Source organism: Brevibacillus brevis, from assembly GCF_001039275.2.
GTDB lineage: Bacteria > Bacillota > Bacilli > Brevibacillales > Brevibacillaceae > Brevibacillus > Brevibacillus brevis_C.
On record NZ_CP030117.1, the window covers coordinates 780,685 to 838,355 of the forward strand.

A 57,671-nucleotide genomic window follows, 5' to 3' on the forward strand; every position below is an offset into this window, starting at 1 on the left:
GGGGTGTATAATACAACTATGGGTAATTTTGGTAAATAGGGAGGATGTGCCCCAGATGAAAAAAGTAATGGCTTTGATGGTATTATCGTTGTCATTGACTGTGTGTGTTAATTTGTTGCCAACGGATGTGGCCTACGTTAATATGTCGCATAAATTTGAAGTAAAACAGAACGTGGCTGACCCCGGACATTGATTAGGTGACATATTTCTTTTGTGCCTTGATGAGATATTCAGGGTGCTTTTTGTTTTGATTTGTTTGAGTCCTATCTTCATTCTAAGTAGGAAGTGGTGCCTCTGTTGCATCAAATTACTTAATCCCATCAAAGCCCATGTGGTATAGGGCAAAGCAATCTAAGAAGCATCCGGTAACGACTGTTCATTTAAATGAGCAATAAGAAAAAGCAAAACGGCTGAACTCCTCAATAAAAAGGATTTCAGCCGTTTCTTTTCCCAACTAATTAAACGTAATACCACCTGTCGGGTTTAATGTCGTTCCTCCAATCTCAACTTTAATTTCACTAGATAACGGAATATTATGTTCATCAATAACCGTTCTCCACCACTCCCAAGCAAGGCCGGTGCATTCTTTCGCAAAAATCCTTATGTTTTTTGCATTAGGTGGCAGAGGAATGACTGTAGTGAAGGGAGCTGTTCTGTCTTGGTTGCTTCCTTCCCACGTTTTATGTGTGAGTACTTCTTCACCATTTTCATCATAGGAAACTTCATCCCAGGATACATCAAATTGAGCGACATACCAGCCATAATGACCAAGCGATATTTTACCTTTCGAATATTCGGTAGCCGTAGTCTCAATATAATCGGTATTGTTATGTACGGCAGCAATTGCATTATCTTTTAAGAAAACACTTGTATAGGAGATTGGATATGCTGGGTTCTTTAGGCTAAATTCCGCATTATCTTTGATGATATTCCGGATTTCACTAAAGTCTTTTGTTACGACCTTGTTATGCTCTTGTGAATCTCCGCCTAATACGACAGCCGTAAAGGAGCTGTCTTCATAAATATCCTTGTACTCGGCATTCGTTTCTACATTGGCAGTATTCTGAAGCAAGGCTTTGAATGCTGCTTTTACGTCTTTGCTCTTAGAGGTTGTTTCTAATTTGACATAAATGGTTCTACCGTAAGCGACATTTGAAACCATAAGAGGTGGGGATTGATCACTGACCCCTTTACGTTTTAAATCCTTAAACGTAACACTATCATCAAAAAGATCGGATGGATCGTTAGGCAGTTCCGCACTTACCGTATAAAATATTTGTTTATATGCCGCCACCATCACTTTTTTCTCTCCATTAGCAATCGCATGAAAGTCAATTCCTAAAGTAGAATCAAGATATTTCGCGTTAACATTCAGAGCGCTACCAATTTGAGATTTGCTATAAACCATTGATTCTGCATACTGCAATCGCGCAGGTAAAGTATGCGTTCCTGAATACTCATCGCTCCATTTAGAAACAAGCTCATCTACTGCTCCAGACACATTCCCGTATGTTGGATTATCCACAGTAATTGAATTTTCCTTTTTCAAACCTGGTAAATCAATACTAATCGTCAAAGGTTTTCTTGGTACGAGTAATACACTCGGTTTATTTTCTGTAAAAGCTTGATTGGCAAGTTGTAATGCTCCTGGGTAAGTGCGATTAGTCATAGAATCAATAATGGAAATATCGACTGGAGAAGTTGCAAGTGACTTTTTTTTACGTTCTACGACGATAAACTTACCGTGTGGATTGAGAGCTTCTTTTGGAACAAAACTATCTATCTCATCGCCACTTACTGCTAAAATTTCGTCATTATCATAGTCCAAGTCTGCTATACCGGTATTAATATCATCGGCGTTGCTTGTTTCACTGACTAAGCTAGAATCAACTGTTTCGGCAAAGGAGATAACTGGATAATTTACAGTAGCGAAAACAACAGATAAACTAGCGATTACTTTTAAAATTCTAGTATGATTTCGAATTCTCATAAGATGTTCCCCTTTGAGATGTGAGCATAACGTCAATCATTATACTCCCATTAAATATATTTTTTGGAATACTAACTATATCGGTAGTTTCCGAAATAATCTTTAGATTGAAGCAGAAAAGTACATTCTTAGTATCGAGAGAATTGGGGTTCTTTTGTGCCTTGATGAAAAAAACTGCCCCTTTCTTCGCTTTGGGGGCAGTGTAATGTCTGGGCTATTTTCTTCTATAAAATTAAAAAGTATTATATACATTTTCACATTCTTTCGCGGTCGGCTCATAAAAACAATGAAGCTTGTATCGTCCTACGTGCGGCTGATTATACCAGGTCGGCGGACAAGGTAGGGGATTTTGCGCTGTTCCCGGACGAAAATACCAGAGGGAGAATTTGCCCGGCCAATGCCGCTCCCCATTCACAGCCCGTCGTGCCAGACGGCGTTCTTTATCTCTAGACCTTTGGTAGTACATACCATGTTGCAGAGCTTCAAACGCATGCGGCTGGTTGATCATTTGGGGAATTGTCCGTATTCCTTTAAAATCGGAGCAATTCGCTCTTATTCGATTAATACCGACATTCCCCACAAGGAGCATACCCATTTCGCCTTCACCCACAGCTTCTGCTCGTAGCAACCTTGCCAACATGTCAATATCACTGTTCCTGGCTTTTACGACTGCCATCGGCTCACCTCTTTAGATTGTTCTAGGCCTATCATATTGTAGATGGAACGGATATGTTACGCTTTTCAACCAATAGAAAAAGCCGCCCCCTCGCAGATCAACGCGCAGAGCGATACCCATCTGCGCATAAGCAGCCATCGGGTTGAATACGCCAATAACAATCCCAAACGCAAAAGCAAGAGGACTGTCTTAAGTAGAAATTGGTCTTCTACCTAAGACAGTCCTCCTTTTTGACTTCAAAGTCATCAGTCCTTATTTCCAAATGAGGGATACGGTGTCAAGCGAAGGAGATCTTCCCGGCTTTTTGACAATTTCGATAGCGGGATACGGTATGCCATTTCGATAATTTTGCTTGCGACCTCAGCGCCGTTGGTAGGGATAAGACGAAATCTTTTTTGAATGGCCTCTTTATTTGCTAATGCATGCTCAATATTTGGTACAAGCTCTTCCGGTTCCTGGATCGATACCTTATCACTATTGGCTATTTCGCGTAGCATATCTATTTTTTGCTCGCGTTCTGCATCATCTGGCGGAAGGAAAAGCAAGGGGGTCCCTGTAGAGATGCAATCTCCTAAAATGCCCATACCCGGTTTGCTAATGACCAGACTGGCCGCCTGTACAAGGTTTTTGCCATTCGGGATGAGAGGGGCTTTGATGATTCTTTCATCGAATGGGTAATCTTCATCTGCCAATTGACCAGCTACAACAAATCGATAGCGGCTGGCAAGCGAGTTGATTTGATCGTACCACTTCACGATCTGTTCATAACGGTTAGCAAGTCCGCCACCCATGTGAACCAGAATAAATGACTCGTTCTTCTGAAGGCCTAACATGCGTCTTACTTCTTCCGGGGACTGGCTGATTTCCCTGGTGATTAAAGGAATAGGGATATAGATGCAGTTCATTTGCGGATGGGTCTGCTTAGGTGGTATAAGATTCATGTGCAGAAAGATATCGGATTGATTGGCGATTTCTACAATGCGGTTTTTATATTCCTGCATCGGGGCTGAATCATTTTTATCGATGATAAAGTCACTGTGATAGAGGGTCACGAGCTTTGTGTTTTCACTGACTTTTCCCTCACTGCGAAATCGAGGCACATCGGAGCGCCAATCATTTATTAATAGTGTGGTTTGTTTACCATCCTCGAATTTTTTGGATTTAAAGGCTTTTAATTGGACGTCATTGTGCAGGTTTTTCGATAAATAGCCATGTGTTTCCCGAAAGGCAAACACGTGAATGGGAAGATGGTGGTGCTGCAATTTTTCCGTTATGCTAATGCATCTACCGAGATGGCCCATACCTCTGCCAACCACAAAGGAGATCATATTTCATCACCCTTTTAAATAGGTACTTTCTTGTTCCCAGTTTGGAGCTTGGACAAATTACCCCCATACCCGCACTTGGGGGATAAGGTCACTGCCGAATTCGAGCCGTGCTCACAGCGCTTATATATTTTATGGGGATGGTTGGAACATGCTCTAGTCGTATAACGGTTTTCTGATCGCTCACAGAAAAAAGCCGCATCAGCGGAAGTCTGCATCTGTGAATTGTGCTCCCATCTAGAAATAATTGGGTATTTTCATCACACAAACCAACGCTGTCCATGAATAGTGTGTATATATAGCTCAATAAGGATATGGGGTGGGAGAATAGTGGGCACGATTCATATTGTAACAGCCGTTAATGATGGTTTTGCTATACATCTCGCAGTCATGTTATATTCCCTTTTTGAAAATAAGGTTTCGAAAAACCCAGTCATCGTTCACGTCATTGACAGCCAAGTCTCTGGGAAAAATAAATCCATCTTAACGAAAACTGTGAAACGATTCCATGCTCAAATCAAATATGTAACTATTGATCCGACCCTATATGATGGATTCCTCGTCCGTGATCATCTTACTCAAGAAACTTATCATCGAATTTCTATTCCCGACCTGCTGGACAAAGAAGTTGAAAAAGTGATTTATTTGGACAGTGATATCGTTATTAAAAAGGACATCACGCCATTATGGAACACAAAAGTTGATCAATATTTCCTTGCAGCGGTGATGGATTCTTGGCAAGGGGTAAACAAGTTAAGACATGCCGATCTGGCTATTCCTGATGGCTGTGATTACTTTAATGCGGGAGTATTAGTCATGAATTTGAAAAAATGGAGAGAGCATAACATCACAAAAAAGATTATGGATTACATGAAAAAGAACCAAAGTATTATTCGTTATCCCAGTCAAGATCCGATGAATGCGATTCTTCATGATAATTGGCTTCAACTTGACACAAAGTGGAATTATCAGTCCAAACATCTTTATAAAAGCAACCTGCGAATAGACCCGGCCATTATTCACTACACAGGGGAAGATAGCAAACCGTGGTTGAGTAAAAAGCACCCGCTTCGAGAGGAATATTTTCACTATCTCAAAAAAGTAAAGAAGCTAAACTCCTTGTAAGCTTTGGGCTTTCGGGGCTTTCCTAATTAAATAAAATGGATGGAAATCCCTTCACATGGAGAAATGATCGCTGGAGGGATTTTTGTGTTTAAAAAACTCGTGGGTGTACAAGCCGTTTCCTGAAATCATTTGGAATAGAAGGATTTATGCACAATACTAAACATCTTCATATAAAATATTGAACAAATTATGAAATATTTGGATTTTAACCATTTTCACCAACCATCTGACCTATAATGAAATGGAAACATTTTCTAATTGGATATTCTTTTGGAGGTGGAGTGAGTGGCACGCGTATTGTATGTTACGATTCCAGCAGATGGTCACGTGAATCCTACATTGGGATTAGTGAAGCAGCTAGTCGACAACGGAGAAGAAGTCGTCTATATGTGTTCAGAAGAATATCGGGATAGGCTTGCCCAGACTGGGGCGCTGTTCCGCGCTTATCAAATGGATGAACAAGTATCTCGTGATTTAGGTTTTAACCCAACAGAATTCAGACACCCTCTTCATTTCAACGATTTTATGCTGCGAGGTATTATTGAACCCCACATTCCCGAGATTCTCAGGCAGATAGAAAACGAATCATTTGATTACCTGATTTTTGACTCCTTGTTTGGGTGGGGAGGGGCGATTTTAGGGGAGAAGTTAGGAATCCCGACGATCTGCTCCGTAACCAATCTGGCCTTTGCTGAACCGCTCAGCCAAATTGTCGAAGTGTTTCATGCAAGTGATGTAGATGTGGATGCACTTTATGAACGAGTGACACAGACTGCACAGAGCATCGCTCGTGTATGCAACGTAGCCGTCCCTGCCATTGAGGATATTACCCGTCAGTATGGGGACATGAAGATTGTCTTTACCAGCCGTGAGTTCCAGCCAGATGCTGACAAGCTGGACGAGAGCTACATTTTTACAGGACCTTCGATTACTTCGCGTCCTGATGCTCCTTCGTTTCCGTTTGAAAAGCTTCGCTCTCCACACAATAAGATCGTATACATTTCCATGGGCAGTATTCTGACCAAAGATGTGGAATTGTACAAAATGTGCTTTGCCGCCTTTCAAGATATTCCGGCTCAATTCGTACTGTCTTGCGGAAGAGACACGGAGCTGGAGTCGTTCGTAGACCATATTCCACCCAACTTCATCGTTGAACCATACGTTCCGCAACTGGAAGTGCTCCGGCAAGCCGATGCTTTTATTACACATGCTGGCATGAACAGTACGAGTGAGGCTCTCTATTTTCATGTGCCACTCGTCATGATTCCACTAAGCTCTGATCAACCGATTGTAGCGAAGCGGGTGGAGGAGTTAGGGGCGGGGATTACGTTAGATAGAGGGCAGCTTACACCGACAGCTTTGAAGGATGCATTGATGCAAGTGTTGAACGAATCCACCTACAAAGAGCGTGCGATACAGGTAGGGGACTCCTTGCGTAACGCTGGCGGATACAAGGAAGCTGCAAGACGTATCATGTCTTTGTATTCCGTGCCGAATTAAAAATGAAAAAGCTTCTTGCCTCATCATCATGAGCGGCAAGAAGCTTTTTTGACTATAATTTCTTCCAAATGTTGAAGTTGAGCCATGCCTCTTGCCTGCTTTTAACTCGTCCTTGACTGTGATTTTTCGAGGAATTTATATGTGAGCAGGTGGTGTTATTTGGGTGACGTAGTGTCATAATAGAAGGATGATAGTCAGAAGGAGATAGATTTAATTGAATAAAACGGAAATGAAAAACGAGCTTCCTCCAAACTTTGAGGAATTAAAGAAAGCGGCTAATCGAACATCGAATTGGAGAGAGCGCTTAGAGGCTGTTGAAGAACTGGGACAGTGGAAGCATGAGCAAACGATTCAATTATTGACGCGTATCGTGGAAAACGATACGGTCTACAAAGTGCAAGAAACGGCTTTTCATAAGCTCAAAGCATTTGGGGTAGGTGTTCGATTACCTGCTCAGAAAAAAGGCGACTTGATCAAAGGAGCAACGAAAGCCTTGGTAAGAATTAAGAAAAGCTTGCCAAAGGATCATACGTTCGAGGAATTCAAAGAGAAACTGCAAAAAATGAGAAGCGATATCTATGATACGTACGAGGGAGAAAAAGGTACTGATTTTGATCAGTGGCTTGAAAACACCTGGGCGTCGTTATAGAAAAAAGCAGTAGAGATGGAATGAGTGGCAAAGGAAGGGGATCACGCCCCTTCCTTTTTGTTTCAATGAAATGTAAGAATTACCGATATAAGTAAAGTGGTGCAATGATTGCGAAAACTTTCACAGGGAGTAATGACATGACAGTTCCAAATCATGTAACATTTGAATGCTGCACAGAGAAAATAGACATTCAAGATATCGAAGAAGTAGAAAGTGCACTGGGGATCCGATTTCCTAGGGATTTCGTAGAGTGTATGCTTGAGAATAATGAGGGAGCTCCTACTCCCTGCGGCTTTGATTACGGGGAAGTAGAAGGGAAAGTATTTAATACATTCTATAGCCTTAGTAGTAGGGTTGGGAAATACTATATTCTAACAGCATATGAGGATGTTAAGGAATGTCTACCTGACGAAGTATTTCCTATTGGATACGATGCTAGCGGTGGTCAAATTTGCTTCGACTACATTAATGGAAAGAATGCAGAACCAATTGTTGTATTTGTAAATCACGAGTTTATTGTTACAATGGAAGATCTTTCTGAAGATGAACTAGAAGAAAAATCTCTAGAAGAATGGCAAAGAGAAGCCATCACCCCAGTTGCCTCCTCGTTTACAGATTTTTTATCGAAGTTGTATTAATGAAAATACATTAACTAAGGAAAAGCTTCGCGGACATAAATCAACCGCGAGGCTTTTCCTCATACTATTTACGCCGACTGTATTTGAGAGTTCTAAATAAATGTGGACTAATAACACTTCATACATTAAGAAGAAGAAGCCCTACACCACTTTTTGAGAGTGCAGGACTTCTTCTTTTGCTACTTATTTCAAATCCTTACCGACTTTAATCACATACATCTGCGTCGGATTGCTGTTGATTTTAATCTTACCCTTCTCATCATAGCCATCTACGCCGAAATCATTGTCATTCACAATGGCAATCGTGTTATTATCCACAATCGCTAGCCCTTCCAGTTTTTCATGCGGATAATTCAGCTTGGCTACATCCACCAGCAATTCCTTGGAAACCGGCACAATTCCTTTTTCTTTCACTTGGGCAACACTGAGTTTTTCGAAGTCATGCTCACTTGTTGACGTACCGAGCAAATTGGTTGCTTTCGAAAAATCTGCTTTGTAAATACGCTTTAGCTGTGCGTCTGCACCGGCATTTTTGTCTCGTTCGTCAATCAGTAAAACATCCTGACTGAGTACGGCCAAGTCGCTGATGACGACGTCTTTCTGTTTCACTTTCACGAAGTCTTTCGCGTTCTCTGCGATGTACATGTACTCGCCGACGACTTTTTTGGTGGCGAGATCCATCTTTAAAATGCGCAAATTACGGGAAGCTTCGCCTGTCTTTTTATCAGGGAGTGCCATTGGACTTTGGATCGAAGTATACAAGAACTTGCCGTCTGGCGAGATGGTGATACCTTCGAAACCACGGTTTGCAATGCGTTTGGAATAGACGGCTGGCAGTGTATCAAAAATCTCCATCTTTGCACCTGCGGCAAGCAGGGCTTCTTTGGTGCCCTTTGGTACATAGCGTCCCAGGATTGTGCCGTCACGCTTTACTTGAATGATGGATGGGCGGTATTCGTCGGATAACCAAAAGGTATCGTCGACCGGGTTGTAAGCGATGCCTTCCAAATCCAAACCGTCTGGATCGTAACTAATCTTTTTTGTTCCCGTCACATCGTAGGGAACTTCATCAGGGCCAGCGAGGTTCGGCAATCCACTAATATAGGTAGTTTTCGTAAAAGAGTTGATCTTGCCTTTTGGCAAACGCAGCTTGATGGTTTCCAAAACGTGAATGTTTCCATTCTCCACTTTGATTTTGTACAAGCGTGGTGTGTAGTTTTGGTCAGGGAACGTACGCAGCTCGTCCTTGCCATATTGCCCATTTGGTCCACGGTCAGCCAATGTATAAAAGATAGAAGGAGGATCGTTAGGAAGATGCACCAGACCAGAGAAGCCGCCTTCTTTAATACCTTCAGCGAGCGCAGAAGGATTTTTCCATTCATGAATTTCGGCTACAACGGGTGCTCCTGTTACATTTTGAGTTGCACCTGCTCCTTGTGTTCCGATCAAGGATAGAGCCGCAATTGTTGCGATCAGCAAGCTTTTCTTTTGAAAGTGAAACTTCATGATATCCCTCCGAATAAAAAAACGACGTAATGAACCGCTTTTGTTAGACTACCCGATCAGTATTGGGGAAATGTGAAGCTAAAATGATGGTTTTGTAAAAACTACCAACAAACTAATGAATTCTGAATAATCATAAAACAAAATTGACATACTCTCTTTTGATCTTATAAAATGCAAGGAAGGATTGAGGACTAGCTATAGCTGAGGAGAGATGAGCATGTCGTTGACAGAACAGACAAAAAAGGGATATTTCGGGGAGTTCGGAGGAAGCTTTGTGCCTCCGCAATTACAGGAAGTATTAGATTATTTAGCTGAACAATTTGAAAGGTATAAAGATGATGAGGAATTTATCGAAGAGTATAAGTATTATCTGAAAGAATATATTGGTCGGGAAAATCCGTTGACGTTTGCTCGTCATTTAACCGCAAAGCTCGGCGGTGCCAAAATTTATTTAAAGCGAGAAGATTTAAACCATACGGGTGCTCACAAGATCAATAATGTCATCGGGCAAATCCTTCTGGCAAAGCGAATGGGTGCACAGCGTATTATTGCCGAGACGGGTGCAGGACAGCATGGAGTTGCTACCGCGACGGTTTGCGCGATGTTTGGCATGGAATGTGTGATCTATATGGGCGCGGAGGATACGAAAAGACAAGCATTAAATGTATTTCGCATGGAGCTTTTAGGGGCAAAAGTGGTAGCGGTGTCCAAAGGGCAAGGCAGACTGAAGGATGCGGTTGATGAAGCGCTGAATGATTTGGTTCAAAACTACCAGAACACGTTCTATTTATTGGGATCTGCGGTTGGCCCGCACCCGTTTCCTACGATGGTAAAGTATTTCCAAGCGATTATCAGTGAAGAATCCAAACGACAGATCTTAGAAAAAGAAGGTCGTTTGCCGGATGCGGTTATCGCTGCTGTTGGCGGTGGCAGTAACGCGATTGGAGCTTTTGCCCATTATATAGAGGAACCATCCGTACGACTGATTGGTGTTGAGCCTGATCAGGCACCTACGCTGACTAAAGGGGTTCCAGCCGTCATTCATGGTTTTAAATGCCTGGTGTTGCTGGATGAGAATGGGGAACCTCAAAAAACGTATTCGATTGCTGCCGGATTGGACTATCCTGGTATTGGCCCAGAACACAGCCAGCTAAAAGTAAGTGGACGAGCGGAATACTACACGGTGACGAATGAAGAAGTATTGGCGGCTTTTCAAGAACTATCGAGAACGGAAGGGATCATTCCCGCCTTGGAAAGTGCTCATGCTATTGCGTATGCCTTGCAGTTGGCCCCCACACTTTCCCCGGAGCAAATCCTGATTGTTAACCTTTCAGGACGAGGTGACAAAGACGTAGAGCAAGTATTCCATCTGTTAAACAAATAAAGTGGTATAGAGGCTATCGCGAAAGTAGATTTTCTGCTGGAGGATAGTCTCTTTTTTATCCTTTAGTTGTGTTGTTCATAATGGTTATATATTTTTTAGTGAAACTTTAGTATTATTTTTTGAAGGGTTCCAAATAATAGTGATTTACATGTACTTTTTACAAGTTCAAGTATGAGATTGGAGATCATAATGATGAAGAAAAACATTTACTTTAATCATGATGGCGGCGTTGATGATTTAATTTCTTTATTCTTGCTGCTCCAAATGGACAATGTGAATCTGACGGGGGTATCTGTCATTCCAGCGGATTGCTACTTGGAACCAGCGATGTTTGCAAGCCGGAAAATCATTGATCGTTTTGGGAAAGGCGGTTTGGATGTAGCAGAGTCCAATTCCCGCGGGAAAAATCCCTTTCCAAAGGACTGGCGCATGCATGCATTTTATGTAGACGCACTGCCCTTGCTCAATGAATCAGGAGAAGTGATTACGCCAGTAGCAGACAAGCCTGCGCATCTTCACATTATTGAAACGCTGCGTGCAACGGAAGGGAAAACGACCTTACTGTTTACTGGTCCTTTGACTGACCTTGCGCGTGCATTGGATATCGATCCAACTATCGAAGAAAAAGTAGAGCGCCTGGTGTGGATGGGCGGAACATTCCGTGAAGAAGGAAACGTGCATGAGCCTGAGCACGATGGAACCGCAGAGTGGAACGTATTCTGGGACCCGGAAGCGGCTGCTCGCGTATGGGAAAGCGGAATGAAGATTGATTTGGTCGCACTGGAGAGCACGAATCAGGTCCCACTGACACTGGATGTTCGTGAGCGCTGGGCAAAAGAGCGCAAGCATATCGGTGTGGACTTCTTGGGTCAATGCTACGCAATGGTGCCGCCGCTCGTACACTTCTCGACCAACTCGACTTACTACCTGTGGGATGTATTAACCACAGCATTTGTTGGCAATAGTGATCTTGTAAAGGTGCAAACGGTTAACAGCATCGTGATTACAGAAGGGGCAAGCCAAGGCCGAACCGTTGAAACGGCTGACGGACGCCCTGTACATGTGGTTTATGACGTAGATCGTGATGCATTCTTTGATTACATGACAGAATTAGCGAAAAAAGCGATCTAGAACAAAGCAAGTCATCTTAGATATCGACACAGCTGGCGATACAGAAAGGATACGTTCATGCAATACATTTGGGGAGTTCTCGGCATCCTGGGCATTTTTTTAATAGCCATTGCGTTTTCGAAAAATCGGAGAGCAATTCATCCGAGAACGGTCATTGGTGCGTTTGCGATTCAGTTTATTTTTGCTTTGGTCGTACTGAAATGGGATTTTGGGAAAAAGTTTTTGGAGTACTTGGCGTCGATCGTACAAAGCATCATTGATTCGACGAATGCCGGAATCCAGTTCTTGTTTGGCGGGATACTCGGTGCACAGAATGCAGGCTTTACGTTTGCCCTGCAAGTATTGCCGATCATTATCTTCTTCTCATCCTTGATTTCGGTCCTGTATTATCTCGGAATCATGCAGTGGGCGACGAAAATTATCGGTGGATTTTTGTCTCGGGTGCTCAAAACGAGTGAAACTGAATCCATGTCGGCCTCTGCAAATATTTTCTTGGGTCCGATTGAAGCCCCACTTGTCGTAAAGCCTTATATTGAGAAAATGACCAAGTCCGAGCTGTTTGCTGTAATGACAGGTGGACTGGCGTGCGTTTCGGGTTCGGTGATCGGTGGGTATGCGATGCTCGGGGTTCCGATTGAGTATTTGCTGGCCGCCGCATTCATGGGAGCGCCGGGTGGTTTGTTGCTTGCGAAAATCATAATGCCCGAAACAGAACAGACACACAGAGTGAAACATGTGGAAGTCATGAAAGATACAGAGTCCAGAAACGTCATTGACGCGGCTGCCCGCGGAGCTTCAGACGGGCTAAAAGTAGCTGCTGGTGTCGGTGCACTGTTGCTCGCGTTTATTTCGTTGATTTTCTTGCTGAACTCGATTATTGGCTGGCTTGGCGGGTTAGTGGGAATAGAAGCGTTGACGCTTGAGCACATTTTAGGCTACTTGTTCGCGCCGATTGCCTTTATGATCGGGGTTCCATGGGAGGAAGCGCTAAAAGCCGGTTCTTTCATCGGGCAAAAGATTGTCCTCAACGAATTTGTCGCGTACACGGCTTTTGCTCCTGAGATTGCGAATTTGTCGCAAAAAAGCGTTGTGATCATCAGCTTCGCCCTTTGCGGCTTTGCCAATCTGGCTGCGCTGGCTATGGTCATTGGCGGCTTGGGCGGCTTTGCTCCGTCAAGAAGATCAGACCTTGCGGAGATGGGCTTGCGTGCAGTAGTTGCAGCAACCTTGGCGAATCTGTTGAGCGCAACGATTGCGGGGATGCTCATTTAGATGATTGGATAGAAATAAGTACGAGGGCTGGAGTGATCCATGCCCTCGTTTTTTTGGTACTACGCGAAGTTGGTACTACTCGCTTTTTGTGTTCCCCGCTACAATCTTGTTAGTAAAAACATGCCATGATTTGGTGGGGATATGATGAAGCATGTTCTGTTATTTCTAGGGCCAACAATTATGATCTTTTTGGGTTTACAAGTCATGAGTAGCGTGCCAATAACGTTTTTGCTTTTTTACGGGTGGCTGTTTGCGGTTCCGTTTGTGGACATGATCGTTTTGAAAAGAAATACATGGCGGGATACATTCAGGCAAATGGGATTGGTAATTAACCGCCCCAATATGTATCACGGCATTTTGACCGGATTTCTTTTCTTTCTCACCATGATTCTTGCGGGATATTTCTTTCACAGCTTTTTGTTTGATAAGGAGGATCTGCAAAATTTATTGGTACAATGGGATTTCTCAGGCAATCTTGTCGTTTGGCTTATCCTTGTTTTGCTGGTGATCAACCCGTTTCTTGAGGAAATCTACTGGAGAGGATATTTATTTAAAAAGCTGGAAGGAAAACAGACAAAGCGAACCATGATTTTGCTGACGTCATTGTTTTACAGCCTGTACCATTTCCTCTCCATCATTCCTTTGTTTAGCTGGCCGTATAATATCGCGATGATTTTGCCAGTATTTTTGGCGGGAATAATTTGGGGATATATGCGAAACAAGAGCACATCACTGATGGGTTCGATTGTTAGTCATATTCTTGCAGATTCAGGGATTATGGCTGTCTATCTACTATTCTTGAAATGAATGATGATCGTGGATAAGGAGGAAAAAGAGCTGTGTTGGAAAAAATAAGAAGTTAGGTAATCTCAAAAGATGGAGCTGAAATCATGAACGTTGACGTACTTTTTAACCAGTTTCCCATTTTACAATCAGATCGTTTCACCTTGAAGAAAATCGAAGAGCAGCATGTGGACGAAGTATTTGAAATCTACAGCAATGAACATGTATTTGCATACTGCGGCATTATCCCCAAGCATAATAAAGCGACAGTGAAAAGCATGATCGGGCATTTTGAGAGAGACTATCTGAAAAAATCCAGGATCAAATGGGGGATATTCGCCAAAGATACCCCGGATCATTTGCTTGGCATTATCGAAGCTTTTGACTTTCAGCAAAGGGTAAACATGGTGACGATTGGCTACTTCTTGTCCGAAGCGCATTGGGGAAAAGGGATTGCGTCGGAAGCGGTAAGCATATTGCTCCACTTTTTGTTCATGGATGTCAAGGTCAACCGAATACAGGCGGAAGTGATGCCTCCGAATGAGAACTCCAAGAAAGTATTGATGAAGAATGGCTTCATGAAGGAAGGAACACTCAGACAAGCAACGCTTTGGTCGGGAAAAGGAATCGTGGATCTAGAGATATACGGAATGCTAAAAGAGGACTATGAAAAAGAAAGGGGATGAGTCGCAGCGCCTAGTGAATAGGGATTATTAGACAGAAACCGCATATTGCCCTAATCTGAGCACTCCTATGTTACTATGTTTGTAGCAACAAACGACTGCCACAAATTCATAGGCATCTGGAATGGGGAAAACATCTTGAAAACATTTAAGAAAGTCTATATAGAAATCACCAGCGTGTGCAATCTGGCCTGTACCTTTTGTCCGCCAACAGAGCGCAGTAAAAGTTTTATTAAAGTAGAAGACTTTGCGAAAAGGCTGGATGAGATCAAGCCACACACGGATTATATTTACCTGCATGTCAAAGGGGAACCGCTTCTTCATCCCAAAATTGATGAGCTGCTCGATATCAGTCATGAGAAAGGCTTCAAGGTCAATATCACCACAAATGGAACGCTGATCGCGAAAAATCGGCATAAATTGCTGGGCAAGCCTGCGCTCCGACAAATGAACTTCTCGCTTCACAGCTTTGATGGACATATCGGCTCAACCAACCGCGAAGGTTATTTGCGGGAAATTCTTTCATTTGTTCGAGAAGCTCAGGAGCATCAAGTGATTTTTTCTTTCCGTCTGTGGAATTTGACACAGGATAACGCCACGAACATTCAAAAGAGTAGAAACCGCCAGACGCTCGAAGTGATTGAGAAAGAATTTGGGCTGGACTATCGAATTGAAGAAAAAGTAATGCCGGGCAGCGGGGTAAAAATCGATGACCGCGTGTATTTGAACCAAGATTACGAATTCCAGTGGCCGAGTCTGACAGCGCCTGAGGATGATGGAAAAGGCTTTTGCCATGGCCTACGGTCGCAGGCGGCGATTCTCGAAAATGGAACAGTTGTGCCGTGCTGTCTCGATGGGGAAGGGGTTATTAATCTAGGGAATATCAATCAGACCTCTTTCACTGATATTGTGGATGGCGAGCGGGCCAATAACCTGATAGATGGATTTTCTCGCAGGGAAGCTGTCGAGGAATTATGCAGAAGATGCGGGTACCGCCAGAGGTTTGGGGCGTAGCAAAAGCAAAACGTCCGAGTCAAATGATTCGGACGTTTTTTTATTATTATTAGAAGAACACTACTTACAACGGCGGTGACGACGACAGCGGAAGAAACAAAAACGACAGCGGCGACGACGGCGACGGAAGAAGGAACAAAACCGGCAGCGACGACGACGGCGGCAGCGGCGGCGGCCACAGCGACAACGATCATGGCCACGGTCAAAATCTTCGTCCACGTCTCTGTCGAAATCCTTTTCTATGTCTGTGTCACAATCTTTTTCAATCTCGTGTTTTTTTTCTCGATCCTTACAGCCACAAGACATACATCCACCTCCTTCGTGTTCATACCATATTTTATGAATGCCGCTTGGACATGACTGGACTAACTATAGGGGGAAAAAGCTTGTTTTCAGGCGCATAAAAGAGGCGAATGCCGCTATCCTCCCACAAAGTCATGGGCAAAAGTAATGGGAAAAACAAAAAAAGATAGCGGACTCATAGCCAAGAGGAGCTAATGAGAACCACTATCTTTTTTCTATGCCAAATGAGCCAGAACTGAGGGGGAAAAAGCCCTCAGCTATGTGAGGGCTTTTTGCTTGTATTACTTTGCAGATGTATCGTTGGAGTCTGTATTCTGCTCGGATTCTTTAGAGGCTTGAAGGTCGTCAATGATGACGATTTTGCCTTCTTCTTGCCACTTTACTTCCGCGTTCAGTTGTTCACTGATGAAGCGCAGAGGCAGGAATACACGTCCATTTTTCAGTACAGGTGCAGTGTCCAGAGAAATGGTTTTCCCGTCTACCGTTGCTTCTTTTTTATCGAGGTACAGCGTGATAGATTTTTCGCCACGCGTAATTTCTACGGTACGAGTCTCTGGCTTCCAGTTCACTTCCGCTTTCAATGCGGAGCTGATGGCACGCACAGGCACCAAAGCTCTTCCACCTTGTACAAACGGTGCCACATCCACTTTTACCTGTTTTCCATCTACGAATGCTTTCACTTCTGTCGAGCCTGTATCCTCAAGGAGTTCTCCAAGCTTTTTGAATGGTGTGTGATCTCCTTTTTGGTACGTGCGCTGAAGAAGCTCAAGCTGAACTTCCAAAGCCCCATGCTTGTCAGTGGTTTTTTCCAGTTCAGCTACCAGTTGCTCGTATTTCGCTTTTTGATCTTCCGTGATTTCAGCCGTATGCTTGAGCTCTTGGCGAAGCTCGATTAGCTGTTTTTTCAATTTTACGTCTTTGATGTTGGTTTCTGTGCTAGCTTCGGTTGAGTTCTCATCGTCGCTATCGGTATCAGATTCTTTGACAGAAGTTTCTTTCGATTTATCTTTTGCTTCTGCCTTTACTTCGGGCTTGCCTTTCCCATTTCCATTTCCTTTGCTCTCCAGGTCAGCCGCCAGAGCAGCAGGTACACTTGTTGCGAGTAGAATAGCAACCAACGAAGTAGATATAGCTTTTTTCATTTGAATCTTCCTCCTTCTAGGTGTAAGTCTCATGAACTCGACATTCCAGACGGAGGAAAATATGAATATGTTGCATAGGTTTTGAGAAAATATTTTTATTTGTACGAATGGATACCTTTCACTGTCATTCCTTCCAAATCCCGTATCTTCCTTGCACGTCCGATTACGATTCCCAGTAGCGCCACAAGTACGCCAGAAAGAACAAACAGAAAGCCAGTTCCTCTGCCCGTCCCCGTTCCGATGATCTGCCCGACCGTTTGACCTAGCAATTGATCTGGATAAAAAAGCGGGTTCAATACATGATCCGCCAAAAATCCTGCCGACCCAAATGCCAGTACGAACCCGATTTGCGAAATAGCCGTGATCATCGACCATACTCTGCCTTGCCGTTCATTCTCGACGTTTGTTCGAATGAGAACCTCGAGGCTCGTGTTCACAAAGGGAAGTGTGGTGAAAAAGAGGAAGCCAAAAACCGTAATCAGCCAAACGGAAGTAAACGCACCCATCAGGCCATAAAACAAGCCAGCAAGTACGAGAGAGGAGGAGAGCATGAACACCTTGCTCTTTCCCATACCGAAAAGTCCGATCAAAAGGCTGCTGACGAGCATGCCTGATGCAGATACAGAGAGGGCAATACCGAGTGTCTTGGAATCAGTTAACGTCAGCATCATTGGCCCAAAAAGCGATTGCAGCAGCCCGATGTAAAAGCACACGACAGACATTAACAGAACTAATGAGAAAACCCCTTTCTTTGAAAGGAGATAGCGGAAGGCTTCAGACATTTCGCGAAAAAAGCTTTGTCTTTCCTGTTTCTGGGGAGTGGTATCGTGTTTTATAATCATCAGCACGGCGCCGACAGCTAGAAGGAAGGTCAGTATATCGATGAGTAAGACGAGCTGGATATCAAAAGCACTGAGAAGAAAACCTGCAACCAGTGGAGAAATAAGATATGGAGCTGAGCTTGCCAGTTGGATGAGCCCGCTTGCCTGTGAGTACAGCTCTTCCGAAACAAGATCGGAGACGGCTGCTTTAAAGGCTGGGTTGAGAATAGCGGCAGAGATCGAGCTGATGCCGACCCCCAAATAGATGTGCCATAATTCTATACGCCCGGACAGCATGACAAGCAAGATGAACAAGATACCAGCTATAGAACCGAGATCGCCAATGATCATCATTTTCTTGCGGTCAAATCTGTCTGCCAGCACCCCGCTAAAGGGAAGTAAAAGGAAGGAGGGGAGAAAAGAAAAGAGAATGATGAACGAATAGCTCATGGTAGATTGGGTCTGTTGAAAAACAAAGACACCCAGGGCAAAAGCAGTAAGTCCACTTCCAATGGCTGAAAACATCTGCCCCGACCAAATGATCAGGAATCTGCGAAAGGCTTTATCATGAGCGTTCATTGTCTTTCCTCCTTATCATCCATTACAGAAACGAGAAGGACCCCGGCGCAGCTCCCAGTGATCTTTCAATAATCACCTGCATGGCTTGTAATCGTTTCGTCTGTTCCGCTTGCTCCCAATGAAAAATGCCTGATTCCAACAAAAATTGTGAGCCAGCGAGGATAAACTGAACGGTCTCCAAGGCATTCTCGACATGAAAGACAGCTTCTTTATTTCCCTGTTCAATGACTTGCGCAAGGACAGGGGCAATTTTTAAGATAATGGCGATATTCAGACGCTCGTGAAGCTCTCTGTTTTCAGGGCGATGCAAGCTTTCCATCCATTCGGCTTGCTTGTCGATGGGGTGGCTTTGGCTGCGCAGCATCTGGCGAACCTTCTCCATGACACCTAAGGTAGAGTCATCTGCGATTTTTTTATACTCTTCGCAAAGCGTATCGACCATGGACTGGACAAATGCTTCGAGGATCTCTTCCTTCGATTTGAAGTAGTAATAAAAGGTTCCTTTCGCTACGCCCACCTTTTGAATGATCGCATCCACGGTTGTATGGACATAACCCTGATTTCGAAATAGCTCCCCGGCGGCTTCCAATATTTCTGCTCGCCGTGTTGTAGGATCTTTCACGATTCGTTTCATCGGCGCCTCCTTCGATTGTCAGTAAGTGGTTGGATACAGATTACCATATGACTGACCGTCAGTCTATAAGTGAGTAAAAGAAAAAGAGGAGAGAAATCTCCTCTGTTCGGTAGTAGGAATTTAGTAAGATGATGGCAAACATTCGTTATAATTTCTCGGCGATAATCGTAAAGGTTTTCGGGATTCCTTTGTCAAAAACCTCTGAGGAGAGATTCGGGAGCTCTTCCAGCATTTTTAGGAACAGCCCTTTGTTTGCAATGGCCGTAACGATTTCCCCTAATGTCCAATGGCGTAACATTACTTTGGATTCAGCGACATTTGTGCCGTTCGAAAGGAATTTGGAGAAAGCAATGTCCTTTTCCTCAAGCGAGGTGTCGAAATAATCGCCTGTTACTTTATGTTTGCGGATAGTAGCAGTCGTTCCGCGTGAGGAGATGAGTTTTGTGGATACCGGATGGAAATCTTGGAGGACGAGCACGCCGCCTTTTCTCAGGAGCGAGTTGACCACCTTGAATAATTCGGTTAAGTCCAAAAAGTAATGAAGAATACCGAATTCCATAAAAACGAGATCATACTCACCAGACAATACATCTGTAGGTAGCTGCAATACATCCGATACGATGTAAGTCAGGTCAACGTCGGCAGCAGCGGCCAATTCTTTGGCGTACTGCTCATTCTCATAAGAGAAATCGGCGATGGTCACGTCGGCACCTAGCAAGGCGAGCGCAACGGCTTTGTTTCCATTTGAACCGAGTAAATTGATTATCTTTTTGCCGCGAATATCCCCCATGTGCTCATAAACTTTACCGATTCGCTTTTGGGGGTCTTCTTTAATTTTGGCCGCTGCCTCAGCAGGTGTTCCAAAGCGTTTTAGCCACGCTTGATAAGCCCCACTGTTCCAAGCCGTTTTATTTAGTTGTGCTGTTTCCACAAATTCCCCTCCATGAGTATTCCATTCAAAAAATTGGCCCCGGTATGTTGGTTACGAGAGCTTAGGTAATTTATCATACTGACGTAGCGCAATCGTGTCTATATATTTTCGAAGTGTTAATTTTTCCATGTGTGACCTGAAAGTAAGAACAATTGGGGGTGAGATTCTACAATTGTGAAGCAAAGCGGGACAGTGGTAATATTGGGAAAAATATATACGTCCGCGCTTTATGCGGTCGAGGGTGTGTTCGACAGGAGGCAAGCTGCTTTGAAAATCAAAGTGTTGATCGCAGACGACAATTCGTTTATACGGGAAGGCATGAAAATCATCCTGACGAGCTTCGAGGAGTTTGAAGTGGTGGGGAGTGTGGAGGATGGGGTCGAGGCGGTGACATTTTGTAAACAGAACGAGGTAGACGTCGCGCTTTTGGACGTTCGGATGCCGAACATGAATGGAGTGGAAGCGACTCGTGTGCTGACTGCGGAGACTACGGTCAAACCGCTCATTTTGACCACATTCGACGATGACGAATTTGTCCTCGAGGCCATTCAAGCGGGGGCACGCGGCTATTTATTGAAAAACAATGATCCCAATCGCATTCGAGATGCCATCAAGAGTGTCTATAACAACCATCATGTGTTGCAGGATGTCGTCCTGGATAAGATCAAAATGAACCTGAATACAGGGAAGAACGCGGATACCGTGTCCACTACCGCTCCTCCCAAAGTGACAGCAGCCATCCCTACCGAAAGCAAAATCGACCAAAGCTTATTTACGGAACGAGAGCTCGATGTCATGAAGCAGATCGCCAAAGGGCTATCGAACAAGGAAATCGCCAAGAAGCTGTTTATTTCCGAGGGAACAGTTGCGAATTACATTACTTCTATCTTGAATAAAACAGCGCTTGAACACCGTACCCAGATCGCGATCTATTATTTGACGGGCGAAACGAACATGTCTGATTGAAAGGAGGGCACGACCGATGGAGTTATGGACAATGGCTAATAAGGCAGTGGTGCTTGGGTTTATCATCGTGACTTCTTTTCTTGCTCATCCCACTTCTGAAGTTGACCCGTGGCAAATCCTTGTGTACTTGTTGTATTTGGCAATTAATCTCACTATTCTCATCTTGAAAAAGAGGAATCATCAGCAATGGTTTGTTGGGCTATCTATCCTGTTCGTGACAGCGAGTGGTCTCGTACTTGACCCGTTGTTTGTACTTCTCTTGCCAATCAATATTTTGGAGCTAGCATTCCTAGCTGGTAAGCAGCCGGTGGTCGTATTTATATGTATGCTGTTGCCATTTTTCATCGTGCCACCTGAATGGGTGCCCTTGTTTCTATTTACGGCTTTGCTTAGCTTTTTTCTGTATAGATGCGGCAGTATGTTGACAGATAAGCTCGGCAGGCTGGAGGATGAACGGGAGAAGCAGAAAGAGGATTTATACAGATTGACTCGTACCTTAAACGAAAATCATGAGTATTTCCGACAGTCGGCCTATACCATTCAACTAGAGGAGCGCAATCGCCTCTCCCAACAAATTCACGACGATGTTGGGCATGCGGTTGCAGGTGCGCTGATACAAATGGAAGCGTCGCGACTGCTGATGGCAACTGATCAGGACAAGGCATCCGAGCTGCTCCGCAATGCAATTGCAATATCAAAGGAAGGGCTCGAGCGAATCAGAGTGACACTCAAGGATGTGAAGCCACGGCCGGAGGAGCTGGGAATCAATCGACTTCGGTTATTTGTCGATGAGCTGTCTGCGAGAGAGACAGTGACAGCCACGCTTACTTTTGACGGGGACATTGACGTCATTACACCGATTCAGTGGAAAATCATCCAGCAAAATGCGACGGAAGCGGTCACGAATGCACTGAAATATGCGAAGGCGACAGTGATTTCCCTAGAGGTACGGGTACTGAATACATTCATTAAAGCAGTGGTTACAGACAATGGGGCTGGTGCAGAAAAGGTTGTAAAAGGGCTTGGCATTCTCGGAATGGAGGAGAGAGCCGCTTCCGCTGGTGGAACGGTGATTGTAGACGGTACGCGAGGCTTTAGCGTGACCACACTGCTGCCTTATCGCAACGAATGAAAAAGATCATGAGAAACAACATGAGAATTCTCATATGCCAAGGGATGAACTTATGCACTGACATAGGGGCATCCTTTTTTATTACAATGCAGACATAACCACGAAGGGAGTGAGTTACGTGAGTCATGTATTGGAAATTCGTCAGTTAACGAAAAAATTCGGTGATTTCGTCGCCGTCGACAATATGTCTCTGAACGTGCGTGAAGGAGAAATCTTTGGTTTCCTGGGAGCCAACGGAGCGGGAAAGAGCACGACCATCAACATGATTGCCTCCCTGTTGCGCGTAACAAAGGGTGAGATTACCCTGCTGGGAAAAAACATTGAGAAACACAGCAAATTTGCCAAAATGAACATCGGTATCGTACCGCAAGATATCGCCATCTACGAGGATATGACTGCCTATGAAAACGTGAGGTTTTTTGCTGGCTTGTATGGACTGCGTGGATCACTGCTGCGCGAACGGACGGAAGAGGCGCTTGAATTCGTAGGTCTCGGTGACAAAGCGACTAGCTTTCCCAAAAACTTCTCTGGCGGAATGAAGCGTCGGTTAAACATCGCTTGCGCCATTGCCCATCGACCAAAGCTGATCATCATGGACGAACCTACTGTCGGGATTGACCCTCATTCTCGAAATTATATCCTGAATTCGGTACGCAAGCTCAACGACATGGGCTGCACGATCATTTATACGAGCCATTACATGGAGGAAGTCGAAGAAATCTGCACCCGTATTGCCATCGTTGATCATGGAAAAGTCATTGCGGAAGGATCGAAGGAGGAGCTAAAAGCGATTATTACCGACGCGAAGGAAATCTGGATTGGCGTCAGGGCAGATGAACCGTTAAACCTCGAAGGTATTAAGGCGATTCCCGGTGTGAATGCGGTGCTTCAAGAGGAGAATACGATCAAAATCGTATCGAAAACGGAGATCAACAACCTGAACCGGATCATTCAACAATTCATCAAGGATCAGGTAGAAATCCGCTCCGTTGAAGAGCAAGCGCCGAATCTGGAGACTGTGTTCTTGACCTTAACCGGTCGAAACTTGCGAGACTAGAGGAGGGGCTTTGCCATGAATATATGGAATATCGCTGTAAAAGAAATCAAGTCCAGCCTTCGCGAAAAGAGAACGTTCATGTTTATGCTAGCACTTCCCATCATCCTGATGCTGATATTAGGTTCCGCCCTTTCCAATGCATTCGACGATACGAGGACCGTAGGAGACATGCGCTTGCTGTATAAAAGCAACGGGACGAATGAGCAAATGTCTACGGCGTGGAACTCGTTTATCAAAGCATTGGGTGATAAAGGAGTGGAGGTCGCTCAATCAAGTTCAGGCATGGATGGGCAGGAGGAAGTTCGCGCGGATCGCTATACGGGGTACGCAGTCGTCAGTGATGCGGGGATTGAGTTTTATGGAAGTAGCAAGAATGCGATAGGAAGTAATATCCTTGCGGGGATGCTAACCGTTTTTGCAGATCGGTACTCGCTCGCATCCGCAGCTTATCAGATAGATCCCGAATCTGCTTCGGCAATAGTCAAGGGTACCGGACAGCGTGATGATTTTATTCGGGAAACGGCCTTGAATCCAAATAAAAAACCGGGGGCAATCGACTATTACGCGATTGCGATGACGACCATGATTGCACTCTACTCGATGTATTCTGCGAGTTATTTGTTCACCAAGGAGCGAACGAACAAAACGTCCACACGATTAATGGCAGCACCTGTCAGCAAAGGTGCCGTTTTTACCGGAAAAATGATCGGCAGTACGTTCGTCAATCTATTTTTCGTACTCGTCGTGTTCTTAATCAGCAAATTCGTGTTCCAAGCAGATTGGGGCAACCACTACGGAATGGTTATCCTCGTGCTTTTGACAGAGGTGTTACTTGCGGTAAGCCTGGGTCTGGGGATTAGCTTTCTTTTCAAAGGTGAAGGGATAAGGGCTATCAACAATATTTTTACGCAAGTCGCCTCCTTTGTAGGTGGTGCCTATTTTCCCGTTGATCAATCAACCGGTTTCTTCAGCCTTTTGGCCAAATTCTCTCCCCTTCACTGGGCGAATACAGGTCTGATGCAAATCATCTACACAGACAATCCGAGAGGCGCATGGTTTGCGATTGCGATGAATGTGAGCATTGCCACGGCGTTCATCATCATTTCTGTTATCACGATGCGCAGACGGGAGGGGGCTTTTGTATGAATGAAATGCTATGGCTCATTCGGAAAACGCTGATGGAGACGTTTCGCAGCAAAAAAAGCTGGTTCACGTACTTGGGATTGCCGATCCTAGGTGTTCTGCTGTCTCTCACCCTTTACAGCAATGCAGGCAGCGGCACGATCCATGTCGGAATCATCAATCAAGATGGGGACCAGGTGATCACGCAGGACACAATCCGGTTTCTCGAGAGATTGAATCATATCAAGGTCACAGTCATCGACGAACAAATGATGCGTGAACAAATCGTTTCTGGTGAGCTGGATAGCGGAATTGTTTTCGAGTCAGGGTATGCTGCTAGTGTTCGAAAAGGGGCGCCAGCACACTTGAATATTGTATCAGTAAAAGGTGAACAGGTTACAGCCTACATGAAGGCCATGCTGTACAGTTACATCGGCAATCTTGCCGCGATTGGAAAAGCGACACAAACGGATGAGGCGAAGTTCACGAAGCTGTATACGGCATACCACGAGCAAAGCTACAAGCTCCATACGGTAACGCTGCAAGACACCTCGAACGTGACGCGTATGACGAATCAATCGATAGGTTTCCTCATTATGTTCATGATGTTTTCAGCGGTGAACATGTCCGAGATCATTTTAAAAGAAAAAGAGAATCGCACCTTTTTGCGACTCCTTTCTTCGCCGATGTCGGCTAGATCGTATGTATTCTCGAATATTCTCGTCAGCATGTTTATTTTGCTGCTGCAAATCATCGTAACCTTACTCGTCATGAAAAACGTCTTCGCCATAGATGCAGGCGTCTCATATGGTCAAATGATGCTGCCGTTGTTCGTGTTCGCGCTGGGGGCAATCGCACTTTCTCTGATGACTGTTGCCTTTGCGAAGAGCAGAGCAGGTGCAGGAGCGATTTCCAACCTGATCATTGTACCGTCATGCCTCCTGGCTGGCTGCTTTTTTCCAATGGAAATCATGCCGGACACCGTGCGCAAAATTTCAACATTCTTGCCCCAGCATTGGTTGCTCGATACGGTGAATAAGCTTCAACAAGGATACAGTCTGGGGAGCTTGTATTTGAACATGGCCATTTTGCTCGCATTCGCAACGGTTTTTGCCTTGATCGCCATCTATCGGTTTGGGCGGAATAACGATAGTAGGCAGTTTGTGTGAGAAAAATAGGACTGTGGAACTGCAATTTGACAAGGGATAATCCGAAGTGTGTCGAAAGATGCATACTATGACAAAGCGAAGCAACCATAATCGGAGTCATTCAAAAGCACTCATAAGTAAGTATCTTTTGATTCTTCTCTTGTTTTTAGCATTTCTCCTAGGTCTTCGGATGTTCTGGTTTTCGTTTCATACGTTTCCAGAGCGTCCGCCTGTAGTTCAAGGGGTTCTTGATATGCGCGGGTGGGACTTCGAAAATTCCCCGTCCATTTCACTGGATGGGGAATGGGAGTTTTTGCCTAATTCGTTCGTCACGCATGAAGAATTCAAACAATCATCCAATGACGAGCGGCAATACGTTCAAGTGCCTGGCGATTGGAGCAGCGCTTTTTCCAGGGACTCTCCGTCACCGTATGGCTATGGAACATACCGTTTACGGATCTTGGTCGATCAACCACTAAATCAGCCATACACCTTATGGGTTCCGCAAGTGGAGGCATCTTCTACTGTAGAGGTTAACGGAGAGATCTTAGCCAGAGTTGGAGTGCCTGCGACAACAGCGGAAGCGTACACGCCGCAGAAGGCATCCTTCACGGTTACATACAATGCAGGTGATGCAAAGGTCATTGAAGTGCTTGTCCGAACGGCCAACTACCATAATCCAATCGAAGGGGGCATCATCAGATCGATTTACTTCGGGTCGCAGGCAGCTATTGACACCGAACGTTGGTATTCTATCGGCTTCCAGATGGCAACCTTCCTCATCTTGTTGCTTCATGGCTTGTATGCCGGCATCCTGTATGTGTTGAATGCCCGCTACAAAGAGTTTCTCGTGTTTTTGCTGTTGCTTTCCTGCGTGGGGATAAAAGTTGTGTCGGATTATGACAATCTACTGTTACTTTGGATCCCGATCGATTATACATGGTCGATCAAGGTAGAAGTGCTCGCCTACATATGGCAGCCTTTGCTGATGATTTTATTGGTGAGAAGTCTATCTGATCAGGGGGAGAAAGAAAACTCTAGGCCGTTTAGGGCGTATTTTTCCGTGCTCAGTCTTTATTCGGCAGTCATCGTGCTGGGAACGGCACAATGGGTGTATATATTAGCTGGAACGCCATTTTTAGTCATTATTTATTTCGGCCCGTTGCTATTGTTTATTTTCAGAATCAGCCGCATGCTCATCCAAAACAAGCATGATGCTGTATTCTGGCTCATTGCTGCAACGAGTATTTTTTCCAATGTCATATGGTCCGCAATCATGGAATATCAAATCATCGATATCAAGTACGTGTTTTATCCGCTCGACCTGATTGCTGCTCTTGTCAGCTTCTCTGCCTATTGGTTCAAGCGATTCTTTCGCAATGCAGAGGAAAAGGCAAAGCTAACGGAGCAATTAAAAGAAGCGGACAAGCTCAAAGACCAGTTTCTCGCCCATACCTCGCATGAACTGAGGACGCCATTGCACGGCATCATGAATATCGCCCAGACTGTCGTCAACAATGAAAAGCATGCCATGGGTGGTCGCAGCACACAGGATATGGAGCTCTTAATTACGATCAGTCGCAGAATGGCGCATTTACTGGACGATTTGCTAGATGTCGTGCGATTGCAGGACAAGCATATCGTGTTGCAGAAGAAGCCGTTGCATATTCAATCGGTAGTTTCCGGCATCATCAGCATGCTCACCTATATGGTAGAGGGCAAGCCTGTTCAACTGAAAATGGACATACCGGAATCCATCCCGCCAATCTTGGCAGATGAGAAGCGGCTAGTCCAGATTCTGTTCAATCTTGTTCACAATGCACTGAAATTCACGGAAGAAGGATCGGTCATCGTTTCTGCTGAGATCGTGGAAGGACAGGTGGCGATCTATGTATCCGATACAGGGATCGGGATGGATGAGCATACCAAGGCACGTATATTTTTGCCGTATGAACAGGGAGCACAAGCAACGAACGATGGAGGAGGAATCGGCCTCGGTCTTGCTATTTGTACACAGTTGGTAGAGCTGCATGATAGCGAGCTGAGAGTCGACTCTGAACCGGGCAAAGGCTCGGTATTTAGCTTCTGGCTGCCCGTGGTTAGTACAGATGAGATGAAAGCAGCCGAGAGCCAATATGTGGAGCAGATAGATAAGAACAATCAAGTGATGGCTACCAATCAGATAGGGCAAAGTGAAGCTCCAGATATATTGGCTTTCCAGCAAACGGCTGCGCATGCAACTGTTGACAGAAAGGCGAACATATTAGCGATCGATGACGACCCGGTTAACCTAAGGGTGCTGGATCGAATGCTCTCATCCTCGCATTACCAAATCACCACGTGTACATCGCCAAGAGACGCACTCGATCTGCTTTTTACAGAGCAGTGGGATTTGCTTATCATCGATGTCATGATGCCGCATATGTCGGGCTACGAGTTGACGCAAAAGGTCAGGGAGCATTTCTCTGTTTCCGAGCTTCCGATCTTGCTCTTAACGGCGCGCAGCCAGTCTGAGGATGTATACACCGGATATTTGTCTGGTGCGAATGACTATGTCTGCAAACCAGTCGATGGCATGGAGCTGAAATATCGCGTTTGGTCGTTGACGACGCTCAAGCAAACAGTCGATGAACGACTTCGCATGGAGGCTGCCTATTTGCAGGCGCAGATTCACCCGCACTTCTTGTTCAACACACTTAGCTCGATTATGGCATTGAGCGATATTGATACGGAGAAGATGCGTAAACTCGGGGATGCGTTTACCGCCTTCTTGCATATCAGCTTTGACTTTTTGAATACAGGAAAACAAGTTGCACTCTCCCATGAGCTGGAGCTCGTCCAAGCCTATCTTTACATTGAAAAGGAACGATTTGGCGAGCGGATACAGATCGTGTGGGAGGTCGAGCCTGATATCGATCTTCTCATCCCGCCACTAACCATTCAGCCGCTGGTTGAGAATGCAATCAACCATGGTCTTTTTACCCGAATAGAGGGAGGAACTCTCCATATCCGCATCGTCCGGCAAAAGAACGCCACTCTTTTTGAGGTGAAGGATGACGGTATCGGGATGGAGGAAGCGACTGTGCGACAAATTCTCGATTTATCAAAGCAGGAGAGAGGCGGAATCGGAGTGTCCAACACGAATCGGAGACTGACGCAAATGTACGGGAAGGGCTTGCGCATCACGAGTAAGCTGGGTGAAGGAACGACGGTGTCGTTTGTTATACCGGATCGGACGCAATAGAACAGGCTTGTTATTTTAGCACCCTGGATCACTGTTACTGGTGAAGCAGGGTGCTTTCTCGCGTTTCCTATACCTCGGAACGCCGTTTACCCGCCTCTACATTCATAAGAATTACAGGCGTTACAGTCATAGTCACCATAGCGATTACCATAGATGGCACATCTAGCACAAAGGTAACAACAATTAGCTCCACTCGGATCATTTGGATTCAGCCGCTCACATTCTTCTCGAAGACGATTGGCTAGGTCTCTGCGATAATCCTGATAAGTGCCATAGTGTACGAAGCGTCCGTTGACTTTCCTGAACCCCTTCGATTTTTTTCTTTTCAAGAAGGCCCCATCCTTTCATGACAATCTAACACAGGATATGCCATGATTTTTCCAATGATTGGACATGCGGCTATTCCCGTTGAAAGAAATCATGAGGAGTTGAAAAACGACATCAGTGTCGTTTATAATGGTCTCACCAACAAAAACGACATCTATGTATATTTTGTACAAAGGAGGTTAACCCAAACCCGATGGCCCCAAAAGTAAGCGACGAATACAAAACCAAAAAGAAAACCGAATTGCTGCAAGCGGCGAAACGTGTGTTCATCACAAAAGGCTATACACGGGCTACCATGCAAGACGTCATGGACGAGGCTGGTGTATCGCGGGGAGCCTTGTACGCTTACTTCGACAACCTGGAGCACTTATATTTGGAGCTGCTGCAATTCGAGGATCAACAGGATGTACAGTTTTTCACACCAATTGCTGGCGAAACGTCCTGGAATCAAATCACCAAATGGGTCTACAAACAGCAGGTTGAGATCGAGAACATCGAACAAACACTGTCCCAAGCCAACTCAGAGTTTTTCCTGTCACTGAAAGACCAGCAAAAGCAACAGAGCTATCCATACATCACGACTCGCTATGAAAAAATGGTCGATGTGTTGATAGCTTTCTTCGCGCATGGGACGGCGACAGGTGAGTTCAAGCCACAACTACCACCTGAGGCGATTGCTCGCTATCTCATCTCGGTTATCGATGGACTGATGCTGGATACCGCGCATTTGGGCGCAGAGAAAACGAAGGTGCCCGCGCAGATGGAAGCACTGTTGTTTTCATTGAGAGCGATGCTCGGACCGGTTCAATAAGGAGGGGGGAAGAATGTTGTTTCAATCAGAGAGAATCTATCTGAGAAAAATGACGGGGGAGGATGTGGACGTCTACCACACGTGGAGAAATGACGTGGAAGTCATGTGGACAACGAGTCCGTCTATGGACGTCTTTACCCGGGACGATACGAACGGGTTTGTGAATCAGGTCATCCTGCATGCAAGCTCCTCGAAGAGCTACATGATCGTAGACAGCCAAACCAATCGACCGATCGGGATTACTTCGCTCATTCAAATCGACCTGAAAAACCGCCATGCGGAATGCATCATTGATATTGGAGAGAAGGAATACTGGGGAAAAGGGTATGGAGGAGAAGCGCTGAAGCTGCTGCTGGATTATGCTTTTTTGGAAATGAATCTGCATCGGGTATCGCTGCGCGTCTTTTCCTTTAACGAAAAGGCCATAAAGCTGTATGAAAGGCTCGGATTCAAGCAAGAGGGGATCTCGCGGCAGTTTTTGTTTCGAGAGGGAAAATGGCATGATCTCGTGCACATGGGGATTTTGCAGCAGGAATATATCTCATAAAAAGAAAGGCTGGCGGTACGAAGGGTACCATCAGCCTTTTGCGTATGAGTGAGTCTCTTATTTTTCGGCGTAAATCGGTACTTCCCACTCTACATTTTTGTGTTCAACCATTCGTTTCTCGGAAGTAATAATCAGTTGCTTAGGCAGGGTTGTGAGGTTTTCTAAGAAGATCGTACCTCCAAAAATCGCCCGGCCATTTTCATACTCAGTCTTATCGATTAAGTAGTCGGGGTCTTCGTATTTTTTCCCGGTCTCGTCTGTAATGGTCCAGTATTGATAGGGACCCATAGCGGCAGTATCTGGAGAGAGAGTTGCCTCGAATGTCAGGTCGTAGCCTTCCAATTTCGTGGTAGTCCCATCGTCGTTCACGCGGTGATGGCCGTCATAGCCTTCAAAATCAACGACTGCGTTTGGATCCTTTTGATATTTTTTGAAAGTAAACTGATCTCCCTGGTCATCCGCTGTGATAACTTCTTTCTTTTCGAGGCGATTGACGTCCAACTTCGCGTTCAACTTAGCGGTTTCCTCTGTATAGACAGACCCCAGCTTGAAGGTAAGGCTTTGGCTTGCGTCGATTGGTTGGAAGTAGTGGAAGTCTCTTGTTCCATTTTCAGTAGAGCGGCTGTGATCCCATTTCAAATACGGGATGACATTGTTTTGTTTGTTGGCTTCACGGATGACAGCCTTGGAATCCCAAGCGGCGACGACTGTGCCCTTTTCATTGACTAACACGTAGCTGTATTCTTTTCGCTGGTTATCCGTAGTCGAGCGATCTATGACCATTTCCACCCCACTCGGTGCAAACGTCATCTGTTTTACGTCCAGCTTGAGTCCTTGCGGAGTCGTGTATGTTTTGTTGATTTCATGTGTCTTCGTCGCGGCCTTTGCCTTTTTCATGTCAACAGGTACGGACAACTTCCAGTTACCTTTGATGTCGTCCAATTGTTTAAGGTTGAACTCTACAATCAGCTCGTCCGGAATTTCACTGATATCATCAAAGTAGCCGCGCAGATCACGATCCAAGGACATGTAACCAGTATCTACATTCATAACATTGTGCCAATCTTCATTTGGTTTGCGAGTGTCTTCATTTGCAGACGATTCAACGGGTTTCAGTACGTTCCCTTGTTTGTCTTTGATTGTAATGACTTGCTCCTTGTTATCTCTTCTGATCATTTCGGTCAAAAAACTGTCCATCGGTTTGCCATTCTTGTCTTTTACAATAGCAGCTATGCTAATGCGCAGAGGATCAGCCATTACTTCCTTCACCTCAAAAGTGATACCTTGGTCGGTCGCACTTACATTCACGGTTTGAGCGAAACCTTTTTTGGCTGCTTGCTCAATACCAGGGTCCCCGGACTTTTGAAGAATACTATTGCTCACAGGTGCTACAGGATCAGCCTTACCAATCGGGCTGTTCATAAAAGCAGCCTGGACATAACTAGCAAAGGTCGGGGAGACGAGCATACCTCCCGATACGACGATGGTGAATGCAGCGGCGGCAAGCGTCATTCTTTTCATGATCGTGATACTCCTTTGTTTCCACGCAGGTGGTTGATGTGAAGGGGTTACAGGGTTCAATACTCTCACAGGATGAGGGGAGAGCATCTGAATAATCTTTTGATCCATATTTGCTGAGAGGGAATCTTCCCACATCGTTTCTTCTGTTTGGTGCAGCTCATCGATCCATTGCTCTAGCTGGTGCTGGCAGTGTGTGCAATGATCGAGATGACTTTCGACATTTCGTTTGTTCACTGGTGATAAACGATCTTCCATGTAGGCGATCAGCTGTCTTTGCGTAAGGCAATTCAAAGCGGGGTACCCCCTTTTTTCTCCGGCTTGCTTAGCTGGTCTCGCAGCTTTTTCCTGGCATAGGAAAGGCGCATTCTGACAGTATCTACGGACAAAGATAGTTTGTTGCCGATCTCCCTGTAGCTTAAATGCTGGAGATAATGCAAATCGAGAATCGTCCTGTGGTTCTTGTCCAGTGTCATCATCTGCTGTCGCAAAGCATGACGCTGTTCTTTTTCCAGATAATCTTCCTCCGGGATCGGACATTCGTCTCTGACCTCGACATCCATCTCTGTTACGGAAGGCATCCGCTTTCGTTTCCGCAGCTCGTCAATCCCGCGATTGATCGCGATTCGATACAGCCAGGCAGAGAAGGAGTAGTTGGGTTTATAATCTGACAAACTGTAGTATGCCTTGATAAAAACCTCCTGCACCATGTCTTCGGCATCATGGGAGTGGTGGAGCGTGCGCCCAAGAATCGAAGCGATTTTTCCTTTGTATTTATTGACGATCAGAGCATAAGCCTCTTTATTTCCTTGAAGAACCTCCGCAATGACCTCTCGATCGTCCTGCATGTTTGTTACCTCCTTGCAAAAAGGTGCTGCGCAGCTTTCCTTTTTGGTGTTCACTACTATAGACGAAAACGAGGGTGCCCCCCTCTTAAACTTTTTCATAAAATTTGAAAATGACATAGGAAGAGGATGCCTCTCTTCGTTTGCTAGAAGGGCATCCTCTTGATCTATCACGTATGCCGCCATCACTTAAATGGAGCAGGAAATCTACATAAATTTGCAGTAATACTATAAGCACAGATGCTTCGAATTTCGTAAAGGAGTATATGACCTTGAGCCAAAACAACCATTCCATCGCGGTGATCTCCGACATACACAGCAACGCCTATGCATTGGAAGCAGTGCTGCACGACATTGATTCCCGCGGTATTCAAACCATTGTGAATTTAGGCGACACTTTATTTGGACCGCTTGATCCGATCAAAACGGCAGAGCTCTTAATGGAGCGATCTACGATCATCCACATCATGGGTAATTGTGACAGATATTTACTGGAAGAGCAAATGGAGTCCATTACTTTCAAATACGTAAAACCGTTGCTTACACCAGAAATTCTCAGTTGGATTGGGTCATTCCAAAAGCAATGGACCAAAGATGAGCTTTTGTTTTGCCATGGAACTCCTTTTGCCGATGATGTGTATTTATTGGAGAGTGTGGCTCCATATGGCATTGACGAGAAAAGCCCAAACGCGTTGATGATCGAGCTGACAGGTATCCAGCAAAAAGTCATTTTTTGCGGACATTCGCATGTGCCCAAATCCGTATGGCTCCCAGATGGCAAGCTCGTGGTAAACCCGGGGAGTGTCGGGCTGCCAGCGTATTTTGAGGAAGCGCCGTACCCGCATTCGATGGAATCGAAGACGCCCCATGCCAAGTACGTCACGGTAAAACAACAAGGCAGCGCTTGGCTAGTCGAGCACGTATTGGTCCCGTATGATTTCGAGCAGGCAGCCAGAAAAGCAGAGGAAAACGGGCGCAGAGACTATGCCTATGCGATCCGAACGGGAAGAGCAGAGCTGTAGCATGTCGATCTGTGCATTCATACTCGAAGCACAAAATGAACGGGAGAGCAGCTTTTCGTGCCGATTGCGTGGGCAGCTCATCATTTGACTCATGAAGAGGATAGAATGAAGCTAGTAGAAGGAATAGATTGGATTCAGGAAAAATTGCCGCAAGCTTTCCAACGAAAAGAAGCCATTTTGTTTATCGGATAAGGCGGGGGTTTTCATGAAGGTCGATATAATCAAGCAATTAGATTTGCATCAACAATGGACTGATTCGCTTGGGAAAGAGGGAGTGAGGTTCTTCGTGGATGAAGAAGACTTTCGCTCCATAGACGTAACGGAGTATCGTCTGGTCGAATCACGTTTGATCGCCAGTACTTTTGACGGGATGAATTTGAAGGACAAAGATTTTTATGCGGCACATTTGTATTCCTCTACCTTTCGATCAGCGAATTTGGAAAATGCGATTTTCACCAAAAGCGAGGCAGACTATGCAGATTTTACAGGTGCCAATTTGCAACGGGCGACCTTCGTCAAAAGCTCTTGCTTCGAAACTGTGTTTGCCCGAGCAGACTTAAGGCATGCAAAGCTAGTGAACTCTCTCTTTTCTCAAGCCGACTTTCGTGATGCCAATTTGGAAGGTGCAGATATCAGTGTTTCCTCGTTCCAAGAAGTATTGTTTCAAGGAGCACAACTAAAAGGGGTAACAGGTATAGAAGAAGCTTTTATCAAAAGCATAAATATCGGTACCGTCGAGCAGCCAGACCTTCTTGCAGGAGAGGAAGCGAGAAAGTGGCTCATACAGCAAATCCATACACCATGAAAAAAAGGAAGAGGACAAGTGCCCTCTTCCTTTTCCTATTAAGCCTTTTCTACTTCGCCCTCCTGCTTCTGTCCCATCTTCCCACTACGCAATGGGATTTCCTTCAGGAACAGCGCGATGATGACAGCGATTCCCGCTACAATCGCCCCAGTCAAAAACGTAGTCGTAATCCCATAGCTCATCGCTTCCCGGATCATATCCAGCATGTGAGTAAACAGCGGCTGCAAATCCGGTGGCAGACTAGCCAGCGTGGCTTCAATTTTCGGCTGATCCAACAAATTTTGCGGATTCGTAAAGAGCGCCAGCTTCTCTGCCAGAGCAGGGTCTGCTGCTGCGGGATTGTTCGCTTGACCCATGGCTCCTGACAGTTGCGTCATTTTTGCAGACATGCTGCCACTCATGACGGTTCCCATGACAGCAATTCCAATGGTCCCACCGAGGTTGCGGAAAAGCTGCGACGTTGCTGTAGCGACACCCAATTGCTGTGGTGCAACTGCATTTTGCACGGTCAAAGAGAAGACCGGCATCGCAATTCCGATCCCCAAACCGAGAATGATCATGTAGATCACGAGCAAGTAAATCGGTGTAGCTGGGGACATGAAATACATCAGCACCATGCCCAAAGCCATGACGGAAAGTCCGCCCAACGCCATCTTTTTATATTTTCCCGTCTTGGTCATGATTTGTCCGGCGAGTGCGGAGGTCGCGAGCATGGCAATCGACATCGGCATCGCCACATAACCGGCCATTGTCGGAGAGATGCCTTTGACCCCTTGGACAAAGAACGGCACATAAATGATAGCGCCCATCATCCCCGCGTTGAGGAAGAATCCAACCAGATTGGAGACAGTAAAAATACTGTTTTTGAAAAGACCCAGCGGAAGCACGGGAGTCTTTACTTTCATCTCAATCATAATAAACACGATCAACGCAATGATTGTGACGGCAAACAAACCAATAATTTGCCACGAGCCCCAAGCGTATTTACCCGGGCCATTACCTGCCCATGAGAAGGCGAGCAGCATCGGTACGATGGTGAGCGTCAGGAACAGCGAGCCGAAGTAGTCGACAGACTCTCCTTCTTGCTTCGGTACTTTTGGGAAGTGAATCATGATCAACAGAAAGGCAATCACGCCAATCGGCAAGAAGATCCAGAACACCCAGTGCCAGTCGAGATGGTCAACGATATAGCCGCCCATCAGAGGACCGAGCACACTGGATACGCCGAAGACGGCACTCATGATTCCGCCCCATTTTGCGCGCTCGCGAGGTTCGTACAGATCACCCATGGCGGTAAAAGCAGTGGACATGATGATCCCGGCACCCGCCCCTTGAATGCCACGATACGTAATCAGTTGAAAAATATCGGTAGAAAACCCGGACAACAAGGCTCCGATACTAAACAACGCGATACCCGTTAAAATAAACGGTTTTCTTCCATATATATCGGAGAGCTTCCCAACCAGCACAGAAGCAACGGTTGAGGTCAGCAAATAAATCGTAATCGCCCACGAATAGTAATCCATGCCACCCAGCTTTGAGATAATACGCGGCATGGCAACACCGATAATGGTCTGGTTGATCGCGGCGAAAAACATAGCCGTAATAATCGCGATCATAATCGTCACTTTCTTTTTCTCTGTCAATTGTTGCAATCTTGATGCTCCTCTCTTTGTTGCTCGATATTCTTCAAAACCTGGTGATAGATGCGGACTAAGTGTTGCTTGTCTTCATCAGATACGCCTGCAAAAAACTGTTCAATGGTATTTCTCACGATGATTTTGTATTGCCGCAGGATTTCTCTTCCTTCATCGGTTATGTCCAGTTGCACGACGCGGCGATCCGTACTGTCACGATTTCTCGTGGCGTAGCCGCAAGCAATCAATTTATCAGCAAGACTCGTAACAGCTCCGGGGGTAATGTTCATACGTTCTGCAATAGAAGATGCCTTCTGCGGACCGTTCATATCTAGAATTCGCAAAAGCATGGCTTGTGATCCTGATACGAGTGGGTCCAGACGCTTGTGTGACTCAGCTGAAACTTTTCGTTGGAGCTGTATATACAGTTCTTCAAAATTGACTTGGCTTTGCATGGTACCCTCTCCTGTTTTCATTGCTTAATTATATATAGAGTTAAATGTTTACCCACTAAAACATTTACGAGTATACAATGCCTCATCTATCGAAGTCAAATTAACCTTTTACCAATTTGACCAATTCAGGTGGTCATTATGTGATGAATTTCGTCATAAATCGGGAAAAAATACTAATTTTCGACCGGATTTCATGGAATTTTCAGAGTTGCGATGCTACAATCAGTTTTGGCATTCTTTTCATCTTAGATAAATAGATAGGTGGGATTTTAACGTGTTTGGGAAAAAGTTAACCAGCGCATTGCTCGCCACAGCGCTGATGAGCCCGATGTCTGCTTTTGCCGCGCAGGAGACGAAACAGCCAGCAGATGTCGTGCTAACCAACGGCGCGGTCTACACAGTGGACATGAAGAACAGCTGGGCAGAGGCAGTGGCCATTCGCGGTGATGAAATCGTCTTTGTCGGCGCAGATGAATATGCGAAAGCACATATCGGCAAGGATACGAAAGTTATCGATCTGAAAGGCCAAATGGTATTGCCAGGCTTTATCGATAGCCATACGCATGCGAGCAAAACGACGGGACTCATTTACTCCATTGATTTGTTTGACGGAGGCTCTGTCGAGGAATACGTTGCAACCATTGAGAAATTCGTAAAAGAACATCCAAACGAACCAACATTGCAAGGACGTGGCTGGAGCAATCCGGTTGTGCCTGGTATCGGTCCGCGCAAGGAAGTATTGGATAAAATCGTTCCAACGACTCCAATCGCGTTGACCTCGGATGATGGACATTCATTGTGGGTGAACTCGGCAGCATTGAAGCTGGCCGGGATCAAGAAGGATACACCAAATCCTGAGGGCGGCATTATCGAGCGCGATCCGAAAACAGGAGAACCATCTGGAACGTTGCGTGAAAGTGCAATGGATCTGGTACTGTCAAAAATCGGCGGATACACCGTACAACAATACAAGTCCGGAATTGAAGCATACCAAGAAAAAGCGGTTGAACGCGGCGTAACGACCGTGCGCGACCCGGATATGCTACGCTATCCAAACGTATTGGAAGCATACGAGGAGCTCGCGAAAGAGGACAAGCTGACCATCCGCTTCCGCAATGCATTGACAGCGAATCCGGAAAAAGGACCTGAGCAGGTCTCAGAATTCGTAAAAATCCGTGAGCGCAATCAAAACCCGCTATTCCAAGTCAACGCCGTTAAAATCTTCTTGGATGGTGTCGTAGAAGGCGCTACAGCTTACTTGGAAAAGCCGTATGTCCATAAAGAAACAAACGGAGAATTAATCTGGAAGCAAGAGGTTTACAATCAAACAGCTGCCGCAGTGGACAAGGCAGGCTTCCAATTGCACGTCCATTCCATTGGGGATGCTTCTACCCGTATTGCACTGGACGGTATGGAGCTCGCGGAAAAACAAAATGGCAAGCACGATGCTCGCCACTCGCTCGTTCACTTGCAACTGGTCAATGAAACAGACATCGAGCGCTTTAAAAAGCTGGGTGCAGTCGGAATCGTGCAGCCGTTCTGGTTTATGCAGGAAGAGGGCTACTACGAAGAGATCGAAGTACCGTACTTGGGTAAAGAACGTGCAGAAAAAGAATACCCGATGAAGAGCTTTTTGAATAAAGGGGTGCATGTAGCTTCTTCGTCTGACTACATCGTAACGCCAGAATTCAATCCCTTGCACGGCATTCAACAAGGCATTACGCGAATCGAGGATGGTGTAACTGATCCGAGCAAAATTGCCAACCCAGACGAGCGTGCGACGCTTGCGGAAATGATCGCCAGCTTCACGATTGATGGTGCTTACGCCAACCACGTGGATGATATCACAGGCTCGATCGAAGTCGGCAAGAAGGCAGATCTTATCGTGCTCGATAAAAACTTGTTTAAAATTCCAGCCACGCAAATCAAGGATGCGAAAGTCGTGCTGACCTTGGTTGAAGGGAAGGAAGTCTATCGTCAAAAGGAAGCAAAGTAAGTGGGGAAAAATGGTCGTCCGTTGCGATGACCATTTTTTTGTGCAAACACATCTGCTGACAAATTAGGTCGGGAAAGGATTCTTGTTTGTCTATGAGGAATAATTCATACGATTCAGATTCGAGCAAATGCTGGAGGTGTTCGATTTGACCCAAACAGAAGGAATCAAAATGATCAAACTGGAGATGAACGCAGGAGGCAATCCATTCGTCGTTCACACCGCGGTTCTATGGGATGAGAATGAAGCCATTCTTGTAGATACAGGCATCCCTGGACAATTGGAGTTGATTCAGAACGTACTGGCGCAAGAAGGGATTTCTTTTGAAAAATTGACGAAAATCATCATTACTCATCAAGACCGGGATCATATCGGCAGCTTGCCTGAAATGGTAGCAGCAGCGGAAGGACGCATACAGGTGGTTGCTCACGAAGTAGCGATTCCGTATCTGGCTGGAGAAACACCTTTGATCAAAAGCGGGCTACTGGCTCCTCCGGTAAAAGTGGATCATGCCGTACAGGATGGCGTCGTTCTCCCGTACTGTGGAGGTATTCAGGTGATTTATACGCCCGGTCATTCGCCAGATCACATCTCTTTGTATCATATTCCGAGCAAGACGTTGATTTCAGGAGATGCCCTCACAGCACTAGAGGGGGTACTGATGCCTTTCAATCCCGAATTCACGCCTGATCAAACGACTGCCCTGCAATCGATCCGCAAGCTGCTTGCGTTCGACATAGAGACAGTGATTGCCTATCATGGTGGTGTTTGTACAGGGGATATCAAACAGCGCCTTACGGATATCGTGGCAAAGGAAGGGAACGATTAATATGAATATCCGCAGAGCAAAAGGACAAGAAGCAAGCGAACTGAGCGAGCTAGCCTATCGCTCCAAAGCGTATTGGGGATACAGTGATGAATTCATGGAGGCCTGTCGCGACGACCTGACGCTATCACCTGCTCATATCGAGGAACACGAGGTATATGTGTTAGAGGATGAGGGCAGTATCAAGGGCTTCATGAGTCTGGAAAAGGATGCAGAGCAAGAGCAGTGGCTATTAGGCTTTTTGTTCATGGAACCGGAAGCAGTCGGAAAAGGATACGGAAAGGCTCTGTGGCAGCATATGGTGGAGGTGGCACAAAAGCTGGAAATCCCCGTCATCACCATCCATAGTGACCCGTACGCAGAACCGTTTTACTTGTCGAGGGGAGCAAAGCGAGTAGGAGAAATCGTGTCTACCGTGTTCCCAGGAAGAGTATTGCCGTTGTTGGAGGTGGAAATCGGATAGCCCTTCCTTATTTCACGATTTTATACCGGATCGCCTTGGCAACGGCCTGTGTACGATCTTCTACGCCCATTTTCTGCAAAATCCGATGGATATGCGTCTTGACGGTTCCCTCGGAGATGAGCAAGTGCTGTGCAATTTGCTCGTTCCGTTTGCCGTAGGATAGCTGCTCTAGTACGTCCTGCTCTCGATCGGTCAACTGATCTAACATGACAAGAGGGGGAAGCACAGAGTCAGTATCAGAGTCAGAATGAGAGGCAGACTTGTGATTCTTTTGTTGAAACTGTAGAGCCTCTGCTAGAGCCTTGGCAGCAGTAGCCGTGTAGAACAGTGCCTCTCCCTGATGGGCCCTGCGAATGAGGTCCAGCATATCCTGTGAATCGGAATCCTTTAGCATATAGCCGATAGCACCCGCGCGAATACCGTCTACGATGTAATCGTACGTGTCAAAGGTTGTGAGGATTAATACTTTTATCAAAGGATGGAGTCGAGTGATTTCTCGGGTTGCTTCGATTCCGGACATGTTCGGCATCTGTACATCCATTAAGACTACATCAGGAATGACTTCTCCTACGAGCTTCACCGCTTCTTCTCCATTGGAAGCCTCCCCGCTTACTTCCATATCCTTCTGCATTTTTATGACATACCCCAATCCTTGACGGATCATCGTTTGGTCATCGACCAGGACCACGCGAATGGTCTCTTTTTTATTTTGATTTACCATGCAGGCATTCCTCCGTTTACATCGCTATTTGCTCATCAAAGCGGAAAACTGATATCAATTTGAAAGCCGTGGGGCGCTCGAATGGAATAGGAAAGTTCTCCGTTTAATTGCTTCGTTTGTTCTGCGATACCTGTTAAACCAAAACCCGGTTTGATTTGATGATGATTCGTAATATTCCCATTGTCCCAAATGGAGAGGAAAACAAAGTTTTGCTTTTTTTCAATCGTGATAAAAATCTCTGTTGCATCAGAATGGCGGATGGAATTAGTAATCGCTTCTTGGAGAATCCGGTAAAGCGTAATGGTCATCTGCTGCGAGAGGGGAATATCTGGATTGGGACTGATCAACTGCATTTTGATGTCGGTATGCTGTTGGGCTCGTGATAAGAGTATACGCAGCGGTGTGATTCCCAGAGAGGATTTGTCTGCGGCTAATGTATGAACAGACGAGCGTATATCATCGAGGCTTTGCTTGGATACCGTAAGCATGTCACGGACAACCTCCTGTGCGTCACTTGGTCCACCTTGCAGCATGTATTTCAAAGCATTCAATTGAACGATCAGGGATGTGAGACTGTGTCCCAAAGCGTCGTGAACATCGCGGGCGATTCTGGTCCTCTCCTCGAGGACAGCGGCACGAAGTGTATTCACAGATGCCTCTTGAAGTTCAGAATGAGCTTCCTGGAGTTCAACATGCGCCTTTTGCAATTGTTTAAGATGCTGCTGACTCGATTCCTTTGCTTGATTTTGAAGAGATAATCCTCGTGCGCCAATATACCATCCGATATAGGCCACGACATAGCCTATTACCTCCTCAAACATATAGTCTTTATAAAAAAACATGTAAGAAAAGGAGCATGTGCCAAAAAAAATCGCATAGTACAATGCTCGACGTTCAAGAATGTGAAAGCCAATAAAAGCTACCAATGGCAGGGATAAACCGATCTCTTCCCCTACATATAGAACCTTGATAAATGACACGGTACCAATCACGATGATGGCGATGTCTTTTTGATAAGGTTTCCAGTTTCTTTTTGGTCTGAGAAACATCAGCAGGAAGCAGAAGATGATGATCAGAGAGATGATAAAGGGAATGGTGGATTCATGCATGTAAGCAGTTGGAATGAGAAAAAATGAGATCAATACAAAAAAACAAATGAGCAGGAAACGAGAGCGTAAAGATGCAGTTGAAGCGTTCAAGAAAACAACCTCCTTTCTTGGAATACGTACCCATTATAGTTTCATTTTAGCATGCGCTGTCGTCTATCTCCGGGTGTACGGTCTTCTATCTCTGGATAGATAAAATCGAATTCCATAATTTGACTACCCGATAGACTTCGGGGGCCAATCGCATAAGTAAAATGTGATTTGTGGAGGGGAACACCCCGAACGAGAGAGGGTCCCCAAAAAATGGGTAGGGAGGCTTTTATGAACGAACTGTTTCAGTTAGCGAAGATTCTACAGGAAACGAGTAGCGTGTTTTCCGCGCTTTCCATGCAAGCATTGGATTCAAGTGATATCACCTGGCAACAAGTTCTCATTCTAGAACAAATCGCGATCAGCCCGAAAACAATGGGTGAGATCAGCAAAGCTATCAATCTTTCCTATAGTACAACCTCGGGATTAATTAGTCGGCTGGAACAGATGAACTTGGTACGCAGATTTCGTGATAAATCGGATCGGCGAATTGTGTGGGCAGCATTGACGGAGCGTGTACTTGCGAATAGGAACCTGCAAGAGGGGATCAGTTGCACGCCAGCAACTCTCCATTCTTTGCGCGAGCTTATTTTAGAAAAGGAAAAACTGAGTTGATACGTTGGAACTTTCTATCCACGAAGGGGTGACGAAATTTTGAATATATCTGAACTTTCCATTAAACGTCCGGTCACCATGATTATGATATCCGTGGCCATCTTCATTTTTGGTTTGGTTACCTTTCCGCGCTTGGCTATTGAACTGATGCCGTCATTGAGTTCTCCGGTTGCGGTAGTTGTGACATCTGTTGAGGGGGCGGCCCCGGCTGAGGTAGAAAAGCTGGTTACCAAACCGATGGAAAATGTATTAGGCACGGTTCCGAATTTAGACAAGATCACATCCACTTCTGTTAACGGCTCCTCCTCGGTCATCCTCCATTTCAAGTGGGGAACAAACATGGATCAAGCGACGCTGAATATGCGAGATAAAGTAGATTTGGTCCGAGGGAGCTTGCCTGAATCGGCTGGTTCACCAAGGGTGTTGAAATATGATCCGTCAAGCCAGCCGATTATTGACCTGGCTGTAACTGGCGATCAAGATGTCAACAAACTGAAAAAAATCGCGGATGATTTGATTAAATCCCGCTTGGAACGAATTAACGGTGTTGCTTCTGTAAGTGTCACTGGTGGGCAAGAGCGTATCGTGGACATCATTGTGGACCCAGCCAAACTAGCAGCTTATGGATTGACATTGGATCAAATCAAGTCAGCTCTAGAAAACAACAATATATCCGGATCAGCCGGTGCGATACGGGAAGGTGACGGAAAGACCAGTATTCGTGTGCAAGGTGAGTTCACGAGTGTGGATACCGTTGCTCTCACCCCGATCTCTGTCGGAGAGAGCTTCATCCGAATGAGTGATATTGCCAACGTAACAGATACGATCAAAGAAGTGACCAATCTGAGCTACATTGATGGAAAGCCGAGCTTGGGAATTGCCGTGATGAAAGGCACCGGCGGCAATACGATTAAAATCGCGAAAGACGTAAAGGCTGAGCTGGAGAAAATTAATAGCACGCTTCCACCCAATGTAGAAACACGTATCGTTTTCGATACCTCCACATACATTCAGAGCTCCGTTGACAACACGGTAGTACATGCTTTGGCAGGTGGTGCCATTGGCGTACTCATGCTGTTCTTCTTCTTGGGCAGTCTGTCATCTATGCTCATTGCTGTCATTGTCCTGCCTGTATCGATCATATCGACCTTCCTCTTGATGTACATGACAGGTCAAACTATCAACCTGATTTCCCTAGCAGGTCTCACGCTCGGATTGGGATCATTAGTAGACTTTGCTGTCGTTATGCTGGAAAACATTTTCCGTCAACGGGAGCAGGGCAAGAGTATGATGGAAGCGGCATTGATCGGTTCCAAAGAAGTAGGAACGGCAGTAATGGCTTCCGCATTGGCGCAAATCTGCGTATTTTTGCCGATTGCGCTGACAGAAGGTCTTGTTGCTGAACTGTTTGCCCCGTTGGCATTGACAGTCGTATACTCGCACATCGCAGCACTCGTTTTCACCTTTTTGTTGGTTCCGATGATGAGTGCGCGCATGTTAAAAACAATACCGGAGCATACGAATCATGAAAACTATCGTGGCATCAATCCACTGATCTGGTTTAATATCGGGTTCCACAAAGTGGAAAAAGGCTATCAAAGGGTGCTCAAATGGGCATTGGGTCATCGGAAAACGGTGATTGGATCTGCTTTTGCCATGCTGATTGGCTCATTATTGCTAGTTCCATCTCTTGGCGCAGGATTTTTCCCGGATATGGACCAAGGATTAATCCAGGTAGAGATCAAGCTGCCAAAGGGTACTATCTTGACGGAAACTGAAAAAGTAATGAAGCAAGTAGAAGAAGTGGTCAATCAAGTGCCAGAAAAGAAATTGGTCAAGTCCTCGGTCGGGGGTGGCGACGGTATTTCAGAGAGCGGTGCATCTACTTCTCATAACGCAACGATCGAACTGCACGTAGGAGAGATTTCTACGAGACAGCGATCGACAGAGGAAATTGCAGTAGGCCTGCAAGAGCAAGTCAAGCATATTGCAGGAGCCGATATCAAGGTGAAATCCCTTTCCGGTGGTATGGGGGGCGGAGCAGCCATCTCGATTGAAATTCGCGGAGATGATCTGGACGTCTTAACGGAACTGAGCGAGATTGTGAAAGGGGAAATAGCCAAGGTACCAGGAACGATGAACGTATCTACCAGTGTTCAGGAAATGAGTCAGGAGTTCGATGTGAAGGTCAATACAGAGAAGGCGAGCTTGTACGGATTGACAACAAATGAAATCCTTTCTGCTGTGCGAACTTCTTTCCAAGGTCAAACGGTTACCCAGTATCGTACGGGCGAAGATGAAATTGATATCAATCTCAAGCTGCCAGAAGACTATAAGGAAGATATCAATTACTTGAAGAACCTGCGTATTTCCACGCCGACGGGCGCCCAAATCAGCCTCACGTCCGTGGCGACCATCAGCAAAGTCGATGTACCGCCATCGATTGAGCGCAAAAACATGACGCGTGAAGTGACGGTCACAAGCGATTTGATCGGGGATAACCTGCAAGCGGCCGCGTCGGAAATTACGAATATCATCAAAAAGCTGAATGTTCCGGATGGATACACCATCGAAATGGGCGGGCAGAGCGAGGATATGGGAAATTCTTTTGTGAATCTGGGTCTTGCGATTGTCTTGTCCGTCGTGCTTGTGTACATGGTCATGGCTGCTCAGTTTGAATCACTTTTCAGTCCATTTATCATCATGTTCTCGGTTCCTCCGAGCCTTACTGGGGTCATATTAGGGCTTTTGTTTACAGGCACACCTATTACCGTATCTGTTTTGATCGGGTACATTTTGCTGATCGGTCTGGTCGTGAACAATGCAATTGTGTTAATCGACTTGATCAATCAGTTGCGTGCAAAAGGTTGGGAGTTACATGAAGCGATTTTACATGCAGGACCTGCCCGTCTGCGTCCGATTATGATGACAACCCTCACGACGATTATGGCTATTGCACCACTCTCCGTTGCTGCCGGGTCTGGTTTAGAGCTGCAAGCGCCAATGGCTACGACCGTCATGTATGGTTTGATTTTCTCCACCATGATCACACTCATACTCGTACCTGTGGTTACAGCATGGTTTGATGAGATGGGACAAAAGAGACGAAACAAGCGCAAGCAAAAGCAGGAAAAGAAAATCCTTACCACGTTGGAATCGACAAATGCATGAGAAAAGAGGAGGAACCATCATGATCATAAATAAAAGAATCGCGATTGTGGCGTTACTCACCTTCACCTTGATCACAGGCTGCGCAAGCCAGGAGGATGCAGCGACGACTGCTGCCCAACCAGCAGAAACGGTTACCCCTGTACAGGTTGCAGCGGTGGCACCAGGTGTGGTCACATCTGAGTCTGGACTGACTGCGAAATTGGCACCGAGTGAGGAAGTCCAAATGTCTCCAAAAACCGGTGGGAAAATAACGTCTCTACCCGTAAAGCTGGGTCAGCCCGTAACAAAAGGACAATTATTGTTTACACTCGATAAGAATGAGCTGTCAAACACCGTAAGAGAACAAGAAGCAGCTCTCCGAGTGGCAAAAGCGAATTTAAACCAAGCAGGCAGCACCTCTGACCAAGGCTTGGTGGAAGCACAAAATGATTTGACGGAAGCAGAACGAGCGCTTGCTGACGCAAAACTGAATCAACAACGTAATCAGCAGTTGTTTTCGCAGGGAGCGATTGCTGCTGAGAAAATGGATGAGGCAAATACAACGCTCACAAAAGCCCAGATTTCCTATGACAATGCAAAGCAGAAGCTGCAAAGCGCGAAACAAAAAACGGGTGTGCAAGTATCGGCAGCGAGCGTAACGGAGTCTGAGGTCAGACTGCAAAATGCTCGTGAGCAATTGGCGAATGCAACGGTTGTCTCCCCAATCGACGGATTTGTCGCAAGCGTGACCGGAGCAGTAGGGCAGATGGCAGGCCAGCAACCAATCGTGACTGTCGTCAAAACGAATCCACTTGTGGTCAAAGCGAATTTGTCCGAAGCAGATGTGACGAAAGTAAAGGTAGGAACAGTCGTCAAAGTAAACGTGCAATCTACAGGAAAAACGATTGATGCAAAAGTAACGGCGATTAGTCCAGTCATGGATTCTCAGCTCAAAGCCTATCCAGTAGAAATCACGATCCCGAATGCTTCCCATGAATTGAAGTCCGATATGGTCGTGAATGTTACCTTCCCGCAAGATTCAGCAGGAGGGAAGTCACTGGTTATCCCTCGCAAGGCGGTATTTGATCGTGAAGGCAGACAATACGTGTTCAAGCTGGAAGGGGAAACAGCCAAGCAAGTGGAGGTGTCGACGGGTAACTCGACAAGCGAGTTGATTGAAATAGTATCCGGCCTAGCAAATGGAGATAAAGTCGTGGTAAAAGGACAGACGCTGCTTGCAGATGGCGGCAAGGTGAGTATTCAGGAGTAAGCAGAAATGCAAGCAAAAGAGGCGGAGAAGATCCGCCTCTTTTGCTTATCAAATGGAAAAATTAAAAATCAATGCCCCGAACCTTTGCGTATACCATCGTGTCACGTAACGTACCATCGATGCTGCGCTCGTCTTTTCGAAGGATTCCTTCTAAGATAAATCCTGACCGTTCAGCGACGCGGGAGCTTGCTATATTTCGAGAATCACATCGGATGACGATACGGTTTGCTTGCAGCTCACGGATCGCAAAGCTCGTAATACCAGCTACTGCCTCGGTAATGTAACCTTGTCCCCTACATGATGTGCGAACCCAATAACCGATCTCAAATTTTCTTGCATCCCAATCAATCTGGTGTAGACCGCTACAGCCAATTAGCTGACCAGAGTGTTTATCGAACAGATGGAGGCGGAGATCAGAACGCTCCAAAAATTTCAGTCTTGCTTGACGAACGTTGACCTCAGACTTTTCTTCTGTGGGAAGACTTTGTGCCCAGGGCATCCACGGACGCAAATCTTCTATACTTTCCGTCAGTGCCAGGTGAACCATTTGACCATCTCCGGCCAAGGGAGCGCGGATGTGTAGACGACTCGTTTCAAAACTCTCGGGAAAGGAAAGTAAGAGTGGTTCGATGGACAATTTGATCACTCCTGACAAGAAATTTATTCCAAATAGTAACACAAAGCATACATGCATGGTAAGGTAAACAGCACCAAAACCACTCGGGCGATTGACAGTAAAAATACTCTTTGTTATAGTTTCATCGATAATGATAATCAATGTCGACAAAGGTATTACTTACATCTATTTTACAAACGTACATAAGGGAGGCTCATCATGCCTACGAACCAAACAGTAAAAGCTGTCCTTGCTGTCATTTTTGTGTTCTCGCTTTTTTTGACGGCATGCGGTGGAGCCAATACGGCAACGCCAGCACCCGCGACAGCTTCTGCTTCCAAGCTAGCTGACAAGTCAACAGAAGCCCCTGCTGAGAACAAAATGCGCCGCATCGAAACACCAAAAGGAACGATTCAAATTCCTGACAAGCCACAACGTATTGTGACTGACTATTACGCAGGCGAGTTGATTGCAGTAGGCGGAAATGTAGTCGGTGCAGAGACGGAAGCTTTCAAAAGCCCGTTTACCGTGGAACAATTAAAAAATGCGCAGGACGTGGGTAGCCCGCTGATCAATGTGGAGAAAACATTAGAACTCGCTCCTGACCTCATTGTCGTCATGTATGACGACAATTATGAAGCCCTGTCCAAAATCGCTCCAACCGTTTATCTCCCCTTCGGTACGGCGACAAACATTTACGATACAGTCAAATTGTTTGGAGAAGTGGTTGGCGATAAAGAAAAGGCTGACAGGTTCATCGCAGACTTTGACAAGAAGGCAGCCGAGGGTCGCGAAAAGCTGAAAGGCATCGTGGATGAGAATGCGACTGTCGGTCTCTACGAACTGACCAACAAAGGAGATTTGTGGATATTCGGTGACAACGCAGGCCGCGGTGGTCAAACGGTGTACAATGCATTGAAGCTGAAAATGCCACACGCAGACAAATCCAAAGAGCAAACCGTACAACTGTCCATGGAAACTTTGCCAGAATATGCGGCAGATTACATGTTCGTGACTTTCTACAATCCGGAAAAAAATAGCGAAGCCTTGAAAACCTTACAGGCGTCCGCTGTCTGGAATGCGACCTCTGCTGCCAAAAACAATCAGATTTTCTACAACGACTACGATACATTCTATCGCTATGACCCAATCGCGATCACAGCACAAATTGATATGATCGTAGATATGCTGATCAAAAGACACGAAGAGAACAAAAGTAAAAAATAGCTTACAACGGAAGCCATCCCTCGTCGGATGGCTTTTCTTCGTCTCGCGTAATAAACCTTACAAAATGTAAAGGTAACTGTAAGGAACATCAATAGCTCCTATTCTGGAATTTGGTTACAGTTAATAGCGACGGAAACAACGAACGCTAGCCAATAGATAGAATGGAGGAACGTAGCATGAGTACTGCTGTACTAGAAGTAAAAGACGTTCAAAAAATATATGGGACAAAAGGTGAGAGCCAGTCGCATGCCTTAAAAGGCGTATCGCTGACCATAGATAAAGGAGAGTTCGTGGGAATCATGGGGCCATCCGGTTCGGGTAAAACGACTCTGCTTAACGTGATTTCCACACTGGATCGTCCTACGGAAGGCTTTATTGAAATTGCGGGAACGAACATTACACAGATGAAGCGTAACCAGCTCGCAGATTTTCGCTCGCAAAAGCTCGGCTTTATCTTTCAAGATTTCAATCTGCTAGAGAATTTGTCCGTGTACGAGAACATTGCATTACCGCTGTCCCTGCAAGGTGTCCCTTCCAAAGAGATCAGCAACAAAGTAAGTAAAGTGGCACAAACACTCGGGATCGAAGAGATTTTGCCAAAATATCCGGTTCAAATTTCCGGGGGACAAAAACAACGCGCCGCAGCAGCACGCGCACTTGTGCATGATCCGGCGATTTTGCTGGCGGACGAACCGACAGGCGCCCTCGACTCGAAGAATGCGAAAAGCTTGCTGGAAACGATGACAGATTTGAACGAGAACCACCAAGTATCAATCATGATGGTTACACATGATGCTTTTTCAGCGAGTTATTGCAAACGTATCTTGTTCATTCAGGACGGCAAGCTGTACACCGAGATTCAACGTACGGGGGATCGTCAGCAATTTTTCAAACAAATTCTGGATGTACTGGCCGAGCTGGGTGCATCACATGATGTACGCTAGGAGGTAACGTTTCATGCTTTTCAAGCTATCCTTGTCCAGTATGCGGAAGATGATGAAGGACTATCTGGTTCTGCTCGTGGGTCTGGTCATCTCCATTTCGATTTTTTACATGTTCCAGACGCTGGCCCTCAATTCTGATTACACGAAAAACAACTCGATGATCTCTTCGATTCAGATCGTTTTCAATGTAGGGGCATTCCTGCTGGCGTTTATCACGATTTTTTATATCTTCTATGCCAACTCATTTCTACTCTCGCTACGGCGCAAAGAGCTCGGAATGTACATGGTCCTAGGGGCGAAGAAGGGGAAAATCAGTCAGATTTTGTTCCTGGAAACATTGACGATGGGGATCATTTCCCTGGTGATCGGTAGTCTGGTTGGTATTGCGCTTGCAAGCGGTATTGGCGTTTTGCTCATGAACCTGCTGGAGATTTCCACGGATGGGTACTATCCTTTTTATCTGCCAGCGATTTGGATGACATGGGGATTCTTCCTCATCCTGTTTATCATCACATCCACGATCAATGCGGCTCGTTTGGCTCGTGCAACTGAGCTCGCTCTCATCCGTGCCGAGCAACAGAATGACAAAATCAAGTCAAAAGGAATCGGAGCGGTTTTGGTCGCTATCCTTGGCGTTATCCTGTTGGCTCTGGGCTATACATGCCTGCACTTGATTATGTACCTGCAAGCACTCGGCTTTATCGTAGGCGCTATTTCATGCACAATCGGGACGTACTTGATATTCATCTCGTTGCTGCCCGTTCTTGTACAGGCTTTGAAGAAAAATAAAAAGCTGAATGATAGCAAGTTGAACGCATTCACCTTTGCTCAACTGCGCTTTCGGGTGAACAACCTGACCAAAATCCTTGGTACAGTAGCCATGCTGATCGGGCTTGGTGTCGGGGCGATGGCAGGGGGCTTGGCCTTCCAGCAAAACGTCAATTTGTTTACCACGGTGTTCCATGTGTATGACGTGAATCTGCATGATCCGGTAGAAGCGGATTATCAGGCATTGAAAAAAATGAACGTCATGGAGCAAAATACGTATCGATACAAAGTCGACGATAAGGCGTATTACTACTTGAAGGAAGACTTGCTGGCAAATCCGCTGTTGCTTTCCACGAACAGCATTCAAAATTACTCTGCTGACAACAAGCCAAAACTTGTGACAGATCCGCTTCCGAAAGAAACGTATATCGTTAGTGCGTCAAAAGAAGACAAAGGTAAATACGATGCCATTCCTGAGGATTGGGACAAAGCGATATTCACCAACTTTATCAACTACCAGATGATTGAGGGCAAATCTGTTCTGGTTGTGGATCAGGCGACGTATGAGCAAACCGCTGGAAGTGAACACAAGGTTCTCCTTGCCCAGGTAGACGACTATTTGAAATACACGCAGGAATTAAAAGCAATGGATGAGCGTCAAAAGCAAATGATTGGGTCTATCACAAATGTGGAAACGAAAGACGTATACACATCTTCCAAATACAGCACGTATGCGGGCATGTATATTTTCACAAGCGGGACGATGTTCATGGGCTTCTTCCTCGGAATAGCCTTCCTGGCGATGATGGCGAGCTGCCTGATGTTCAAAATCTTGTCCGGTGCTTCCCGTGACAAAGACCGCTACAGCATGCTGCGAAAAATCGGCGTACGTCAATCGTTGCTCGTAGGTTCGATCTATAAAGAGCTGTTTATGGTATTCATTTTCCCGGCGATAGTCGGTCTGATGCACGTATTGATCGGTATGGAGATGTTCTCGTTCATCCTCTTGGACCCGTATCTGAACATCTGGATTCCAACGCTGATTTTCGTTGTGATCTATGCGATTTACTATTACATCACGGTTCAGCTTTATCGTGGAATTGTGTTGCCAAAAGAAGCGTAATTTTAAAGGAAAAAATCCTCCTCATTAGAGGGGGATTTTTTCTTTTTTATGGAGCGCTTCTTCTGTTCTTGGGAACGAACGTACCTGCATGGGATAAGCTATATGACCATTGAACTTTAATAAAAATTTTAAGTTTACCCCACTTTATATTTTAGAAGTTTTTTCTAACTTATACCTAGGAAAGAAATCATAAACGCGAAGGAGAATTGATATGAAAATAAACCTTAAAAAAACATCAGTACGTTTGACAGCTTTAGGATTGGCTACTGCGATTTCCCTATCTGGAGCTTTAGTAGTAAGTGCAAATGAAAACCCAACTCAAAAGACTGTAGCTCAAAACCAAGAATTGTATGCAGGAACTTACAAAAAGCTCTCAGCTTCCGAAGCTCTTGCCGACAAGGCTGTGAAAGCAGCAATGGATAACGTCTATGTACAGTTTCCAGAAACAAAATCTTATGAGATCGTTGCTTATCAAGATGTGGTTTCAAAAGGTGAGTATGATAAGTATGTTATTAGACTTGAAAAAGATTCAAACAACTTTTTTCACTTTGCAATAGATTCGAAAACGGGGAACCTTAGCTATACCATACAATCATTGGATGCTGCTACAGTTCTATCATACCCAAATGTAAAATCCGCGGTAGATAAATTCTATGCCTCACATCCAGAAGCAAAATCCTACGTGATTTCAAATGCCAATATTGTAGACAACTTTGTAGGCAAATTTAGCAGATATAACCTTACGTTTACTGGAAAAGATCCCAAACAATCTATCACTATTGGAATAGATGTGAAAACGGGAGAGATTATACCTACAAAGAAGCAAGAGCTCTAGGAAATAGTGTTGTAGACTGAACCTGTTGAAATGCCAAAGTTGTTTTGGAGTGAGGCTATCTAGAAAGTCGGCTTAGACTGACTTTCTAGATAGCCCCTTTACGTTTTATCACGACCATAAGGCTTTGGTTTTTTGAACTATCCTGCCCATAGTGTAATGATCCTGCGAGTCTAAGTGTTCAAAGAAAATAAAGTTTTAGACTGACTTTCGGACATTACGCTAACGGGCAGTGTAGTTCGAAGCTGTCGGTTGCCGAAAACTTTATTCCATTCCCAACAAAGAAAAAACCCAATGCAATTGCATTGGGTTCAAACATTGGTACAACCGCGTTCGCCAAGTAACCGACGTCCATGCAGCCCCATCTGAACAGCAAACCCGGGTAGACCAACAGAGCTTAGAGGGAGACTAGCTCTGCGAGCTAATAGTTTTGACAAATTATATCGCCTTTCTCCAATAACTTACAGATGATTTGGGATGCCCTGTCTTTCATCATGGAGTGCATGTAACTGTTGTCTTGAGAGTCAATGGGGTATACCTTTCCTGTAAAATTAGACCTCAGGGCATTGGATGTTTAGCAAAGAGAACTAATATGCATGCTATTTCTATTTTTATCCATATCACGCTAACGGGTTCGATAGTTGCATAACAGTAAGAACCAGAGCTGCCTTGTGAGGCAGCTTCTTTCATTAACCAACGGGCAGGAATCCTCATTATGGGTATGTCAATTTTCGTCAAGTAAATAATACCCATGGGAGGAGATGAATGGCTTGAAAAAAATGCTAAGCTTGCTTTCTATACTATTCATGTTTTTACAGGTACCTTCACAGACTAATGCTTCCAATCTAGAGGTGAATATCAAACAGATAAAGGATTTACAAGATGTTTTTATTACGACTTTGGACCCTCATATCTCTAAAGCTATTAGAGAATACTACAAAGTGAAAGGCATACCAATGAGAAGTTATGCATTATGGGATGCCAAAATTCTTGAAATACAACGGTTAGAGGAAGGTAGTTTTTCGTTTAAAGTAACTATACAAATCCGAACCTATACAGGGACACATAATCCACCAGAAGGTGTAGAGACAATGACGTTCAATATCAGTCCTTTTGGAGTAAAATTACTTGAATTTGTCCATCATGAAGGGGAACCCCAAGACTTCCTAACTGGGGATAAAATTGGTTCTTGCTTTGCCTGTTCAGTTATTCCACTAACGGGTTCGATAGTTCAATGAGTCAGTCTAAAACTCTATTATTAATGAACATCTGTCCGTTGTTCTAAAAATGGATGCTAACAATACCAGGCCTGATCATGATTATGGCAAGCCTGGTACGATGATGACACTTAATTTTTGAATAGAATTTCGCCCACCTGTGTGGAAATGTTGAGCGTTGCATTCCCGGATTGAGCCTCACCCACATATCCATTGAGTTCTTTGGAAACAACCGATGTGGTATTTGTTGCTTTTTCAAGATTAACCTGGTTATCGATATTTCCCATTTCTGTTGATAAATTTACATATAGAGGTGCTAATTGATCCGGTAGAGCGAATTCGACGTTTCCAAGGTTAGTAGATATGTTACTGCTTTCCTTGCCAATTACATCCGTTACGGTGATGTTGCCAGCATTGCTGCTCACATTTAAATGTTGGACTGATAATTCTGACTCAATGAATATGTTGCCAACTTCATTATCTATCTCAAGGGATTTGAAGTCTTTATAAGGAAGATGGATCGTTAAGGATGGCAATGGCTCCGTATTTATGAACTTCTTTTGTTCCTGTTTAAGCATAATCTGTAATGTTCCATCTTGGATCGACGTAGTCACGTTGGTATCCATTCCTTTTGAATTGCCCTTGGATAATTCCCATTCTGCTTGAGTGATTTGTTTGTCTCCTATGACTTTAACTATGGCAGCGTTACTCTGAATTTTTAGGGAATGAATGTTAGTTACATCTATTTGAGAAATATCTCCTTTTACTGCATTCGAGACATTCTTCATATCCGATGTTTCTGAATTTGCAATTGTGTTCGTCGGTATAGAAGCGTTTTGCTGGGACGAACTTTGTGCACTAGTGACGGAGGATTCCTTCGTACATCCAGCGATTCCGATACTGGCAGCGGCCAGGAGAATCATTGCTAACTTCATGTTCTTGTTCAAACGTTTATCTTCCTTTCTTCTGCATGCTAAACAGATCATCATTTTAAATTACGTGATCCGTATGTACATTAATCGTACAGTGGTTAGAAAGATTTGGTAACGGACTCTGGCTTGAATAAGAACTGGACTTAAGTCTAGAAAGAGCCTCCGCCTTTAAACCTAGAGGCACCGTTCAACTAACGGGATCGATAGCGTAATAAAACAGCGGCGAGTCTAAGACTTTTTTTCAGGTCTTAGGTCGCTGCTGTTTTATTAAGACTTTGAACACATCTTACCGTTGACAAAGATAATGATAATCATTATCATAATCAATGGTTGATTGGAAATCATGTCCATCATCCTTTCTCATTCGATGTAACACCCAGAAAAGTAAGGGGGAATTTTTTCATGCGTCTTATGAAATTACCAGTAATGCTTGTATTTTTGTCTGCGATGCTGTTACTCGCTGCTTGCGGCAATGCAGGGTCAACTGCACAATCTGGTTCCAACCAAGCTGCTACAGCTCAGCCTGACGCGGCGAAGCCTGCTGAAGAGCAAGTGCGCACAGTGAAGCACATGATGGGAGAGTCGACTATCAAAGGCACTCCTAAGCGTATCGTTGCATTGGAATGGAGCTCAGCAGAGCATTTGTTGGCTCTTGGTATTCAGCCTGTAGGGATTGCAGATATTCCAAATATGAAAAAATGGGTGAAGCTCCCTGTGGAGATTGCTCCAGAAGTAGTGGATGTAGGGAGTCGTACTTCACCGAACCTGGAATCGATCATGATGTTGAAGCCAGATTTGATTATCGGTATTAAACGAAATGTAGAAGCGAATTACGACGAAATGAGCAAAATTGCCCCAACGATTGCTTTTGATACGAATCCTGCTGAAGGGCAGGGATCACAGTATGATCGAATGATCGAGATCTTCAAGCAAATTGCGGATATCACAGGTAAAAATGCAGAAGCCGAAGCCGCTTTGAAAGACCTCGACAAGACTTATGCAGAAGCAAAAGAAAAGCTGACCAAAGCTGGTGCAGATAAAGTTCCATTCGTCCTCGCAATGGGCTACAGCAGTCAAAATGCAGTAGAATTCCGTTTGTCTACGGATAACTCTACAGCAGCAAGCATCTTGATTAACATTGGTCTGACAAATAAGTATAAGCCTAAGAAATTTGAGCAAACAGGAATGACACTGGCAGATGTGGAGGCACTTCCAGCGTTGCAGGATGCGAATTTCCTCCATATCATTCAAAATGATGACAACGTGATTGAGAATCAATTGAAGAACAACCCGGTTTGGAACGGTCTCACTTTTGTGAAAGAAAATCGCGTCTATGCTCTGGGCGGAGATCTGTGGCCGTATGGTGGTACCATGTCTGCAAAGATTCTCGCGAATAAAGTTGTAGATCTGTTGGCAAAATAATGAGTTTAGCCAAACATAAAATGTTTACACGAACTGACATCACTCCAGCCACTTCCTCACAAAGAGGGGGCTGGAGATTGTTCTTGATGTTAGGGAGTGGACTTGTCGCTCTGTTAGTGCTTACATTTGTCAGTTTGACACAGGGGATGGCAGACATTTCTCTGCGTTCTGTCGTACAGGCCATTATTGCTCCGCAAGACATTTCTGATCACCATATGATACAAGGTGTCAGGCTTCCAAGAACGGTCATGGGGCTTTTGTCTGGTGCAGCATTGGCTATTGCCGGGGCATTGATGCAGACGGTGACACGAAACCCGCTCGCTTCGGAAACGACCTTGGGGGTAAACGCGGGTGCCTATTTCTTCGTGGTGTTCGGGATGGTTTTTTGGCCATCATTCTTGCATGAACATCCGCTTCCATTTGCAATGGCGGGTGGAATACTTGCAGCCGTTACCGTATACTTCATGTCTGGCGGGCGCAAGGGTACGCCAGTGCGTGTGGCATTGTCCGGGATGATTGTCACCTTGGTGTACTCCTCTTTGACGAGTGCCATCATCTTGTTTAATGAAGAAACGACAAACGGCATTTTCCTCTGGGGTTCAGGCTCCTTGAAGCAAAATGACTGGTCAGGTGTAGAATTCAGTTGGCCTTGGATTGTAGCTGGGATTTTGGTCAGCTTTTTCATGGCCAGACAGCTCGATGTACTTAGCCTTAATGAAGAGACGGCGAAATCATTGGGGCAAAAGGTGGCAAAAACACGGCTTTTCACCATGTTTATTGCGATCTTGGTTACGTGCGTTAGTGTCAGTGTGGTCGGGCCTATCGGTTTCATCGGACTCGTGGCTCCGCATCTGGTGCGATTGTCCGGTATCACGCAGCATAGATGGCTGCTGCCGCTATGTGCCATCTGGGGGGCAGCGCTGCTTGTCGCTTCCGATACGATTGCACGTATGTTTATCAATCATTATGGTGAACTCCCGGCAGGAGCCATCACGGCAGCTATTGGCGGACCATGGCTGATCTGGCTGGCTTTGCGTGTCTCGCGCAGTATGACTGCTGGGACTGGAGGCTCGATGAGTGTCGGTGGAGCACAACGCAAAGTTTCGTATCCGTTGATTGTGTGCACGCTTGCTGTTCTGCTCGTGGTCGCTTGGATGCTTAGCCTGTCTAGCGGAAACTTGTACTTGCCGTGGACCGAGATCATCGCCATTTTCATGGGACAAGGAAATGAGATGTACAGTCAATTGGTGTTTGAGCTTCGGATGCCACGACTGTTGACAGCGATGTTGGCAGGTGTGGCACTCGCGATCAGCGGAAGTCTCATGCAGAGTGCAGTACGTAATCCGCTTGCAGATCCGCAGATTGTCGGTGTAACAAGCGGTGCGGGTGTAGGGGCGATTATCGTGCTCCTCGTGTTCCCTCAACTATCGGCTTGGATGCCGCTTGGGGCTGTTGCAGGCGGAATCATCTCTGCTGCGATTGTATACGCGGTCTCTTGGAGAAGGGGACTCAATCCAATCATCTTGACGCTAGTAGGTATTGCGGTTTCTGCCGCAGGTGCCGCCCTTATCAATATTTTGATCGTACATTCTATGATCTTGGCAGCGCCTGCACTCACTTGGCTGGCAGGAAGT

52 protein-coding genes (2 of these 52 only partly in view) are annotated in these 57,671 nt (G+C 45.4%); 36 read left to right on the forward strand and 16 right to left on the reverse strand.

Annotated features, from left to right (window positions below):
• Positions 1-39 carry the end of a helix-turn-helix domain-containing protein gene (locus tag AB432_RS04160; RefSeq protein WP_235617609.1) on the forward strand. The gene continues 1,245 nt to the left of window position 1, outside the view, so the window shows 39 of its 1,284 coding nt (coding positions 1,246-1,284); its start codon lies beyond the left edge, outside the window; the stop codon is at positions 37-39.
• Positions 40-454: 415 nt separating this feature from the next.
• Here AB432_RS04160 and AB432_RS04165 read toward each other — a convergent pair whose 3' ends face one another.
• The 3 genes from AB432_RS04165 to AB432_RS04175 form a co-directional block, all read right to left on the reverse strand.
• Complete coding sequence (locus AB432_RS04165; protein ID WP_048031162.1) at positions 455-1,990, reverse strand: thiol-activated cytolysin family protein; 1,536 nt, start codon at positions 1,988-1,990, stop codon at positions 455-457.
• A 232-nt stretch (positions 1,991-2,222) separates the two neighbouring features.
• Entirely contained in the window at positions 2,223-2,666 is a 444-nt protein-coding gene (locus AB432_RS04170) for a cell wall hydrolase (protein ID WP_048031163.1), read from the reverse strand.
• A gap of 245 nt (positions 2,667-2,911) precedes the next feature.
• Positions 2,912-3,994, reverse strand: coding sequence for a glycosyltransferase family 28 protein (locus AB432_RS04175; RefSeq protein ID WP_048031164.1), 1,083 nt, complete (start codon positions 3,992-3,994; stop codon positions 2,912-2,914).
• Positions 3,995-4,321: 327 nt separating this feature from the next.
• Between AB432_RS04175 and AB432_RS04180 the strand changes: the two genes are divergently transcribed.
• The 4 genes from AB432_RS04180 (at position 4,322) to AB432_RS04195 (ending at position 7,903) form a co-directional block, all read left to right on the forward strand.
• A complete protein-coding gene (locus tag AB432_RS04180; protein WP_048031165.1) occupies positions 4,322-5,116 on the forward strand; it encodes a glycosyltransferase family 8 protein in 795 nt (264 codons plus the stop codon).
• Positions 5,117-5,401: 285 nt separating this feature from the next.
• Positions 5,402-6,616 (forward strand): macrolide family glycosyltransferase, encoded by a 1,215-nt coding sequence (locus tag AB432_RS04185; protein WP_048031166.1) that lies wholly within the window; start codon positions 5,402-5,404, stop codon positions 6,614-6,616.
• Positions 6,617-6,830: 214 nt separating this feature from the next.
• On the forward strand, positions 6,831-7,265 hold the full coding sequence (locus AB432_RS04190; protein WP_082195869.1) for a HEAT repeat domain-containing protein: 435 nt from the start codon (positions 6,831-6,833) through the stop codon (positions 7,263-7,265).
• 137 nt (positions 7,266-7,402) lie between these two features.
• Entirely contained in the window at positions 7,403-7,903 is a 501-nt protein-coding gene (locus tag AB432_RS04195) for an SMI1/KNR4 family protein (protein ID WP_048031167.1), read from the forward strand.
• A 183-nt stretch (positions 7,904-8,086) separates the two neighbouring features.
• Here AB432_RS04195 and AB432_RS04200 read toward each other — a convergent pair whose 3' ends face one another.
• Positions 8,087-9,409 (reverse strand): esterase-like activity of phytase family protein, encoded by a 1,323-nt coding sequence (locus tag AB432_RS04200; RefSeq protein WP_048031168.1) that lies wholly within the window; start codon positions 9,407-9,409, stop codon positions 8,087-8,089.
• Positions 9,410-9,626: 217 nt separating this feature from the next.
• Between AB432_RS04200 and trpB the strand changes: the two genes are divergently transcribed.
• The 7 genes from trpB to AB432_RS30640 all read left to right on the forward strand — a co-directional run bounded on the left by trpB (position 9,627) and on the right by AB432_RS30640 (position 16,036).
• Positions 9,627-10,793 (forward strand): tryptophan synthase subunit beta, encoded by a 1,167-nt coding sequence (gene trpB, locus AB432_RS04205; RefSeq protein WP_048031169.1) that lies wholly within the window; start codon positions 9,627-9,629, stop codon positions 10,791-10,793.
• A 192-nt stretch (positions 10,794-10,985) separates the two neighbouring features.
• Positions 10,986-11,924: a nucleoside hydrolase gene (locus tag AB432_RS04210; protein WP_048031170.1), complete on the forward strand. Its 939-nt coding sequence runs from the start codon at positions 10,986-10,988 to the stop codon at positions 11,922-11,924.
• Between the two features lie 57 nt (positions 11,925-11,981).
• Positions 11,982-13,196, forward strand: coding sequence for a NupC/NupG family nucleoside CNT transporter (locus tag AB432_RS04215; RefSeq protein ID WP_048031171.1), 1,215 nt, complete (start codon positions 11,982-11,984; stop codon positions 13,194-13,196).
• A gap of 204 nt (positions 13,197-13,400) precedes the next feature.
• Complete coding sequence (locus AB432_RS04220) at positions 13,401-14,003, forward strand: CPBP family intramembrane glutamic endopeptidase (protein WP_235617610.1); 603 nt, start codon at positions 13,401-13,403, stop codon at positions 14,001-14,003.
• Positions 14,004-14,086: 83 nt separating this feature from the next.
• Positions 14,087-14,665 (forward strand): GNAT family N-acetyltransferase, encoded by a 579-nt coding sequence (locus AB432_RS04225; RefSeq protein ID WP_048031173.1) that lies wholly within the window; start codon positions 14,087-14,089, stop codon positions 14,663-14,665.
• Between the two features lie 135 nt (positions 14,666-14,800).
• Complete coding sequence (locus AB432_RS04230; RefSeq protein ID WP_048031174.1) at positions 14,801-15,676, forward strand: radical SAM/SPASM domain-containing protein; 876 nt, start codon at positions 14,801-14,803, stop codon at positions 15,674-15,676.
• Positions 15,677-15,751: 75 nt separating this feature from the next.
• A complete protein-coding gene (locus AB432_RS30640; protein ID WP_201265913.1) occupies positions 15,752-16,036 on the forward strand; it encodes a hypothetical protein in 285 nt (94 codons plus the stop codon).
• A gap of 224 nt (positions 16,037-16,260) precedes the next feature.
• On the opposite strand, the gene AB432_RS04240 is transcribed toward AB432_RS30640, so the two are convergent.
• The 4 genes from AB432_RS04240 to AB432_RS04255 all read right to left on the reverse strand — a co-directional run bounded on the left by AB432_RS04240 (position 16,261) and on the right by AB432_RS04255 (position 20,086).
• Entirely contained in the window at positions 16,261-17,121 is an 861-nt protein-coding gene (locus AB432_RS04240; RefSeq protein ID WP_048031175.1) for a copper amine oxidase N-terminal domain-containing protein, read from the reverse strand.
• Between the two features lie 95 nt (positions 17,122-17,216).
• Positions 17,217-18,521, reverse strand: coding sequence for an MFS transporter (locus AB432_RS04245; protein ID WP_048031176.1), 1,305 nt, complete (start codon positions 18,519-18,521; stop codon positions 17,217-17,219).
• Between the two features lie 22 nt (positions 18,522-18,543).
• Complete coding sequence (locus AB432_RS04250) at positions 18,544-19,155, reverse strand: TetR/AcrR family transcriptional regulator (protein ID WP_048031177.1); 612 nt, start codon at positions 19,153-19,155, stop codon at positions 18,544-18,546.
• A gap of 145 nt (positions 19,156-19,300) precedes the next feature.
• Positions 19,301-20,086, reverse strand: a complete 786-nt coding sequence (locus AB432_RS04255; RefSeq protein ID WP_048031178.1) for a class I SAM-dependent methyltransferase — start codon at positions 20,084-20,086, stop codon at positions 19,301-19,303.
• 267 nt (positions 20,087-20,353) lie between these two features.
• On the opposite strand from AB432_RS04255, the gene AB432_RS04260 reads away from it, so the two are divergent.
• The 8 genes from AB432_RS04260 (at position 20,354) to AB432_RS04295 (ending at position 30,440) form a co-directional block, all read left to right on the forward strand.
• On the forward strand, positions 20,354-21,052 hold the full coding sequence (locus AB432_RS04260; protein ID WP_048031179.1) for a response regulator transcription factor: 699 nt from the start codon (positions 20,354-20,356) through the stop codon (positions 21,050-21,052).
• A 16-nt stretch (positions 21,053-21,068) separates the two neighbouring features.
• Positions 21,069-22,184: a sensor histidine kinase gene (locus AB432_RS04265; RefSeq protein WP_048031180.1), complete on the forward strand. Its 1,116-nt coding sequence runs from the start codon at positions 21,069-21,071 to the stop codon at positions 22,182-22,184.
• A gap of 118 nt (positions 22,185-22,302) precedes the next feature.
• Complete coding sequence (locus tag AB432_RS04270) at positions 22,303-23,241, forward strand: ABC transporter ATP-binding protein (protein ID WP_048031181.1); 939 nt, start codon at positions 22,303-22,305, stop codon at positions 23,239-23,241.
• Positions 23,242-23,256: 15 nt separating this feature from the next.
• Positions 23,257-24,387, forward strand: a complete 1,131-nt coding sequence (locus AB432_RS04275) for an ABC transporter permease (protein ID WP_048031182.1) — start codon at positions 23,257-23,259, stop codon at positions 24,385-24,387.
• Positions 24,384-25,532 (forward strand): ABC transporter permease, encoded by a 1,149-nt coding sequence (locus tag AB432_RS04280; protein WP_048031183.1) that lies wholly within the window; start codon positions 24,384-24,386, stop codon positions 25,530-25,532. Before AB432_RS04275 ends, AB432_RS04280 begins: the two co-directional genes overlap by 4 nt.
• A 58-nt stretch (positions 25,533-25,590) precedes the next feature.
• Positions 25,591-28,755 carry a hybrid sensor histidine kinase/response regulator gene (locus AB432_RS04285; RefSeq protein ID WP_048031184.1) on the forward strand — a complete coding sequence of 1,055 codons (3,165 nt, stop codon included), beginning with the start codon at positions 25,591-25,593 and terminating at the stop codon, positions 28,753-28,755.
• Positions 28,756-29,275: 520 nt separating this feature from the next.
• Positions 29,276-29,893 (forward strand): TetR/AcrR family transcriptional regulator, encoded by a 618-nt coding sequence (locus AB432_RS04290; RefSeq protein WP_048031185.1) that lies wholly within the window; start codon positions 29,276-29,278, stop codon positions 29,891-29,893.
• Positions 29,894-29,906: 13 nt separating this feature from the next.
• Positions 29,907-30,440, forward strand: coding sequence for a GNAT family N-acetyltransferase (locus tag AB432_RS04295; protein ID WP_048031186.1), 534 nt, complete (start codon positions 29,907-29,909; stop codon positions 30,438-30,440).
• Positions 30,441-30,497: 57 nt separating this feature from the next.
• On the opposite strand, the gene AB432_RS04300 is transcribed toward AB432_RS04295, so the two are convergent.
• Both AB432_RS04300 and AB432_RS04305 read right to left on the reverse strand, forming a co-directional pair.
• A complete protein-coding gene (locus AB432_RS04300) occupies positions 30,498-32,216 on the reverse strand; it encodes a DUF4179 domain-containing protein (protein WP_235617611.1) in 1,719 nt (572 codons plus the stop codon).
• A 32-nt stretch (positions 32,217-32,248) separates the two neighbouring features.
• Complete coding sequence (locus tag AB432_RS04305; protein WP_048031188.1) at positions 32,249-32,806, reverse strand: RNA polymerase sigma factor; 558 nt, start codon at positions 32,804-32,806, stop codon at positions 32,249-32,251.
• A 263-nt stretch (positions 32,807-33,069) separates the two neighbouring features.
• On the opposite strand from AB432_RS04305, the gene AB432_RS04310 reads away from it, so the two are divergent.
• From AB432_RS04310 to AB432_RS04315, 3 genes are read left to right on the forward strand one after another with little or no spacing between them, the layout of a single operon-like run.
• Positions 33,070-33,825, forward strand: a complete 756-nt coding sequence (locus AB432_RS04310) for a metallophosphoesterase family protein (RefSeq protein ID WP_048031189.1) — start codon at positions 33,070-33,072, stop codon at positions 33,823-33,825.
• Positions 33,826-33,882: 57 nt separating this feature from the next.
• A complete protein-coding gene (locus AB432_RS31260) occupies positions 33,883-34,017 on the forward strand; it encodes a hypothetical protein (protein WP_268811846.1) in 135 nt (44 codons plus the stop codon).
• Positions 34,018-34,030: 13 nt separating this feature from the next.
• Positions 34,031-34,630 carry a pentapeptide repeat-containing protein gene (locus tag AB432_RS04315; protein ID WP_048031190.1) on the forward strand — a complete coding sequence of 200 codons (600 nt, stop codon included), beginning with the start codon at positions 34,031-34,033 and terminating at the stop codon, positions 34,628-34,630.
• Positions 34,631-34,668: 38 nt separating this feature from the next.
• Here AB432_RS04315 and AB432_RS04320 read toward each other — a convergent pair whose 3' ends face one another.
• Positions 34,669-36,285: an MDR family MFS transporter gene (locus AB432_RS04320; RefSeq protein WP_048031191.1), complete on the reverse strand. Its 1,617-nt coding sequence runs from the start codon at positions 36,283-36,285 to the stop codon at positions 34,669-34,671.
• Positions 36,273-36,722: a MarR family winged helix-turn-helix transcriptional regulator gene (locus AB432_RS04325; protein ID WP_235617612.1), complete on the reverse strand. Its 450-nt coding sequence runs from the start codon at positions 36,720-36,722 to the stop codon at positions 36,273-36,275. Before AB432_RS04325 ends, AB432_RS04320 begins: the two co-directional genes overlap by 13 nt.
• A 274-nt stretch (positions 36,723-36,996) precedes the next feature.
• Here AB432_RS04325 and AB432_RS04330 point away from each other — a divergent pair, with 274 nt between their 5' ends.
• The 3 genes from AB432_RS04330 to AB432_RS04340 all read left to right on the forward strand — a co-directional run bounded on the left by AB432_RS04330 (position 36,997) and on the right by AB432_RS04340 (position 40,004).
• On the forward strand, positions 36,997-38,718 hold the full coding sequence (locus AB432_RS04330) for an amidohydrolase (protein ID WP_048031193.1): 1,722 nt from the start codon (positions 36,997-36,999) through the stop codon (positions 38,716-38,718).
• Positions 38,719-38,863: 145 nt separating this feature from the next.
• Entirely contained in the window at positions 38,864-39,544 is a 681-nt protein-coding gene (locus AB432_RS04335; protein ID WP_048031194.1) for an MBL fold metallo-hydrolase, read from the forward strand.
• 1 nt (position 39,545) lies between these two features.
• Positions 39,546-40,004: a GNAT family N-acetyltransferase gene (locus tag AB432_RS04340; protein WP_048031195.1), complete on the forward strand. Its 459-nt coding sequence runs from the start codon at positions 39,546-39,548 to the stop codon at positions 40,002-40,004.
• Positions 40,005-40,011: 7 nt separating this feature from the next.
• On the opposite strand, the gene AB432_RS04345 is transcribed toward AB432_RS04340, so the two are convergent.
• Both AB432_RS04345 and AB432_RS04350 read right to left on the reverse strand, forming a co-directional pair.
• Complete coding sequence (locus AB432_RS04345) at positions 40,012-40,725, reverse strand: response regulator transcription factor (RefSeq protein WP_048031196.1); 714 nt, start codon at positions 40,723-40,725, stop codon at positions 40,012-40,014.
• A 35-nt stretch (positions 40,726-40,760) separates the two neighbouring features.
• Positions 40,761-41,924, reverse strand: a complete 1,164-nt coding sequence (locus AB432_RS04350; protein WP_048031197.1) for a sensor histidine kinase — start codon at positions 41,922-41,924, stop codon at positions 40,761-40,763.
• Positions 41,925-42,152: 228 nt separating this feature from the next.
• Here AB432_RS04350 and AB432_RS04355 point away from each other — a divergent pair, with 228 nt between their 5' ends.
• The 3 genes from AB432_RS04355 to AB432_RS04365 are packed head-to-tail and all read left to right on the forward strand — an operon-like array spanning position 42,153 to position 46,956.
• Positions 42,153-42,536: a MarR family winged helix-turn-helix transcriptional regulator gene (locus AB432_RS04355; RefSeq protein WP_048031198.1), complete on the forward strand. Its 384-nt coding sequence runs from the start codon at positions 42,153-42,155 to the stop codon at positions 42,534-42,536.
• A gap of 39 nt (positions 42,537-42,575) precedes the next feature.
• Positions 42,576-45,707, forward strand: coding sequence for an efflux RND transporter permease subunit (locus AB432_RS04360; RefSeq protein ID WP_048031199.1), 3,132 nt, complete (start codon positions 42,576-42,578; stop codon positions 45,705-45,707).
• A 19-nt stretch (positions 45,708-45,726) separates the two neighbouring features.
• A complete protein-coding gene (locus tag AB432_RS04365) occupies positions 45,727-46,956 on the forward strand; it encodes an efflux RND transporter periplasmic adaptor subunit (protein ID WP_048031200.1) in 1,230 nt (409 codons plus the stop codon).
• Positions 46,957-47,017: 61 nt separating this feature from the next.
• Here the strand turns inward: AB432_RS04365 and AB432_RS04370 are convergent, their stop codons facing one another.
• Complete coding sequence (locus AB432_RS04370) at positions 47,018-47,593, reverse strand: GNAT family N-acetyltransferase (RefSeq protein ID WP_048031201.1); 576 nt, start codon at positions 47,591-47,593, stop codon at positions 47,018-47,020.
• Between the two features lie 198 nt (positions 47,594-47,791).
• Between AB432_RS04370 and AB432_RS04375 the strand changes: the two genes are divergently transcribed.
• The 5 genes from AB432_RS04375 (at position 47,792) to AB432_RS04395 (ending at position 53,704) form a co-directional block, all read left to right on the forward strand.
• Positions 47,792-48,799: an ABC transporter substrate-binding protein gene (locus tag AB432_RS04375; RefSeq protein ID WP_048031202.1), complete on the forward strand. Its 1,008-nt coding sequence runs from the start codon at positions 47,792-47,794 to the stop codon at positions 48,797-48,799.
• A gap of 176 nt (positions 48,800-48,975) precedes the next feature.
• Positions 48,976-49,743 (forward strand): ABC transporter ATP-binding protein, encoded by a 768-nt coding sequence (locus AB432_RS04380; RefSeq protein ID WP_048031203.1) that lies wholly within the window; start codon positions 48,976-48,978, stop codon positions 49,741-49,743.
• A gap of 13 nt (positions 49,744-49,756) precedes the next feature.
• Entirely contained in the window at positions 49,757-51,634 is a 1,878-nt protein-coding gene (locus AB432_RS04385) for an FtsX-like permease family protein (RefSeq protein ID WP_048031204.1), read from the forward strand.
• Positions 51,635-51,845: 211 nt separating this feature from the next.
• A complete protein-coding gene (locus AB432_RS04390; RefSeq protein ID WP_048031205.1) occupies positions 51,846-52,469 on the forward strand; it encodes a hypothetical protein in 624 nt (207 codons plus the stop codon).
• Positions 52,470-53,245: 776 nt separating this feature from the next.
• A complete protein-coding gene (locus AB432_RS04395; RefSeq protein ID WP_235617724.1) occupies positions 53,246-53,704 on the forward strand; it encodes a DUF3888 domain-containing protein in 459 nt (152 codons plus the stop codon).
• A 110-nt stretch (positions 53,705-53,814) separates the two neighbouring features.
• Here AB432_RS04395 and AB432_RS04400 read toward each other — a convergent pair whose 3' ends face one another.
• Positions 53,815-54,630 (reverse strand): DUF4097 family beta strand repeat-containing protein, encoded by an 816-nt coding sequence (locus AB432_RS04400; RefSeq protein WP_048031206.1) that lies wholly within the window; start codon positions 54,628-54,630, stop codon positions 53,815-53,817.
• Between the two features lie 387 nt (positions 54,631-55,017).
• Here AB432_RS04400 and AB432_RS04405 point away from each other — a divergent pair, with 387 nt between their 5' ends.
• Positions 55,018-56,037 carry an ABC transporter substrate-binding protein gene (locus AB432_RS04405; protein ID WP_048031207.1) on the forward strand — a complete coding sequence of 340 codons (1,020 nt, stop codon included), beginning with the start codon at positions 55,018-55,020 and terminating at the stop codon, positions 56,035-56,037.
• A 20-nt stretch (positions 56,038-56,057) separates the two neighbouring features.
• Positions 56,058-57,671 carry the 5' portion of a Fe(3+)-hydroxamate ABC transporter permease FhuB gene (fhuB, locus tag AB432_RS04410; RefSeq protein WP_082195871.1) on the forward strand. 447 nt of this gene lie beyond the right edge of the window, so 1,614 of the gene's 2,061 nt are visible here — the first part of the coding sequence; it begins with the start codon at positions 56,058-56,060; its stop codon lies off the right edge, out of view.

Bases quoted from the DNA above. Each gene is read 5' to 3' on its own strand.
- AB432_RS04390 (WP_048031205.1), top strand. From the start codon at position 51,846: ATGAAAATAAACCTTAAAAAAACATCAGTACGTTTGACAGCTTTAGGA.
- AB432_RS04355 (WP_048031198.1), top strand. From the start codon at position 42,153: ATGAACGAACTGTTTCAGTTAGCGAAGATTCTACAGGAAACGAGTAGC.
- AB432_RS04285 (WP_048031184.1), top strand. From the start codon at position 25,591: ATGCATACTATGACAAAGCGAAGCAACCATAATCGGAGTCATTCAAAA.
- AB432_RS04395 (WP_235617724.1), top strand. From the start codon at position 53,246: ATGCTAAGCTTGCTTTCTATACTATTCATGTTTTTACAGGTACCTTCA.
- AB432_RS04345 (WP_048031196.1), bottom strand. From the start codon at position 40,725: ATGGTAAATCAAAATAAAAAAGAGACCATTCGCGTGGTCCTGGTCGAT.
- AB432_RS04245 (WP_048031176.1), bottom strand. From the start codon at position 18,521: ATGAACGCTCATGATAAAGCCTTTCGCAGATTCCTGATCATTTGGTCG.
- AB432_RS04275 (WP_048031182.1), top strand. From the start codon at position 23,257: ATGAATATATGGAATATCGCTGTAAAAGAAATCAAGTCCAGCCTTCGC.
- AB432_RS04290 (WP_048031185.1), top strand. From the start codon at position 29,276: ATGGCCCCAAAAGTAAGCGACGAATACAAAACCAAAAAGAAAACCGAA.
- AB432_RS04300 (WP_235617611.1), bottom strand. From the start codon at position 32,216: ATGGAAGATCGTTTATCACCAGTGAACAAACGAAATGTCGAAAGTCAT.
- trpB (WP_048031169.1), top strand. From the start codon at position 9,627: ATGTCGTTGACAGAACAGACAAAAAAGGGATATTTCGGGGAGTTCGGA.
- AB432_RS04265 (WP_048031180.1), top strand. From the start codon at position 21,069: ATGGAGTTATGGACAATGGCTAATAAGGCAGTGGTGCTTGGGTTTATC.
- AB432_RS04210 (WP_048031170.1), top strand. From the start codon at position 10,986: ATGAAGAAAAACATTTACTTTAATCATGATGGCGGCGTTGATGATTTA.
- AB432_RS04250 (WP_048031177.1), bottom strand. From the start codon at position 19,155: ATGAAACGAATCGTGAAAGATCCTACAACACGGCGAGCAGAAATATTG.
- AB432_RS04340 (WP_048031195.1), top strand. From the start codon at position 39,546: ATGAATATCCGCAGAGCAAAAGGACAAGAAGCAAGCGAACTGAGCGAG.
- AB432_RS04215 (WP_048031171.1), top strand. From the start codon at position 11,982: ATGCAATACATTTGGGGAGTTCTCGGCATCCTGGGCATTTTTTTAATA.
- AB432_RS04305 (WP_048031188.1), bottom strand. From the start codon at position 32,806: ATGCAGGACGATCGAGAGGTCATTGCGGAGGTTCTTCAAGGAAATAAA.
- AB432_RS04325 (WP_235617612.1), bottom strand. From the start codon at position 36,722: ATGCAAAGCCAAGTCAATTTTGAAGAACTGTATATACAGCTCCAACGA.
- AB432_RS04170 (WP_048031163.1), bottom strand. From the start codon at position 2,666: ATGGCAGTCGTAAAAGCCAGGAACAGTGATATTGACATGTTGGCAAGG.
- AB432_RS04220 (WP_235617610.1), top strand. From the start codon at position 13,401: ATGAGTAGCGTGCCAATAACGTTTTTGCTTTTTTACGGGTGGCTGTTT.
- AB432_RS04380 (WP_048031203.1), top strand. From the start codon at position 48,976: ATGAGTACTGCTGTACTAGAAGTAAAAGACGTTCAAAAAATATATGGG.
- AB432_RS04295 (WP_048031186.1), top strand. From the start codon at position 29,907: ATGTTGTTTCAATCAGAGAGAATCTATCTGAGAAAAATGACGGGGGAG.
- AB432_RS04280 (WP_048031183.1), top strand. From the start codon at position 24,384: ATGAATGAAATGCTATGGCTCATTCGGAAAACGCTGATGGAGACGTTT.
- AB432_RS04195 (WP_048031167.1), top strand. From the start codon at position 7,403: ATGACAGTTCCAAATCATGTAACATTTGAATGCTGCACAGAGAAAATA.
- AB432_RS04240 (WP_048031175.1), bottom strand. From the start codon at position 17,121: ATGAAAAAAGCTATATCTACTTCGTTGGTTGCTATTCTACTCGCAACA.
- AB432_RS04405 (WP_048031207.1), top strand. From the start codon at position 55,018: ATGCGTCTTATGAAATTACCAGTAATGCTTGTATTTTTGTCTGCGATG.
- AB432_RS04310 (WP_048031189.1), top strand. From the start codon at position 33,070: ATGACCTTGAGCCAAAACAACCATTCCATCGCGGTGATCTCCGACATA.
- AB432_RS04375 (WP_048031202.1), top strand. From the start codon at position 47,792: ATGCCTACGAACCAAACAGTAAAAGCTGTCCTTGCTGTCATTTTTGTG.
- AB432_RS04385 (WP_048031204.1), top strand. From the start codon at position 49,757: ATGCTTTTCAAGCTATCCTTGTCCAGTATGCGGAAGATGATGAAGGAC.
- AB432_RS04225 (WP_048031173.1), top strand. From the start codon at position 14,087: ATGAACGTTGACGTACTTTTTAACCAGTTTCCCATTTTACAATCAGAT.
- AB432_RS04365 (WP_048031200.1), top strand. From the start codon at position 45,727: ATGATCATAAATAAAAGAATCGCGATTGTGGCGTTACTCACCTTCACC.
- AB432_RS04200 (WP_048031168.1), bottom strand. From the start codon at position 9,409: ATGAAGTTTCACTTTCAAAAGAAAAGCTTGCTGATCGCAACAATTGCG.
- AB432_RS04165 (WP_048031162.1), bottom strand. From the start codon at position 1,990: ATGAGAATTCGAAATCATACTAGAATTTTAAAAGTAATCGCTAGTTTA.
- AB432_RS04315 (WP_048031190.1), top strand. From the start codon at position 34,031: ATGAAGGTCGATATAATCAAGCAATTAGATTTGCATCAACAATGGACT.
- AB432_RS04175 (WP_048031164.1), bottom strand. From the start codon at position 3,994: ATGATCTCCTTTGTGGTTGGCAGAGGTATGGGCCATCTCGGTAGATGC.